Annotated in this window: 54 protein-coding genes and 1 pseudogene (2 of these 55 only partly in view); 16 read left to right on the top strand and 39 right to left on the bottom strand. The window is 44.1% G+C overall.

Going from position 1 to position 57,671, the window contains the following annotated elements:
• From melA to allB, 19 genes are all read right to left on the bottom strand, one after another.
• Positions 1–767, bottom strand: the 5' portion of a protein-coding gene (gene melA / locus KI350_RS17225; protein WP_025811716.1) for an alpha-glucosidase/alpha-galactosidase. The gene continues 532 nt to the left of window position 1, outside the view; only the first 767 of its 1,299 coding nucleotides appear in the window; it begins with the start codon at positions 765–767; the stop codon falls past the left edge of the window.
• 30 nt (positions 768–797) lie between these two features.
• Positions 798–1,628, bottom strand: a complete 831-nt coding sequence (locus KI350_RS17220; protein WP_025811718.1) for a carbohydrate ABC transporter permease — start codon at positions 1,626–1,628, stop codon at positions 798–800.
• A complete protein-coding gene (locus tag KI350_RS17215; protein WP_035339030.1) occupies positions 1,629–2,552 on the bottom strand; it encodes a carbohydrate ABC transporter permease in 924 nt (307 codons plus the stop codon). It lies immediately after the preceding gene.
• A gap of 42 nt (positions 2,553–2,594) precedes the next feature.
• Entirely contained in the window at positions 2,595–3,848 is a 1,254-nt protein-coding gene (locus KI350_RS17210) for an ABC transporter substrate-binding protein (protein ID WP_025811720.1), read from the bottom strand.
• Between the two features lie 114 nt (positions 3,849–3,962).
• Complete coding sequence (locus KI350_RS17205) at positions 3,963–5,000, bottom strand: LacI family DNA-binding transcriptional regulator (RefSeq protein ID WP_035339032.1); 1,038 nt, start codon at positions 4,998–5,000, stop codon at positions 3,963–3,965.
• 336 nt (positions 5,001–5,336) lie between these two features.
• Positions 5,337–5,831 carry a hypothetical protein gene (locus KI350_RS17200; RefSeq protein ID WP_035339034.1) on the bottom strand — a complete coding sequence of 165 codons (495 nt, stop codon included), beginning with the start codon at positions 5,829–5,831 and terminating at the stop codon, positions 5,337–5,339.
• A gap of 250 nt (positions 5,832–6,081) precedes the next feature.
• Complete coding sequence (locus KI350_RS17195) at positions 6,082–6,198, bottom strand: hypothetical protein (RefSeq protein WP_020450851.1); 117 nt, start codon at positions 6,196–6,198, stop codon at positions 6,082–6,084.
• Positions 6,198–7,295: a Rap family tetratricopeptide repeat protein gene (locus KI350_RS17190; RefSeq protein WP_025811723.1), complete on the bottom strand. Its 1,098-nt coding sequence runs from the start codon at positions 7,293–7,295 to the stop codon at positions 6,198–6,200. Before KI350_RS17190 ends, KI350_RS17195 begins: the two co-directional genes overlap by 1 nt.
• A gap of 250 nt (positions 7,296–7,545) precedes the next feature.
• Positions 7,546–7,725: a DUF2690 domain-containing protein gene (locus KI350_RS23090; RefSeq protein WP_255265632.1), complete on the bottom strand. Its 180-nt coding sequence runs from the start codon at positions 7,723–7,725 to the stop codon at positions 7,546–7,548.
• A 190-nt stretch (positions 7,726–7,915) separates the two neighbouring features.
• Positions 7,916–9,169 (bottom strand): MFS transporter, encoded by a 1,254-nt coding sequence (locus KI350_RS17180; RefSeq protein ID WP_065643351.1) that lies wholly within the window; start codon positions 9,167–9,169, stop codon positions 7,916–7,918.
• A 165-nt stretch (positions 9,170–9,334) separates the two neighbouring features.
• Positions 9,335–10,267 (bottom strand): carbamate kinase, encoded by a 933-nt coding sequence (gene arcC, locus KI350_RS17175; RefSeq protein WP_065643350.1) that lies wholly within the window; start codon positions 10,265–10,267, stop codon positions 9,335–9,337.
• Entirely contained in the window at positions 10,233–11,042 is an 810-nt protein-coding gene (locus tag KI350_RS17170) for an oxamate carbamoyltransferase subunit AllH family protein (RefSeq protein WP_065643349.1), read from the bottom strand. Before KI350_RS17170 ends, arcC begins: the two co-directional genes overlap by 35 nt.
• Positions 11,039–12,304, bottom strand: a complete 1,266-nt coding sequence (locus KI350_RS17165) for a YlbE family protein (RefSeq protein ID WP_065643348.1) — start codon at positions 12,302–12,304, stop codon at positions 11,039–11,041. The genes KI350_RS17170 and KI350_RS17165 overlap by 4 nt, the downstream gene beginning before the upstream one ends.
• Positions 12,304–14,061 (bottom strand): acyl-CoA synthetase FdrA, encoded by a 1,758-nt coding sequence (locus tag KI350_RS17160; protein WP_065643347.1) that lies wholly within the window; start codon positions 14,059–14,061, stop codon positions 12,304–12,306. The genes KI350_RS17165 and KI350_RS17160 overlap by 1 nt, the downstream gene beginning before the upstream one ends.
• 17 nt (positions 14,062–14,078) lie before the next feature.
• Positions 14,079–15,128 carry an ureidoglycolate dehydrogenase gene (gene allD, locus KI350_RS17155; RefSeq protein ID WP_020450843.1) on the bottom strand — a complete coding sequence of 350 codons (1,050 nt, stop codon included), beginning with the start codon at positions 15,126–15,128 and terminating at the stop codon, positions 14,079–14,081.
• A gap of 27 nt (positions 15,129–15,155) precedes the next feature.
• Positions 15,156–16,184 (bottom strand): ureidoglycolate dehydrogenase, encoded by a 1,029-nt coding sequence (allD, locus tag KI350_RS17150; protein WP_020450842.1) that lies wholly within the window; start codon positions 16,182–16,184, stop codon positions 15,156–15,158.
• Positions 16,185–16,199: 15 nt separating this feature from the next.
• Positions 16,200–16,988, bottom strand: coding sequence for a (S)-ureidoglycine aminohydrolase (gene allE, locus KI350_RS17145; protein WP_020450841.1), 789 nt, complete (start codon positions 16,986–16,988; stop codon positions 16,200–16,202).
• Between the two features lie 23 nt (positions 16,989–17,011).
• Positions 17,012–18,241, bottom strand: coding sequence for an allantoate deiminase (allC, locus tag KI350_RS17140; protein WP_020450840.1), 1,230 nt, complete (start codon positions 18,239–18,241; stop codon positions 17,012–17,014).
• Positions 18,242–18,839: 598 nt separating this feature from the next.
• Positions 18,840–20,204, bottom strand: coding sequence for an allantoinase AllB (allB, locus tag KI350_RS17135; RefSeq protein WP_020450837.1), 1,365 nt, complete (start codon positions 20,202–20,204; stop codon positions 18,840–18,842).
• A 603-nt stretch (positions 20,205–20,807) separates the two neighbouring features.
• Between allB and KI350_RS17130 the strand changes: the two genes are divergently transcribed.
• Positions 20,808–22,421: a PucR family transcriptional regulator gene (locus KI350_RS17130; RefSeq protein ID WP_020450835.1), complete on the top strand. Its 1,614-nt coding sequence runs from the start codon at positions 20,808–20,810 to the stop codon at positions 22,419–22,421.
• A gap of 40 nt (positions 22,422–22,461) precedes the next feature.
• Here the strand turns inward: KI350_RS17130 and KI350_RS17125 are convergent, their stop codons facing one another.
• On the bottom strand, positions 22,462–23,703 hold the full coding sequence (locus KI350_RS17125; protein ID WP_020450834.1) for an MFS transporter: 1,242 nt from the start codon (positions 23,701–23,703) through the stop codon (positions 22,462–22,464).
• A 424-nt stretch (positions 23,704–24,127) separates the two neighbouring features.
• On the opposite strand from KI350_RS17125, the gene KI350_RS17120 reads away from it, so the two are divergent.
• Positions 24,128–25,903 (top strand): S8 family peptidase, encoded by a 1,776-nt coding sequence (locus KI350_RS17120; protein WP_025811741.1) that lies wholly within the window; start codon positions 24,128–24,130, stop codon positions 25,901–25,903.
• 128 nt (positions 25,904–26,031) lie between these two features.
• Here KI350_RS17120 and lepB read toward each other — a convergent pair whose 3' ends face one another.
• A complete protein-coding gene (gene lepB / locus KI350_RS17115; RefSeq protein ID WP_020450832.1) occupies positions 26,032–26,550 on the bottom strand; it encodes a signal peptidase I in 519 nt (172 codons plus the stop codon).
• A gap of 12 nt (positions 26,551–26,562) precedes the next feature.
• Positions 26,563–27,174 carry a TVP38/TMEM64 family protein gene (locus tag KI350_RS17110; RefSeq protein ID WP_020450831.1) on the bottom strand — a complete coding sequence of 204 codons (612 nt, stop codon included), beginning with the start codon at positions 27,172–27,174 and terminating at the stop codon, positions 26,563–26,565.
• Between the two features lie 207 nt (positions 27,175–27,381).
• Here KI350_RS17110 and KI350_RS17105 point away from each other — a divergent pair, with 207 nt between their 5' ends.
• Positions 27,382–27,747, top strand: a complete 366-nt coding sequence (locus KI350_RS17105) for a YhjD family protein (RefSeq protein ID WP_105980857.1) — start codon at positions 27,382–27,384, stop codon at positions 27,745–27,747.
• Here the strand turns inward: KI350_RS17105 and KI350_RS17100 are convergent.
• Positions 27,741–28,319: a competence protein ComK gene (locus KI350_RS17100; RefSeq protein WP_096747985.1), complete on the bottom strand. Its 579-nt coding sequence runs from the start codon at positions 28,317–28,319 to the stop codon at positions 27,741–27,743. The genes KI350_RS17105 and KI350_RS17100 overlap by 7 nt on opposite strands.
• A 272-nt stretch (positions 28,320–28,591) precedes the next feature.
• Here KI350_RS17100 and KI350_RS17095 point away from each other — a divergent pair, with 272 nt between their 5' ends.
• On the top strand, positions 28,592–28,825 hold the full coding sequence (locus KI350_RS17095; protein WP_020450828.1) for an IDEAL domain-containing protein: 234 nt from the start codon (positions 28,592–28,594) through the stop codon (positions 28,823–28,825).
• 68 nt (positions 28,826–28,893) lie between these two features.
• Here KI350_RS17095 and KI350_RS17090 read toward each other — a convergent pair whose 3' ends face one another.
• Positions 28,894–29,751 (bottom strand): SDR family oxidoreductase, encoded by an 858-nt coding sequence (locus tag KI350_RS17090; protein ID WP_020450827.1) that lies wholly within the window; start codon positions 29,749–29,751, stop codon positions 28,894–28,896.
• Between the two features lie 120 nt (positions 29,752–29,871).
• Between KI350_RS17090 and KI350_RS17085 the strand changes: the two genes are divergently transcribed.
• The 7 genes and pseudogenes from KI350_RS17085 (at position 29,872) to KI350_RS17060 (ending at position 36,733) form a co-directional block, all read left to right on the top strand.
• Positions 29,872–31,422: an FAD-dependent oxidoreductase gene (locus KI350_RS17085; RefSeq protein ID WP_043054265.1), complete on the top strand. Its 1,551-nt coding sequence runs from the start codon at positions 29,872–29,874 to the stop codon at positions 31,420–31,422.
• Between the two features lie 106 nt (positions 31,423–31,528).
• Positions 31,529–32,062: pseudogene (locus KI350_RS23450) on the top strand (protoglobin family protein); the annotation flags it as partial.
• 252 nt (positions 32,063–32,314) lie between these two features.
• Positions 32,315–32,821, top strand: a complete 507-nt coding sequence (locus tag KI350_RS23445; protein WP_374706265.1) for a methyl-accepting chemotaxis protein — start codon at positions 32,315–32,317, stop codon at positions 32,819–32,821.
• Between the two features lie 146 nt (positions 32,822–32,967).
• Positions 32,968–33,519, top strand: coding sequence for a biotin transporter BioY (locus tag KI350_RS17075; protein WP_065643339.1), 552 nt, complete (start codon positions 32,968–32,970; stop codon positions 33,517–33,519).
• 13 nt (positions 33,520–33,532) lie between these two features.
• Positions 33,533–34,966 carry an AMP-binding protein gene (locus KI350_RS17070; RefSeq protein WP_065643338.1) on the top strand — a complete coding sequence of 478 codons (1,434 nt, stop codon included), beginning with the start codon at positions 33,533–33,535 and terminating at the stop codon, positions 34,964–34,966.
• Complete coding sequence (locus KI350_RS17065) at positions 34,963–36,054, top strand: acetyl-CoA C-acyltransferase (RefSeq protein ID WP_065643337.1); 1,092 nt, start codon at positions 34,963–34,965, stop codon at positions 36,052–36,054. The genes KI350_RS17070 and KI350_RS17065 overlap by 4 nt, the downstream gene beginning before the upstream one ends.
• Positions 36,055–36,160: 106 nt before the next feature.
• Positions 36,161–36,733: a histidine phosphatase family protein gene (locus KI350_RS17060; RefSeq protein WP_065643336.1), complete on the top strand. Its 573-nt coding sequence runs from the start codon at positions 36,161–36,163 to the stop codon at positions 36,731–36,733.
• 31 nt (positions 36,734–36,764) lie between these two features.
• On the opposite strand, the gene KI350_RS17055 is transcribed toward KI350_RS17060, so the two are convergent.
• The 4 genes from KI350_RS17055 to KI350_RS17040 form a co-directional block, all read right to left on the bottom strand.
• On the bottom strand, positions 36,765–37,790 hold the full coding sequence (locus KI350_RS17055; protein WP_065643335.1) for a FecCD family ABC transporter permease: 1,026 nt from the start codon (positions 37,788–37,790) through the stop codon (positions 36,765–36,767).
• A complete protein-coding gene (locus tag KI350_RS17050; protein ID WP_065643334.1) occupies positions 37,787–38,785 on the bottom strand; it encodes a FecCD family ABC transporter permease in 999 nt (332 codons plus the stop codon). Before KI350_RS17050 ends, KI350_RS17055 begins: the two co-directional genes overlap by 4 nt.
• A 346-nt stretch (positions 38,786–39,131) precedes the next feature.
• On the bottom strand, positions 39,132–40,109 hold the full coding sequence (locus KI350_RS17045) for an ABC transporter substrate-binding protein (protein WP_065643333.1): 978 nt from the start codon (positions 40,107–40,109) through the stop codon (positions 39,132–39,134).
• Between the two features lie 109 nt (positions 40,110–40,218).
• Entirely contained in the window at positions 40,219–41,148 is a 930-nt protein-coding gene (locus tag KI350_RS17040) for a DMT family transporter (RefSeq protein WP_065643370.1), read from the bottom strand.
• 384 nt (positions 41,149–41,532) lie between these two features.
• Here KI350_RS17040 and KI350_RS17035 point away from each other — a divergent pair, with 384 nt between their 5' ends.
• Positions 41,533–42,669 carry a S8 family peptidase gene (locus tag KI350_RS17035; RefSeq protein ID WP_023856571.1) on the top strand — a complete coding sequence of 379 codons (1,137 nt, stop codon included), beginning with the start codon at positions 41,533–41,535 and terminating at the stop codon, positions 42,667–42,669.
• A 57-nt stretch (positions 42,670–42,726) separates the two neighbouring features.
• Here KI350_RS17035 and KI350_RS17030 read toward each other — a convergent pair whose 3' ends face one another.
• The 4 genes from KI350_RS17030 to KI350_RS17015 form a co-directional block, all read right to left on the bottom strand.
• Positions 42,727–43,983 (bottom strand): M48 family metallopeptidase, encoded by a 1,257-nt coding sequence (locus KI350_RS17030; RefSeq protein ID WP_009328927.1) that lies wholly within the window; start codon positions 43,981–43,983, stop codon positions 42,727–42,729.
• A gap of 70 nt (positions 43,984–44,053) precedes the next feature.
• Positions 44,054–44,365 (bottom strand): AzlD domain-containing protein, encoded by a 312-nt coding sequence (locus KI350_RS17025; protein WP_009328928.1) that lies wholly within the window; start codon positions 44,363–44,365, stop codon positions 44,054–44,056.
• Positions 44,358–45,074 (bottom strand): AzlC family ABC transporter permease, encoded by a 717-nt coding sequence (locus KI350_RS17020; RefSeq protein ID WP_003180314.1) that lies wholly within the window; start codon positions 45,072–45,074, stop codon positions 44,358–44,360. The genes KI350_RS17025 and KI350_RS17020 overlap by 8 nt, the downstream gene beginning before the upstream one ends.
• A 12-nt stretch (positions 45,075–45,086) precedes the next feature.
• Complete coding sequence (locus tag KI350_RS17015) at positions 45,087–45,638, bottom strand: helix-turn-helix domain-containing protein (RefSeq protein WP_003180313.1); 552 nt, start codon at positions 45,636–45,638, stop codon at positions 45,087–45,089.
• A 127-nt stretch (positions 45,639–45,765) separates the two neighbouring features.
• On the opposite strand from KI350_RS17015, the gene KI350_RS17010 reads away from it, so the two are divergent.
• Positions 45,766–46,212 (top strand): YhfM domain-containing protein, encoded by a 447-nt coding sequence (locus KI350_RS17010; protein WP_020450817.1) that lies wholly within the window; start codon positions 45,766–45,768, stop codon positions 46,210–46,212.
• On the opposite strand, the gene KI350_RS17005 is transcribed toward KI350_RS17010, so the two are convergent.
• From KI350_RS17005 to KI350_RS16995, 3 genes are all read right to left on the bottom strand, one after another.
• Entirely contained in the window at positions 46,183–47,724 is a 1,542-nt protein-coding gene (locus tag KI350_RS17005) for a fatty acid--CoA ligase family protein (RefSeq protein ID WP_059231183.1), read from the bottom strand. The genes KI350_RS17010 and KI350_RS17005 overlap by 30 nt on opposite strands.
• A gap of 159 nt (positions 47,725–47,883) precedes the next feature.
• Positions 47,884–48,873, bottom strand: coding sequence for a lipoate--protein ligase (gene lplA / locus KI350_RS17000; protein ID WP_003180306.1), 990 nt, complete (start codon positions 48,871–48,873; stop codon positions 47,884–47,886).
• Between the two features lie 18 nt (positions 48,874–48,891).
• Positions 48,892–49,626 carry an MBL fold metallo-hydrolase gene (locus KI350_RS16995; RefSeq protein ID WP_020450814.1) on the bottom strand — a complete coding sequence of 245 codons (735 nt, stop codon included), beginning with the start codon at positions 49,624–49,626 and terminating at the stop codon, positions 48,892–48,894.
• A gap of 156 nt (positions 49,627–49,782) precedes the next feature.
• Here KI350_RS16995 and yhfH point away from each other — a divergent pair, with 156 nt between their 5' ends.
• Complete coding sequence (gene yhfH / locus KI350_RS16990) at positions 49,783–49,917, top strand: protein YhfH (protein ID WP_003180302.1); 135 nt, start codon at positions 49,783–49,785, stop codon at positions 49,915–49,917.
• Positions 49,918–50,225: 308 nt separating this feature from the next.
• Positions 50,226–51,512, top strand: coding sequence for a glutamate/proton symporter GltT (locus KI350_RS16985; RefSeq protein WP_003180300.1), 1,287 nt, complete (start codon positions 50,226–50,228; stop codon positions 51,510–51,512).
• Positions 51,513–51,943: 431 nt separating this feature from the next.
• On the opposite strand, the gene KI350_RS16980 is transcribed toward KI350_RS16985, so the two are convergent.
• Positions 51,944–52,981 (bottom strand): M42 family metallopeptidase, encoded by a 1,038-nt coding sequence (locus KI350_RS16980; RefSeq protein WP_016886430.1) that lies wholly within the window; start codon positions 52,979–52,981, stop codon positions 51,944–51,946.
• A 106-nt stretch (positions 52,982–53,087) separates the two neighbouring features.
• Between KI350_RS16980 and KI350_RS16975 the strand changes: the two genes are divergently transcribed.
• Complete coding sequence (locus KI350_RS16975; protein WP_023856568.1) at positions 53,088–54,083, top strand: ketoacyl-ACP synthase III; 996 nt, start codon at positions 53,088–53,090, stop codon at positions 54,081–54,083.
• A gap of 55 nt (positions 54,084–54,138) precedes the next feature.
• Here the strand turns inward: KI350_RS16975 and KI350_RS16970 are convergent, their stop codons facing one another.
• From KI350_RS16970 to hemY, 3 genes are all read right to left on the bottom strand, one after another.
• Complete coding sequence (locus KI350_RS16970) at positions 54,139–56,301, bottom strand: YhgE/Pip domain-containing protein (RefSeq protein WP_065643329.1); 2,163 nt, start codon at positions 56,299–56,301, stop codon at positions 54,139–54,141.
• 71 nt (positions 56,302–56,372) lie between these two features.
• A complete protein-coding gene (locus KI350_RS16965; protein ID WP_003180287.1) occupies positions 56,373–56,945 on the bottom strand; it encodes a TetR/AcrR family transcriptional regulator in 573 nt (190 codons plus the stop codon).
• Positions 56,946–57,141: 196 nt separating this feature from the next.
• Positions 57,142–57,671 carry the 3' end of a protoporphyrinogen oxidase gene (hemY, locus tag KI350_RS16960; RefSeq protein ID WP_023856566.1) on the bottom strand. Its footprint extends 883 nt past the window's final position, so only the last 530 of its 1,413 coding nucleotides appear in the window; its start codon lies off the right edge, out of view — the gene reads right to left on this strand; it ends in the stop codon at positions 57,142–57,144.

Below are 57,671 nucleotides of genomic sequence, written 5' to 3'. Positions count from 1 at the left end.
TGGTACTCCGCGTTATGTTCGGATGATTCGGTCACATAGTAGCCGAATTTATCCATCAGTTCAAATCTGACCATGTCATCATGTTTCGTTTTCTGCTTTTCTTTTGCCCGTTTTTTGATTTCTGGATACAAGTCTTTTCCGTCTTGCTTTACTTCAAGAAGCCAGGCCATATGATTGATACCGGCGATTCTTTCTTCGATTCGTTCATGCTTCATGCCGAGGGATTTGAAAAGGTCTTTTGTGCATACTTGTACGCTGTGGCAAAGACCGACCGTTTTCACGTCCGTGTAGCGAAGCAGCGCACCGGTTAAAGAAGCCATCGGGTTTGTGTAATTTAAGAGCCAGGCGTCGGGCGCCGCGCATTCGATGTCTTTTGCCATATCCAATAAAACGGGAATCGTCCGCAGCGCTCTGAATATCCCGCCGATTCCGACCGTATCGGCAATCGTCTGTTTGAGGCCGTACTTTTTCGGGATCTCAAAATCGATGACTGTGCCCGGTTTATAGCCGCCGACCTGAATGGCATTGATCACATATTTCGCCCCCGCCAAAGCTTCTTTTCTATCGTCATAAGCGCGGATCGATACCGTGTTGTTATAGCGGTTTTTTAAATGTTCAAGCATTTCTTTAGATTCTTTGAGACGCTGCGGATCGATATCATACAAAGCAAATTCAAATCCGTTGACCGCCGGAACCATCAGGCAGTCCCCCAGCACATTTTTCGCAAAAATTGTGCTCCCTGCTCCGATAAAAGCAATTTTAGTCATTCATATCTTCCTTTCCCCGTGAAATTTCCGCTAACCTTTTAGCGCTCCTGCTGATAATCCTTTTATAAAGTACTTTTGCAGGAATAAAAATAGAATCGTCATCGGCAGCATCGCCATCAGTGAAGCTGCCGCCACCAAGTGCAGGTTGTTCGCATTTTGCCCAAAGAATCCGGCAATCGCCACAGTCAAAGTCTGCACACTTTTGTCTTGAAGGAAAAAGATCGAAAACTGATAGTCGTTCCAAATGAATACGCAGGCAATAATGCAAATCGTCGCAGTCACCGGCTTTAATAAAGGAAAGACAATTCTGAAGAAAATGCCCGCCGTGCTCGCCCCGTCGATTCTTGCCGCCTCTTCAAGCTCTTTCGGAATCGTCGAACGGATAAATCCGGCATACAAAAAAATTGTCAAGGGCATATAAGCCGCCGTATTATTCAATATCGCGATTTCGAGCGTATTCAGCATGCCGAACTCCACCACCATTTTGTATAAAGGAACCATTGATGTCAGCGGCGGAATGATCATAATGCCGATAAACAGAAAGTATACGGCTTGATTGAGCTTTGTTCTTCGTCTGGCGAGGGGATAGGCCGCCAGAGAGCCGATCATAATCAACAGAGCCGCCGAAGCAAGAGTGATCGCAGCGGTATTGAAAAACGAGCCGGCCAGACCTGCTTTATCCCATGCTTCTGCGAAATTACCGAGGCTGATTTCGTCAGGGAACTTCCATTTCGAGCTGAAATCCCCCTTTGCTTTCAGCGCGGTCGTCAGCAAAATATAAAATGGAATCAGGTGAAAAACGGTAATGCATGCCGCCAGTGCCGTCCACAGCGCCCGCTTCTTTTTCTCTTGGTGATTCATCTAGGCTTCGACCTCCTTGCGCTTAAAATAAATAAGAGCCGTAAAGCTGATCAGCAGTATCAACGCCGCCATGAAAACCCCCTGTGCGGCTGCATAACCGGCATCCTGCCTTTTAAAATACAAATCGTACATAAAAGTCGACATCGATTGCGAAGCATTTCCCGGACCGCCGCCTGTCAGCGCTAAAATGACATCAAACAGCTTCAGTCCGCCGATGATATTGATGACCATGTTGATTGTGACAGAAGGCATCAACAGCGGCAGCGTAATCTTCCAAAACTGCTGAAAACCGCTTGCCCCGTCAATTTGCGCCGCTTCATAAAAATCTTTCGGAATGCTTCCGAGACCTGCTAAATAAATGACCATCGCAATACCGACAAACTGGTACGAATTCACAAATACGATGATCCACGGATTGATTTCCGGGCTGCTCAAAGCGTTTACAGGAGCTGCTCCGAATAATTTCAGCACATCGTTCAAGGCGCCTCCTTCATAGGAGAAGAAGAAATACCAGATATACCCCATGATCAGCGGGCTGATGATGACGGGCAAATAGACAACCGTACGTGTCAGCGCTTTCATTCTGATGCTTTTAAACAGCAGGAGAGCATAGAGAAGACCGATGACATTTTGCAAAATCGTACTGCCCAGTCCATACAGCAGGGTGTTTCTGACGACAAGCCATGTGGCCGGGTCGGCCAGCATCCGTTTATATTGGGCAAAGCCGATCCAGTCATACGACTGTGAAAAACCGTTCCAGTTCGTAAACGTGATTTTAATGCCGCTGGCAAACGGATAAATCATAAAAATGGATACAAGCGCCAAGGCGGGAAGATACATCCACCAGAGTGATCCGCTTTTCTTCACAAATCCCTTTTTTCTTTTCGCAATAGTCAGACTTTTTTCTTTAGCTAATTCGCTCATCATTTCACCCTTCTTTTTTCATCATGATGAAAACGATCCTTTCTATTGATCTTGCAGTCTGCTGTACTCCTGTTTCATTTTTTCCGATACCTGCTTCGGCGTTAACGTACCGGCCAAAAGTTCCTGTCCCGTCGTCCCCATGACGTCCCACATTCCGCTCGGGAGGTAGACACGGTCAAAGTACGGTTCGATTTCGATTTCTTTATATTGATCATAAAACTTAGAATAGTAGTTTTCGGCTTCTGTGTTGGTTAACGCTTGAGGAAATGAGGTGGCTTCGGCGATCTTTTTCGCATATTTGGGCTGTGCGGCGAATTCAATAAACCGCTTTGCTTCTTCGAGGTGTTCAGAGTCTTTCCAGACAGCAACGGTATGGCGCTCTCCTCCAATCCAGCTCGGTTTGTCGCCTTCATAAACGGCTGGCGTCGGCATCACGCCTAACTGGATATCAGGATTGACTTCTCTCGTATCAGGGCCGATCGATGTGACCGAGAGAGTAAAGCCGATTTTTCCTTGTGCCATTAATTCGACCAATTGCGACGGTTTTGCCGTTAGGATATCTTTATTGATCAATTCCTTTTCCTGCATTTCTTTAAAGATTTCTGCGAGAAGTGTGTAGCCGGACCAGTCGAATGTGCCGTTTTCCAAAGCTTTTTTTTCATTGCGGCGATCATCTGTAATGAGAAGCGGGGTGGCAAACTGATCATAAAACTGAGCTAAAGCGCCTTTATCTGAACCTGCGAACCAAAAAGGAATGACATTCCCATTGCTTTTTTCTTTGATCGTTTCCAGCGCGTGCATCAGTTCGTTCAACGTGTGCGGAGGCTTGAGACCGTATTTCTGCAACAAACCGGCATTATAGACGATCCCGTCTTTTGCCTGATTGAAAGGATAGGCATATACTTTGCCTTTTTCATCCTTCAAAATCGGATCGAGGTTTGGGTCGAGATGCTTCACCCATTCCATGTCTTTTAAATCTGCGGTGTATTCCCCGTAGCGGATCTTCGCCCAGCCGTGCGTATCGAACAAGTCAGGCATGTCATTTGCCGCCATTTTGACACGCAGCATATTTTCATAGTCCGGTCCGGGAAAGCTGATATCGATTTTGATGCCTTCATTTTCTTTTTCAAAATCATCTGCGATGCTTCTGAGCGTCTGTTTTTCACTGTCTTTTGTCATTGTCGAAAACATTGTGAGTGTGACGTCTCCGTTCTTTCCGGCATTCTTTCCCGAGCAGCCCGCTGCTAGTGCAGGCAAAATGATCAGGAGAATAAAAGAGAAAATGATTTTTTTCATCAATTTCACTCCAATTATGAAATTTTGACGGTGGGTAAAATGCACTTTCATTATTTACTGTCATTTAGTAAACCTATTTGCCTCACCTCCTTGAAAAGCGCCTGATCCTTACCATTAGCCCCGCTTGCTGAATCCGCAGCTTTCCCGAATCATCAGTTCTGAAGGTACGGTCACTTTCAGCGGGAGTTCCCGTCCTTTCATTCTGTCGAGCAGCAGTTTCACACCCGTCCGGCCCATCTCTTCTGTATGAACCTTTACGGTAGTCAATGGCGGATTAGCAAATTCGGACGCTTCAATGCCGTTGAAGCTGACGATGGCAACATCTTCGGGAACCTTGAGTCCCGATTCTCGAAGAGCCCGGAGCGCGCCGATGGCCATCGAATCGCTGGCGATAAAAAAAGCTTCGGGAACGTTTTTCTCAAGAATCGCTTTTTTCATCAGCTCATAGCCTTGCTGCATCGAATACTCGCCGACATAAATATGCTTCGCGTTTTCCGAACCGGCCGTCTCCAGAAACGCAGTCAGCCGTTTGTCTTCAATTTCAATGACGTTTGTCTCCTGATCGCTGATTCGAAAGTGCTCTTTTTCTCTTCCGCCGATATAACCGAGCCTTGTATAGCCGAGCGATTTCAAATGGTTCAGCGCCCTCCCCGTCGCCTTCTCAAAATCGACGACAACCGAGTCGCGCAATTCTTCATTGTCTGTATGGTTGATGTACACGACGTTGTTGAGCGCGCCCATGCACTGCTGCAAGCCGGCAAAATCGATCCTTCCGATGACGATTAAGCCGTCGACATCGCCTGCAAGCTGATTTGAGCGGATGCTGCTCAGCTGAATAAACTTCGTAATAAACGCTCCTCTATCAAAACACTCGCTTTCAATTCCTTGCCTGATGGAATAAAAGTATGGATCGTTCAGCTCTTCTTCCTGTGATTGGCAGACAACAATGCCGATTCGCGGGCTTTCCCCGCTTTCTGAGACATATACGTCGCGGCGTCTGCGCGTGTTTTTATAGCCGAGCCGGTCTGCAATATCCAAAATCCGCTTCCTTGTTTCAGGTGCCACCGCTAATGACTGGTCATGGTTCAAAACCCTTGAAACCGTTGTGCTTGATACTTTAGCCTGAAGCGCAATTTCTTTAATCGTCGCCATTTTCATCCCGCCCTGTCTTTAAGATCCATATTCACTAAACTTTACTAAAGGCATCATAACAAACAAAGTAAATGTTTTCAATATTTAAAAAATTAAGTTTTTAACCAAGCTCTTTTAGGACCTCTCTAGATCTTGCTGCTGTTCCTGAAGCTGCTTATCTTATCTTTGCTTTCGCCTTATCACCCATTACTTACCAAAATATAAGAGGTTGAACATTGATTAACTTTGATTCTAAAATCCTTAACGTAGTCGGATTAAGAGCCTATTCAAATTAATGACACAGAACTTTTGGCAATTATAGATGAATTTTAAAAGAGCAGACAGCAGCCTGCTCTTTTAGTTGTTTTTTTTCTGTATGTTTTTCATGGTTGCCTTATATAACCGCCTTGAAACAGGATATGCTACATTTATTAGCAAATACAAAGCAAACAAAAATAAAGATACTAAGAACACACCATTATTCCGTATAACAATCTCCTGAGAATTCATTGAATAAATCAATACATAGAGATAAAAAACACAAAACATCAACAAAGCTTCAATAACAAAATTGAGAAATCCCCGTTTTTTCGATAAAATTTGAGAAAAGACTACGTCTACAATCCCTACAACTACCACAGTGAGAACAAAAAACTTAAATAAAACTATCACAGAATCAAAAGTACCTTTTGTATTGATTGACACATCTGGTGCCAAAGCCACCAATTTAAAGACTCCGAAGAATATCAGAAAAGGGGAAGAAATAAGAAATACACACATAAGAAGAACAACCAAAATTGCAAAAATATGATCCCCAATAGAGTAGTTTTTTCCTTTATTTTTTTCACCCATTTATGACTATTCCTCTCTTTTTGTTGTAATTTAAATATACAATTTTGTTATAAAATTTGACCCAAGTTCAATCACCATAAGTAGTGGTGAAGATGTATTCAAGGCCATAGCCGCGTTTATCATGCCATAATTTTAAATATTTTAGAGCTTATGTGTTGTTCATATCCTCCAATCCTTTACCTTTATCCGAAGAAAAATCCGCCCCGTTGCTGGAGGAGCGGATATTCAATATTTGTTCCGAGTATTCGTTTTAACCAACCATCTTTTCAGCAATCTGCATGTCGCCGGATGGCGAATGAGTTTCTGCCGCAAACCATCCCGAACATACGACGGCAGCAATCGCAGCAACAATGAACAGTTTTTTCATCACATTCCCTCCACTTTTTTCATTTTTTCTTCCGCTTTAATCGCTTCCAAAAAGAAATGTGCGGCCTCTTTATAAAGAGACTTTGATCTGTAAACATTGGCCGTTAAGAGAGAAAGTTCTCTGGCACTGTCGTATTGCTTTGCTTGAAAGAGGATTTCTATGTTGTCTTTGCAGTCTTTAACCGCCTGTTCACCACATCCAGCATAAGCCGCATATAAAAGATCGATTTTAGCGTCAAATATTTCATTCGCCGCAGATTGCGACCTTTCCTTCCCTTCTTTGTAAAAGGCTGCGGCGCGTTCATAGTCTCCGGTTTTAAACAGCTCTTTGATCATTAAAAACACGACATTGAAATAATAATCCGATGCAGCATATGCATGATCATTCAAAACGATGTCCAAAAATTGAATGCTCTTGTCCGATTTGTCCATCGCCGCATAAAGCAAGGCAAAATTATGAAGGAGCTGCATTTCTTTAAAATGGTCGCCGGCTTTTCTGACAGTATGGATTGCTTCTGTTAAATATTCTTCCGCCTCTGTATATTTCCCCATCTCGGTATAATTTCCGGCCATTGTAATATAAGTTGAGACAAGGTTCATGTCATGGTCGCCATGTCCTTTGAAAATTTCCATCGCCTGCCGGGTATGGTTTAAAGAGACGATATTCTGGCCCAAGTAATAGTAGAGCTTTCCGACTTTATCGTGAAATTGGGCAACTTCAATTTCATCATGTACATGAGCAAGCTTCTTCTCGGCAATTTTATAGAAGCTGATTGCCTGCTCATAATTTTTTTTATACACTTCATAAGCTCCTGAAAACAGGTAGTAGTAATAGGATGTCATATGTGATGCAGCACTGTCGCCGGCCGATACGTCGTGCTGCTCTATCTTTTTGCCTCTCGAATCGTAGAGCATAATTTTATGCCGCAGTTCCAGCAGGGAATAGTAGATCAAAACTTCCTGATCTTCCTCCATGTCTGCCAGCAGCGGTTTGATTTGTTCAAACAGCCTGATCGACTGTTCAGCATCGCTTCTTCTAATGGCGCGGTACCATGTATTGAGCATGTTGGCGACTTCTTCCGCGGCGATTTTGTTCATATGGAGCTCCTTTCTGCCGATATTCAATTTTTTTGTATTTTATTCATTTCTTATCATACTATATTTTTCCCCTTATATAAATTAATAGTAATAGTTCATTTTGCACAGTTTTTTTGAATCCCCCGCTATTTCTGCCCCTTCATTAGGTCAAATGACTCTTCAAGAAATGAGAAACCGGGACTGATAAGACAGCAAAAAGCACCCTTGCTGAAAGGGTGCTTTCATTGCTTTAATATAAATACGAACTTATCTAGGCATAAGCGAGGGTTCCGCTTGATGAATGATAATATTTCCACATCGCATATGAAGAACGCGGATCGAGAACATAAACCATCGGTGTATAACAGGATGTCTGACCCGGGAGCACTTTTCCGTTTCCTCCAGCTGAGCTGCCGCTCAGTTCTTTCCCGTCTTGTTTCTTTTCACATATGCATTTGCCTCCAAGCCTGAGCGCGCTGCTTTGTCCAGCGTCATTTTAGCCCATGCTGTTTTGCAGACGCAGCCCAATTTTTACACCGCGATCCCGAATTGTTTATTATTTGCATCTATCAGTCTGGCTGTCGCCTTTGTTATGCTGCTTGAATCACAATTACAGTGAAGAAGTCATAAGCTTTTACTGACTAATGATTTTTAGCTGCTTTATCAACAGAGGGCAAATTACTTTCATCTATTAAATATGTTGCAATCAATGCGATGACTAACAGAGCTGCTGCAAAATAAAATCCTATATTCATACTTCCTGTAGCGTCTGTAAGCCAGCCTGTAATATACGGAGCTAAAATGGAACCTAACATTCCAACAAAGTTGTAGAATCCAAATGCTGTACTTAATGATTGCTTTGGTGCATTATTAGCTACAACCGCAATTAAAACGGGATTAACGCTAATTTTCCCTACAATTCCATACACAATTAGTGTCATATACAGAATTGGTAAGCTATCAAAGTAAACAATTGCAGCTGTTGATAAAATACCAAACGGTAACATCATAAGCAAAACTGGTTTACGCCGGCCTAGCTTATCTGACAGCCAACTAAAAAATAATGAACCTGGAATCGCGGCCCATGGAACAAGTGATGCAACAAAGGCGATATTTCCTCCGGTTAAACCGCGTGCTGTTTCTAAATAGTATGGCAACCAAGTAATAATCATAAAGAATCCGTAAATAGAGCAGAAAATAATAATATAAGCCAAAATTAAGTTTCTATTAAATAAAGATGAAAACTTAAACGGTTCAGCGGTGCCTTTAACCTCTTTATCATTTTTGGGCTTGTCTTTAATTACAATTGCCATTGCAATACCAATAAGTACAACCGGCACTCCGATGATAAAAAATGGAATTCTCCATCCGAATCCCCATTCTCCTACAACATAACTGGAGATATAATAGCCAATTGAAGTACCGAAAGCCATCCCTGCATTAATTACAGCACTACCTAATGTTAAACGGTTCTTCGGGATCATTTCGGATGATATTCCATATTGCGGCCCATAATATACCCCCTGAGCCATACCAACCATAAGCCATGCAGAGATAAATAGAAAAAATGTAGGCATCATTCCTGTAACTGCTGCTAGCGATCCAAATAGAATAACACCTGGAACCAACACTCGTTTTTTTCCAATTTTATCTCCTAATATTCCTGCAGGAACGTTCATACTTGCATAACCGATGAAAAATATACTCATAATTAAGCCAAGTTGTGCCTTGCTTAATGAAAACGCTGATTCAATATCCCCCATAATCGGGTTTAATATTGTTCGCGTTGCATAAAGAGCTACCCAACCGAAGAAAAATACGATAACAACTTTAACCCAATAGGGAATCAGTGGTTGTTTTCCTTTACCTTCAACTGATCCCGTCTCTTTTGTCATCAAACTTCCTCCTTCAACTTTTAAATGATCCATTATTTTCTACTCTTCCTTTGACTTTCGATTTAGACTTCATAGATTGTATCTTTTCGAAATCTGTCTGTGGTCATATCTGAAAAAAGGAGGAATTTTGGCTTTTTATCCTCCTTATGAACAACACGGATTGTCTTATTTTGTTATGCGTGTCCCCGCTTTTCCATCTAGCGCAGCTACCGCTTGATCCAATGAACAAATCATTGCCTCTTTACCTGACTTTGCAAATTCTATAGCCGCTTGGATCTTTGGCAGCATACTGCCAGCAGGAAATTGCCCTTCTGCCACATATTGTTCAGCTTCTTCTGCTGTAATTCGGCTTAGTTTTTGCTCATTTTCTTTGCCAAAATTGATAAATACATTTGGTACGTCTGTCAACATCATGAAAACGTCAGCATTTACTTGTTGTGCAAGCTTTAATCCTGAACGATCTTTGTCTATAACTGCTTCAAGACCGTGTAATAGACCGCTCTCATCACGATATACAGGTATACCGCCGCCGCCAGAGGAGATAACAATCGTTTCATCAATTAAACGCCGAATCTCTTCTATTCCATGGATCACTTTCGGTTCCGGGGAAGGCACAACTCGTCTGTAGCCTCGCCCTGCATCTTCTGACATCGTAAACCCTTTCTCTTCTAATTGCTTCGCCTCTTCCTCTGAATAAAATACTCCTATTGGTTTCGTTGGTTTTTCAAATGCTTTGTCATCCTTGTCCACTTCGACCATGGTTAGAAATGTAGCTACATTCGCAGCAATGCCCCGTTCTTTCATATGGTTTTTCAAAGCTTTTTCCAGCATATAACCAATGAATCCCTGTGATTCTGCATTACAAGCATAGATTGGCAGTGGTTCAACGACATTTTTGGCAGCTTCGTTTTGAGCAATAATATTCCCCACTTGCGGACCATTGCCATGTGTAATCACAATTTTATGTCCTGCTTCTTTGATTTCAATCATATGACGTGTTGCAGAGATTACATTTTTGAGTTGATTGGCATAAGTTGCTTCTTGTTTTGGCTGTAAAATTGCATTACCTCCTAGTGCCAGTACTACTCTTTTCCCCATTTCTTTCACTCCTTGTTAAAGCCATATAAATTCCGTATAAAGTATCCATCCCAGAAGAAGAACCTACTTTTATAAGGCTTTTCATACTTTTCAAAGATGGATCATGTTGTAATCTTGTAATTTTCGAACTAAATAAACCTTCTATAGCACAAGTTAAAAAGCGCGTGCTAACAAGGGTTGTTAAGGGTTTTCTAATGAGATTCCCCAATGTTTCGAGGTGGTTTTGTGCGATAAAAGAGTTGATGAAATGTCCATATAATATACCGACCAGTATATCGTCACCTGTTGGTGTTAAACCTTGGCCTCGTCCGATAAAGTAACGAAACTCCTCTTCCAAATTTTCAGTTGGATCGTGTAATTTATTGATCAAGTCCGATACATGAGCTGATTCAAAATCAGTAGATTCATACGATTCAAATGAAAATTGTTTCACGTTTTCTTTTAATTTATTGATGTTTGCATGTTTAAAATCCGTATATAACGGAAGTATTTTCGCATTAAAATTGAGTTTAAAACAGTTGTGGGAAAGATGGTTATTGCGAACGTGAAATGAATCTCCCACCTCAAGACCTGCTTTTAATGTTTGCTTCGTTTGTGACTCAAGCAAAATTCCAAATGGAAAGGTCCCATTTTCATTTGTACCGATAAATATCAATTCATCATTCTGATCAACAATATTTAAACCTTTTTCAAAAATGCTGTGCACAGTAAACGTTTTTCCCTCAATTAATAGCTGAAGTGCGATTGAACCAATCGCACTTGCCTGTAAAATCATCCTTGAAAACCTAGTTTTTCAGCATATGCTGTGATTGCTTTCTCAAAACATTCGATTGGAGGATGAACTGTACCAGCACCAATTTGCCCATAGCCGGCAATTTTATGTGCAATACCTGTGTTGATTACCGGCGTGATGCCTGTTTCAACAACTTTACGTGCATCAATACCTAAACACGCACCTTTGAAGTTCCACGTCGGAATAACAAAGTTCGGATTTTCTCCAACACAGATTTCAGCCATTTGATTGCTTGTTTCAAGCGCATCATTAAATCCGCCTGTTCCAACAAAACGTGTTACTGCGGGAGCAGCAATCATTGCTACGCCGCCAATACCGATTGTTTCTGTAATCGCTGAATCACCGATATCTGGGTTTGCATCTTCAGCTGAGTAGCCGGTAAAATATAACCCTTGCGGTGTATGAACAGGTGCTGTAAACCACTCATCTCCCATACCTGCAATACGGATGCCAAAGTTTTCACCGTTACGGCACATTGCGGTAACGACTGTACCATGTTTGATTGTACGCGCTGCATCCATCATTGCTTTTCCAGTCGCCATGGCAATGTTTAAGAAAAATTGGTCTGTATCAGCTAAAAATTGGATTACTTCTGTACTTTGTTCGTTTTCAACATCATCTAATGCCGCAATTACTGGAGCAACTTCTTTTAAAAACACCAATGATGCTGCAATATTGCGCTGGTGAAATTCATCCCCCATTGCTATAGCTTTAGCCATCAATACATTAACATTTAAGCCTCCATCAATTTTTCTTAATGCCTTACTTAACACCGGACCCAACATATCTTTCATCCAATGCAGGCGATTGATTACCTGCTCATGATAAGCGCCGAAGCGTAATACTGCACCGATGCCTTCGTTCATTTGACAGTACGCCTCATTGCCGCTCTCTTTGTTCATCACAACAAGAACCGGCATATTAGGTGATGTAATGCCTCCCATTGGTCCAACTGCATTCACATGATGACATGGAATAAATGTAATCTTATTGTTTTCAAGCAGTTCACGCGCTCCCTCTTCATCTTCTGCCCATCCTTCAAAAAGAATCGCTCCAACACAAGAACCTTGCATAGGATCTGTCATATTTTCATATTTAATTGGAGGCCCGGCATGTAATAACAAGTAATCTTCCAATTCAGGAATCACAGACTTGGCAGGTACAACATCCGTTAAGAATGGTTCAGCTGCTATGATCTTCTGGATAACAGCTTCGTTCGCTTCATTTATTGTTTTGTACCCCATTAGATGGTCTCTCCTTCATAGTAGTTTAGAAATTGAAGTACTTTCATTAACTTTTCATCACCGCCAGCAATTGGACGCCAGTTAAATTGAACACACTCTGATCCGCTGTTCTGAACAGCTGCTGTAAAACTTTTCAGCCCAATATTGATGACACTTGGCTTCTTATTGATTAAGGAGACAATTTTTTCGTCTACTGTTAAGTCTTCTTGGGTATGGTCAAATTTTTGTATATCAAGGACTGGCTGTTCCACTTTTCCTCCTGCCAGTTTAATCGCTGTACGAACCATTTGGTCGTTCGTCTCACAAATGATTGCACCACTTTCTTTTAAGGTTTCAATTTGCTTTTCATAACCTTGAGAATCTTTCGCTGTACCTACAACTGTTACAAGAACTGCAAGTTCGCGGCCTCCCTGATGTGCATTGGCTAAAATACGTTTAATGGCTGGTGCTAATTCACTTGCCATATCATCATGACTGCCATAGCCAATGACGTTATCAATCATGATGACTGCTGTTTCAGGATCGTTTCCAGATGTTTCAAGCATTTCGATACGCTTTTCAGGATCAATCATCGGGTGCGGCTTCCCTTGGGTATACATATCATCGCCTAAGTCAATAATTTCATGATGTTTTGTTTTTAGGATATAGGCTTCTTTCTTCTCTTCAAGTACTTCCTCTTTGAATGCCTCTTTCAATAACATAGCTGCTTCAGATGCCAAAGTACCACCTGAGTAATAACCTTTAATACCAACTTGTGAATCTTTTAACGACACGTTTACATTTTCAGCCACTGTCGGTTCAAAATTCGGTTTGTCACCATTGGATAATTGAACAGATACAACCGCTGCTTCTTCAAGTGTGTACGCATGATAAATATTTTCTTCCTGATACGTTGGTTTATCTCCTAAAAATAACGTAACAACCGGTTTTTCAATATTTCTTAATACGTTTAATACTTTTTGCTGCACTTCCTCAGCAGGCGGTTTAGAAATGACTGTAATCACTTTTACTTTTGGATCTTGATTCAATGCTTTGATACTATCTAAAACCGTGATAGCACCAACCTCTGTTGATAAATCCCGGCCACCTGTACCAATTGCGTTTGTTACACCTTTATCATAACGGTCAATGATGCTTGTCACTTCTTGAATCCCTGTACCTGATGCACCTACAACGCCAATATCTCCTTCATTCACGATATTTGTAAATGCAAGTGGCACGCCATGAATAATTCCGGTACCGCAGTCTGGTCCCATTACTAATAATCCTTTTTCATGCGCCTTTTGTTTCAACTTAACCTCATCTTCTTTAGATACATTGTCGCTGAATACAAATACATGCAACCCTTCATTCAATGCATTTTCCGCTTCCATTGCTGCATACTGACCAGGAATGGAGATCAATGCCAAGTTAGGGTTGTTCGCAAGCTCCATTGCGCGCTTCCAGTTATGTGCTTCTTTGTCTTTAAATGTGTCTTGTGAAGCGGCATCACCTTTTAAAGCTGCTTCTACTTCTTCTTTCACTTCTGATACTTTTTCTTCTTGATTTGTATCTATAACGATAACGATGTCATTTGGGTTTGCTTTTTCCAATTCATCTGTGCCTAAACCCGAAGATTTAAAAATATCTTTGTTAGCTGGTGTTCCCATCATGATCGATACTTTGTTTACACCATCTATTGCAGATAACTTGTTTGATAAAAGCATTAACACGATAGAATCTTGATAGGTGTTTTCTTTTATAATTGTGTATAACATAATGATCCTCCATTTTGTTATTCTGCAAATCTATTCTTTCCATGATAGCGATTGTAATGAACATCGCCTGAAACGAGGTAGTTATAAATATCGTCTACAATTTCAATTCCTTCTTTATCATATTTGGCACTTCTTAATTTACCGCGCTCACCCGGATAATAAATTTCTCCATAGCCTTCAGCTGCCGGTTGTGCTTTTAATTCATCGAGCATCGTCGAAATCTGTTGTTTAAAAGCAGTTAAATCTGTGAAGTATGCGGGATTGATAACAATATGAATTTGCCCTAAATCGCGGCCTTTTGTCAGATCTTGATACATGGAGGATACATGTACGCCATGAGGTACTCCAAGAAGACTGCCCGATAAAATATCCACCATCATCATCAATCCATAACCTTTTGGACCAGCAATTGGCACAAGTGCATGAACATCTCTTGCATTCGTTGTTGGTGCACCGGCTGCATCTACTGCCCATGTTTCCGGGATCGATTCATTTTTACTTCTGGCATCCAATACTTTTCCCCATGCCTGAACAGTTGTCGCCATATCAAATGTGATTATGCGTTCATCAGCCGATGGTACACTATAAGCAATCGGATTGGTGCCAAAGTATGGTTCTGTTCCTCCAAACGGTACGACCATTGGATCTGATTGGCACATACTTAAAGCAACCATGTCCTGTTCTGCTGCCATTTCAACAAAGTAACCCAATGCACCACTATGCGAAATATTCTTCATGCCTACAACAGCCACACCTGAATTTTTTGCCATTTCGATTGCTTTTTCCATCGCTTGTTTTGCTGCTTGGTGACCTGGACCATTATCTCCGCTAAAGACAGCGGATGCAGGTCCTGTTTGTTCAAATGTGTAGTTTGGGTTTGCTGTAATACCGCCTTTTGCGATTCGTTCGGCATAGTATTCCACACGTACTGCTCCATGGGAATGGATCCCTCTATGATCGGCGAATGTCAATACATCTGAAACATCGTGTGCGGCTCCTTCATTTAATCCAGCTTTGATTAGCTTCTGTTTGATTAAATGAAACAGCTCCTGCTTAGATACTCGCATCTGATCCTCCCCCCTTCCATTACATAATTAGTAAATGTTGTCTGACTCTAAATAATCTAAAATTTCCTTTGTAACTGGGATACCTGTTTTTTTATACTGTTTCATCACATCTATTTGAATTTCACCGGGATAATACACTTTGTCAAATCCTTCAGCAGGCGGGTTATCATGTAATTCTTCAACCATTTGAGATATTTTTTCCAGGAATTGCTCCTTCCCGCCAAAGTATTCAGGATTGATCACGAGATGAAGCTGCCCTAAGCGACGGTACTCTGATAAATCTTTATACATGGAAGTGACATGCTTGCCAAATGGCAAGCCGAGTAAACTCCCCGATAAAATATCCACCATCATCATTAACCCGTATCCTTTAGGCCCAGCCATTGGTAATAATGCATTTACCTTAAACGGGTCTGTTGTTGGTGCTCCATTTTTATCAACTGCCCATGAGTCTGGAATAGATTTGTTTTTACTTCTTGCATCTAAGATTTTCCCCCAGGCTTGTACCGTTGTTGCCATATCAAACAGTATTGGACTGCCATCTTTTCGAGGCGCACTAAAAGCAATTGGGTTGGTGCCAAAGTACGGTTCGGTACCGCCAAATGGCACAACCATGGGATCAGATTGACATACTGTTAATGCCACCATACCTTCTAATGCTGCTTGACGTGCATAATAACCAATCGCACCACTGTGTCCCATTTCTTTTACACCGACAACACCGATACCTGATGTTTTTGCTAATTCGATTGCCTTTTTCATTGCTTGATAACTCACATAATGTCCTAACGCATTATCTCCATGGTAAATCCCTGATGCTGGACCCGTTTTTACGAAGCTTAAGTCGGGGTTCAGGTTATATCCACCCTTTAATGTACGTTCGGAGTAGTATTGCATTCTCACTGCACCATGTGAGTGAACACCTCGTTCATCTGCAAAGATGAGTAAGTCAGCTGTTTTATCCGCATGTTCTTCAGGTAAGCCTGCTTTCACTAATTTATCTTTCATTAGCTGCCGGAGACGATTACTTTCTACATACACTAATGGTTCACTCATTAAAATTGCCCCTCTTTATAGATTAATATCTCTATTCGCATCCTTTGAATAAATATACGAGAATGGTTCATCTAAACCAATTGCATAGGTTGCTTGCGGCGTATAAGCTCCCATAAAAATATAGTCACCTTTGTCAACTGGCATCCACTCGTTGTCTAAGTTGTAAACACCTCGTCCACTTAATATATAAGCACCATGTTCTTGAACGTGCGTTTCAATGTAACCATGCGAAGCACCCGGCTTAAATGAAAGAATATGAATGTTCATGTCATATGCGATTTCTTTTGGCAGTAAATCTTGAATTAATACTTCTTTCATCCCTTCATAGGGTTCTTGTTTGATGTTATTCACATTACCTGTAACAATTTCTGGCGTATGTCCTTTAAGCGGCTGATAACGCTTTTTGTATAAAAACAAACGGCTGTCCTCACCATTATTATGATTATCAAACGTCAATTGTAAGTGTGGAGGTACATATAAGAATCCGCCTTTTGCCAATTCGTATTTTTTACCATCCGCAAAAGCGTTGATTTTACCATATTCAACGTACACAAATGATTGGATACCATCACCGGCAAAACCGGTTTTGTTTCCGCCCTTGTTTTTAACTGTTACCAAATAATCTACAAACCTTGCACCTAAACGCGGGGATCCTAAAATGGTTACATCACAATCTTCAAAGCCAGGTACAACATTATTAACCAAGCCATCGGGTGTAATTACCGCATAATTATCCTTTTTTATTACTGAACGTGTTTCTAATAAACCTTCTCTGTATCCTTGATTATGATTTAAGTAACTCATGAGTATCTGGCTCCTTTTCATTATTATTCCTTATAAGCTAGTTCAAACAATACATCTTTCAATACTTCAATCCCCTTCACAAGGTCTTCTATCTTCGTTTCTTCATTGGTATTGTGGCTGATTCCGCCAATAGAAGGTACAAACAACATTGCTGTAGGGACAAAATCCGCAAAAATTTGTGCATCATGACCTGCACCAGATGGCATCAATTTATAGCTGTCCCCCACATTATCCTTAGCTGCTTGTTCAATTATTTGAATGATTTCTTTATCCATCAATGACGGTGCTTCATCCATCCATAAATTAATGTCATAAGCCATGCTGTTTGCTTCTGCCACCGCTTTAACTTTATCTTCAATTTCTCTCGCAAAATCATTTAATAGTTGTTGATCAATATGACGACAGTCTATCGAAAAGGTAATTTCTCCAGGGACGACATTTACCGTGTTTGGAACAGGAGTGACATGTCCAAACGTTAATACAAGAGGCTCTCCAATTTCTCTAGCTCGTTTCGTTAAGTCTGTTACAATCTCACTATATGCAACAACTGTATCTCTTCGTAATGACATCGGTGTTGTGCCAGCATGGTTTGCTTCACCTTTCAAGTTAACTGAGTAACGTTTTTGACCGACAATCCCAGTTACAACACCAATCGCTTTATTTTCCGTCTCTAATACTTTCCCTTGTTCAATATGTACTTCAATAAATGCTTTAATATCGTCACGAACATCATCTGTTTTACGGTAATCAAAACCCGATTCGTGCATAGCATCTTCGAATTTAATTCCTTCAGCATCTTCTATTGTGTCAACATCCTCTTTTTTGGCTAGGTTAAAAAAGTTTTTACTTCCCCAAAATGTATATGGAAATCGGCTTCCTTCTTCTTCTGCGAGCGATAATACTTCTATTGTTCGTAATGGTTGACCATATTTTTCTTTTAAATATTTCACAGCAACCAGTGCAGATAAGATACCGAATTGTCCATCTAGATGACCGCCTTCAACAACTGTGTCGATATGTGATCCTGTTAAAATAGTTTCTTCAGAATATTTACTTCCAACAAGACGACCAGATAAGTTCCCAACATCATCAAAGCTTACTTCTAAACCTTCTTCCTTGAATGTTGCTTCCAGTTCGCGAACTGCATCAATCCATTCAGGAGAGTATAACAGCCGCGTAATTCCCCCTTTTTCTAAACCGCCAAATCTTGTGAATTTCTTATCCAACGTTTCAAAGGTTGATTGAATATCCATTCTTTTTCTCCCCCTCTCTTTTATTTACTTTCATCATAGAACCCTATTTACAACCATTCATTGACATAACCAACAATAATGAAAAAACATTTTATGCACTTTTAACAAAGACACCTTTTAATCAATTTACGGTATCTAAATAATGGGCTAATGCCAGATATAAAAAGAAACTGTTGGCTTTCGATTACATAAAAAAATACGCTTTATAACAAATTAAATTTGCATTGAATTTCTCCTAAAGAAAATCGCAGATCGCTCGCTTCAAAAGAGCGAAACTTCTCTTTTACCAATCAAATAAATAAGGTGCAAATAAAAAAATGACCCTATAAATCAATAAAAAACATTGATTTATAGGGTCATTTATCTGTTTCATTACATCATAAATGATATGCCAAGAGTCAGGATACATATTGATTAACAACTGCTGCTGTAATAGCGAAAGATTGTGATGAAGTCAACTTTGCCATGCTCACTTCAGCTGTATTAGCTGCCATAAGAAATGCTGATGACACACTGAATTTGCGAGTGTAACACAATCTCAGGTCGCCTTCACACCTTCCTATGCCTCAAATTCCTGACGGGATAGCTAGTCCGTCACTTAAGGAATAAATCTTCCTACTTTTTCATTTAAAATCCCTTTTTCTTTATCATAGATTTCGACACCGCGAAGGATTGTTTTCACTACCTGAGCACCAATTTTGCGGCCAATATACGGACTAATTTTGTGTCGATATGCTAAGTCCTCAGCCTTTAATTCATAAGGTGCATCTTTCTTAATAAATACGAAATCCGCATCTTTCCCTACTGCAATACTGCCTTTTGATGATAGATTAAAACGTTTCGCAGGGTTTGTAGCAATAATGTCTGCAAATTTGGATAATGACATATTACGTTTTTGCACACCCTCATCAAATAATACGTCAACATTATTTTGTACACCTGCGATACCCCCCCAAGCTTCAAATGCATTATCCGTAGCTTTTAAGTCTGGGGTACATGGTGAATGGTCTGATGTTACGAATGAAATATCTCCGTTTAATACCCGATTCCACATGCCTTCTAAGCGTGATTGTTCACGGATTGGCGGAGAACATTTTACAACTGGTCCGATATGATCCAGTTCTTCTTTATAGAAATATAAATAGTGTGTACATGTTTCGCATGTAATATCGACCCCTTCCTGTTGTGCTTTGACAATTTCATCTACGCCCTCTTCACAAGCTATATGAACGATGTGTACACGACATCCCGTTTCTTTCGCAAATAGAATTATTTTTCTAATCGGTTCTACTTCAGTAAATACGGGTCGAGAATCTACATAAGCACGTAATGAGGTTTCACCATTTTTAGATGCTATTTCCCCTAACTTGTCCGTAATTGCAGCATTTTCAGCGTGTACAGATAATATTTTGCCTGTCTTCGCAATTTGTTTCATACCTTCGTAGAGGGAATAGTCGTCCACATTCATGAAATCTCCTTCTATAGAACGGTCACCACATGTTGCTAAAAAACATTTATATGCAACAACACCATTGTTATCTAACTCTTGAATACCCCCATCCAAGTTAAATGGTACTAAACCGCCGTAACTCGCAACGTCTACAGATAATTTTCCTTTTCCAGCTTTAAATTTTTCTTGAATAGATTCCTCATCTACCGTTGCTGGCACTTGATTTAATGGCATTTCGATGATCGTTGTGACACCGCCTTTTGCAGAGGCACGTGTTCCTGTGTCATAGCCTTCCCATTCATCACGATAGCCGCCGCCCGGCTCTGTGATATGAACATGTGCATCAACCATACCCGGAGATACAATCGATCCTTTTGCATCGATAATTTTTGCACTTGTACCCAAATCCTGACCGATTGCTGCGATTTTGCCATCTTTAATCCCTACTTCGACTTCTTGTTCACCATTTTCCAGAATGACTAATCCATTTTTGATAATTGAATCAAAATTCATTAAAATCATCCTCCTCTTTTAATGGTTGGATATAAAATACTGCCTTTCGCAACCGCCAGCATTAATTCCCCGGATAGCCAAAATACCAAAAAATGCAAATCATTAGATTTAAGATAGCACTTATTTAATGTTTCACCGATAGCAAAGTTAATGATCAAGAATAATAAATGGCAGCCCCGCCCCACTATCAATGAAAATGGGACGCCATATTTTGAACCTGTGTATCCGTTCGCAACAAGTCATAAGGCTATCCGACAAGTGATATCGTTGCTTGAAATGGTGATGTAAAACATCACCAACAGCTATATAATCCGGAATATTATGCACTAGTCCCACCCCCAACGTTAAAAAAAGTAAATGAGGATGAAATTCTTTGTTCAAGTGATCTTCGGCATGATATCTTTGTTATAATCACACTTTTCAAAAAACGAAGAATCATGTTCAAGCATTAATGATTCTCCTTTAATATTTTTAACTAAAGGATTATACGTATAATTACCTTCAAAAACAGTGTACGATCAGATTGAAAAGTTATCCTTGTAACATCTGACATATTTCATTTTTATTTTATCTTTTTCTAACAAAGATAAGGAGGCAGCCTTTATGACAACATTAAAAGAAATATTATCTGTACTACAATTTTCAGATTTAACATTGCTAAATGAGCAGGGCGATTTGGAACGAGTGGTAGAAATGGTTGATATTACAGAAACGCCTGATATTAAAAATTTTACAACGCCGCACTCACTTATCGTCACAACAGGAATGAGCTATCAGGATGATCAATCCGGACTAATCAGTCTTATTAGTGAGTTAAATGATATACAAGTTGCTGGTCTAGGTATCAAGCTATCCCGATTTTTAAAAAAATTAGATGATGAGGTTATTGCATTTGCAAACAAATTAAAATTCCCAATTATTGAAATTCCGGAAAGTTGGAATTTAGGATCCATTACTCATCATATATCGTCATTTATCCTGGATGAAGAAACAGAAAAATTACACTTCGCATTAGATATCCAACAAGAGTTAAATGCTATGCTTATGCAAGGGTTAAGCCTGAACATGATGATTGAACGTTTAAGTAGACTTATAAAGGTTCCTGTCATGCTGCTAAATTCTTTTCATCAAGTTGAGTCAGCGAGTCATCACTTTCATCAACACTCAGAACATGTTCAAAAAAACCTCAATTATTTCCGAAGATATTTAAATTCAGAGCAAATCGAACCAAATCACAATGGTGTTTTCCAGGAAGAATATGCTATATTTAAGGTTCCTGCATTTAAATATTTTCCGTATTATCTAATGATTTCAAATGTTAATTTGCTCAACTATCCGTTTAGTTTATTAACAATAGAACAAGCAGTTAACACACTTAGTCTCGCAATTTACAAAAATAGCAAAATTAAAGAAGCAGAGCAGCAGGATACGAACCATTTTTTTACATCTCTGATGTCCGAACATCCTGATAACCTTGTATCACTAACACAACACACCGACCTTTTAAAAAAATATCACATTCAACCCTCTAAATTCTACCAAGTGATGATTTGCGGGATAGACAAAGAAAAGAATGTAGAAAATAGCGCCTACTTAAATGAGCGATATCAGATGACTTTTGAGTGGTTAACGCATAAGTTTACTGGGATTGACCCTTCCATTAGTATATATATGTCTCAGGGTGAACGCAGATTTACGATACTTTTACAAAGAAGACATCATTATTATTTGGAATACTGCAGATATATCCAAAAAGAGTATCAGCTATTTTTTAATAGCTCCCTTTCATTTGGCATTGGTAATGAGGTCTCCGAGCTTTCACAATTACCACTGTCTTTTTTCGAAGCGAATGAGGCTTATGATAATAAATATGAACAAGGCGAAATAGAATTTGTAGAGCCCTATAAATCTAAAAGCGTAGAAGAATTATTACAACTCATTCCAACGAATAAATTAAAACCATTTATCATTTATACACTCGGTCCATTAGCTTATCCCCAAACAACGAAGGAAAAAGAACTAAGGTTTACGTTAAATGTCTATATGGCAAACCAATGTGATCTTACAAAGACCTCAGAGGATATTTTCATTCACCGTAATACTGTGAAATATCGTATTAAAAAATGCGAAGAAATATTAGGTCAATCTGTAGAATCTCCTGATACATCCCTGAGCATTCGATTAGCATTATTTGCTTCAGAGAAAATATCGTTGTAAATCAAAAGTAGAACCACCGGAAGTTTTCTTTTCTATTTATTTAGTTAGCTACTGTTTTATTCTGTCTTAACATAACCACAAGGAAAAATAGCAACGCTGCTGCTGCGAGAAGGATGGTTGCAATATAGAATGCTAATACTTGCGAGCCGGTTACATCACCAATATAACCAGTAAGTGTTGGTGCAATAACAGATGAGCTCATTCCAAAGAAGTTAAAGAGAGTTAATGCTCTGGCCACTCTATCTCCTGATACGGAATCAGATACATAGGTTATTAAAACTGGATCAATCGCAAGTTTACCTAATAAGCCATATAAAATTAATGCAATATACAGCACTGCAGGATTTGGTGCAAATACTGTCAAACTAATTGTGATTGCCGCAGCAATTAATAGAAATAAAATTAAACGCAGACGCAAATGTGCATGTTTGTCTATGTATTTAGTAAATATCAAAGCACCAGGCACTGCAGTGACTGCAACTAGTGCAGCTACATATCCTACTGAGCCTTGAGCAAATCCTTTTTCTGCTACAAGGAAGGATGGCAGCCAAGTGACAATCATATAATAGCCATAGCATGTTGCAAAATACACAAAATATACAACTAATTGTCTTGGAGAAAATAAGCTTTCATTTAGAATCTCTGTGCTTTGTACGGCGTCTTTCTTCTCTTCAGCCACTTCCTTGTCTGATGTTTTATCTTGTTTAATAAACAACACAAACACAAATGTTACAGCTACGATAACGATAGCTGTTATAAAAAGCATATAATTCCATTGAATTTCAAAACCGCCTACTAAAACCGATGATCCGATTAGTCCAATTACCATTCCTAATGCTGATCCGCTATTTATTATCGCATTGGAAAAGCTTTTTTTATCTTTTGGCGTATGTTTGGCTGATAAGGAAAAGGCTGCACCGTAATATGAACCAGTCGAAATACCAGCCAATAACGAACCAATGTATACTTGCATGATAGTTGAACTTGTGCCAATTACAAATGCAGCCAGCGCAAAGACGATAAATGCAGGAATTAACACCTTTTTCTGTCCAAATTTATCGACAAGTGCTCCTGACGGAATTTGCATACCCGTATAGGCAAAGAAATAAATAGAAGCAACCAACCCCATTTGTGTATCACTAATATGTCCTAATGATTCTTGAATCTGTGGATATATTGGCGTAAGGATTGTACGATAAATCCAAATAGCTACCCACCCTAAACACAATGCAATAATGATCTTTTTGTAATAATCGGGGTCATGTTTCTTTGTTTTTTCCACGGTATGACACGCTCCCTTTTTATTATTTAATTAAATTGTAGGTTATAAGCCAGTCAATAACATTGTTCACTTTCAACAAAAACAAAAGTAACATTATACATTTTAGACAAAAGGCATCTGCTTAAAAATATCAATGAAAGATTCATCGATAGAAGCTAGTCCTATTTTTCCCAGCTCTCTCATTTCTATAAAAGCAATCAGGTAAAAAAGATGGCTCTTTTTTTAAACAAACCTACAATTTATTAAAAAAAGCACTTCCCAAATAAACAGGAAGGCTCCCCAAACGTTGATATAGCAGCGTTCTTAACATTTCAAGAACTGAGTTGCACGACGGGCGCCCTTAAGATCGGCTTTCTTTCTCTTTGAAAATTCAAAAATTCTCCGATATATATAGCGAATGCCGCTAAATAAGGAGGAGAGCCGGATGAGAAAGTTATGGAAAATCGCGGTGTCCGCTGCAATGTTCGTCGGTTTTTCCGCAAATTCACCCCGCATTCAAGCGGAAAGCAATAAGCAGGAAAACGAAGTCATTGTCGTATATAAAAATGCCAGCGGAAAAGAAAACGTCATCGAACAAGCAGACACGGTAGAACACGTTTACCGGCACATTCCCGCAGCTGCTGTTACTGCGGACGACAAAACAGTGCGGGAACTTGAACAAGATCCCGACGTCCTGTATGTCGAAGACAACCTCCCGGTAGCTGCTGCCGACAGCACCGTTCTAAAAGCTGTCTCCAGCAGCACAGCGCAAACCGCCTCCGCGTTTTCACAGTGGAACATCAAGCCGATTCAAGCCGCACTGGCTTGGAATAAAGGTTTGACAGGGAAACAGGTGAAAATTGCGGTTATTGACAGCGGGATTTCCCCCCATGAAGAGCTGTCAATCGCAGGCGGTGCATCGATGGTCGGCTATACCGCTTCATACCGTGATGATAACGGCCACGGAACTCATGTTGCCGGAATCATCGGAGCGAAGCATAACGGACGGGGGATCGACGGCATCGCGCCCGGCGCGCAGCTGTATGCCGTAAAAGCGCTGGACCGGAATGGTTCGGGGGATCTGAAAGGCATCTTACAAGGCATCGATTGGTCGATCCAGTACGGAATCGATATCATCAATATGAGCCTCGTCGTTTCAGGCGACAGTCAAGTTCTCCACGATGCAGTAGATAGAGCATACAAACGGGGAATGATTTTAGTCGGTGCAAGCGGAAATGCCGGAAACGGAAAATCCGTTTATTACCCGGCCGCCTACAGCAGCGTCATTGCCGTCTCGGCCACCAATGAAAAAAATCAGATCGCCTCATTTTCCAACACCGGCAGCGCCGTCGAGTTTGCCGCTCCCGGCACATCGATTATCAGTACATCTTCCGACCGCGGCTATGCAATCGGAAGCGGCACTTCACAGGCAACGCCGCACGTCACCGGAATGTTTGCTCTTTTGAAACAGCTGTACCCAACCGCTTCAAATCCTGAGCTGCGCAAGAAAATGCAGATTTATACAAGCGACTTGGGCGCTCCCGGCCGTGATCATTTGTTCGGCTATGGATTAATCCGCTTCAAAGAGATCACACAGCCGTTGGAGAAAGCGCAAAAAGCAGTCGGACAAGCGGAAAAGACAAAGAAAAAAGCGGACATTCAAACCGCGCAAAAAGCGATCGAACCGCTGCCTGCAAACGCCGATAAAACCGCTTTGAAAAAGAGGCTCGATGCTGTTAAAGAGCAGCTTAAAAAGACAGCCGAAAGCAAAGTAAAACTCGCAGAGAAGCAAAAAAAGAAAACCAATGCCGACGCAGCCCAAAAAGCGGTCAATGAACTCGACAGCGGTACTTTCAAAACGAATTTGCAAAAACGGATCAATGCGGTCCGCTCAAGCCTCTTGAACACCGCAAAGCAGGCCGTTGCAAAAGCTGAAAAAGCGGCCACAGACTCAAACCTCGGCAAAGCGCAAAAAGCGATTAATGAGCTGCCTGCCGGAAAAGACAAATCAAATCTGCAAAAAAAGCTGAACACCGCGAAAAAGCAAGCCGCGTCAGCCTATAACAAAAAAGTGGCAGCGGCGAAAGCCAAAGTTAAAACGGCCGAACAAAAGAGAACGAAAAAAACAAAATCGGCAGCGCAATCAGCGGTCAGCAAGCTGAAAGCATCCGCCGAAAAAACGAAGCTGCAAAAACGAATCAATGCGATCAAACTGAAATAGCAAGAAAAGCCCGGAATCCCGGGCTTTTCTTGCAAATACGTCTTTTTTGATGCTGTTCTGCTCGGACACGACAATTGTGACATCGTATTCCTTTCGGCCGGCCGCTTGCTTTCCGCTTCATTCTCCAATCACTTTTTATCAATTCTTTCCGTCACAATCCCGACGATGTCCCGGTCTGAAACAAAGCCGAAATGGCGGCTGTCAAAGCTGTGGATCCGGTTGTCCCCGAGGACGAAGTACTCATTTTCAGGCACCTTTTCCTCTCCGGTCACTTCCTTCAGCGTAAAATCCCCTGTCAAGTCCCCTCCGGCAGTGACGGCCTTTAAATCGTCCAGATAAGGCTCTTTGATCTTTTCTTCGTTGATATACAGCTGATCATCTTCATACCGGAGGGTTTCGCCCGGAAGCCCGATCACCCTTTTAATGAATATATCTTTGTCAGGTCCTTTAAACAGCACGATGTCAAATCGGCTGATCGTTTTAAAGTGGTGGGCGAACCTGTTGATCAAAAGTTCGTTGCCCTCCTGAAAGGTCGGATTCATGCTGACGCCTTCTACTTTATATTCAATGAAAACGGCATTTTTGACCTGAATTCCGACGACGATGACAAGCAGCACCCCGGCTATGACCAAAAAACGCTTTTTCAATTCTGTGTCCCCCTAGTCTTTCTCTCTCTGGCTGAATCTCACGTTCAGACGATGTTCAACCCGTTTTCCGGCGTACCATAAGATCAGCATGACGATGATCACGGCAGCTGTCCGCAAAGGCTGGGTAAAAAGCGCCTTCAGATCATGGCCGACAAAGCTCACCATAAAAATCATCACGAACTTGCCGCAAAGCACCGCCAGTGAAAAAGGCAGCAGGCTGACTCTCGAAAGTCCTGCCACAACATTTACCGCCGCCGAAGGCGTGAATGGAAAGCAAAGCAGGAGAAACAGCGGACCGAAGCCCCGTTTTTCCACCCAGATCATCAGTTTTTTTACGGATGGATGCCTGCGGATAAAACCGAGTGCTCTTTGCTGGCCGAAATGGCGGATAAAAAGAAAAACTGCTATAGAGCCTAAAGATGCCCCGATCCACGTCAACAAGAACCCCTGCCATAAACCGAACGAATTTACATTGGCGACAACAAACACGAGCAGGGGTAAAAACGGGAGCAGCGCTTCAATAAACGGCAGCAGAACGGCTACAAAAGGACCAAAAGCCCTGTAGCTCTGAAAAAACTCTGTTAAATTCTCTTCTGTAAAATAGCTGAATAATTGCTCCAACATTGATTCTCCTCAGGGCGGTTGTCTACTTCTATTCTACACTTTAAATCAAAAACTTTAAATCATCCGTCTCGGTGTTTTCTGTATTAGTCTGAAACAACTTGATCATTTTAGTCATTTTTTCCCGTTCTTGATTAAAAGGCCGTCTTTCGTGTAAAATAAAAACAGAACAAACGTTCCTTATCAATAAAAGAAATGAGGAGAAAAGCCATGACAAGAATTCCCGCTGAAGCCAGGGATATGATTGAAAAGGCGATTTACCTCCCGATGACCGTCAGCATATTAAACCGGGACATGAAAATCATCCAGCAGGGGCCATTCAAGCTGAAAGACCCCTATCAGCGTCTGATCGAACAGGCGTTAAAGCTTGCCCAGCGCGATCTGTACGACGTGAAAAATGAACTGCGCCGGCGGAAAATCAAGGTGCACGAAGTGTCACGGGACGAAGCCTTTACGATGTACTCCTTTATATATGAAGGATACGAAGAAGAGCATAACTATTTTAATCCCCGCATCCGCAATCAGGTATCCGCGCTTCTTGAGTACTATTTATTCAAAGCCGCTCCCGATCAATAGCGCTTTTTCAGCTCCCTGAGGATGAATTCGTATATCAGCTGATTCCGGTCTTCCTTCGGATAGAGCATAAATTCCTGTTTCTTCTGCATGGCGTTTCCTTCAATCCGGTCGATAAATTTTGTTCTCAGCCATGCCGTTCGGTAAACCTGGTTTTCAAAAGATGTGATGGATACGGGCAGCTCCAGCGTTTCCCCGTTGACAAACGTGACAAACGTGTTGTCATACTTTGCCGCGCAAAACTCGTGAACATGCGCATGGGAAAGCCACCCGCACTGAGGACGAGTTGAGGAAAATGTGGGAAAAAGAAAAATATTGTTTGAGTGATCCACCATGATCGGCGGTTTATGGGAAACTTTAATGACCTCATATGTGCCCGCTTTTCTCCCCGCATAGCTCGACCCGAAATAGCGGCAGCTTCTTTCGATGATCTGAAACGGCTTCATATTGACGCGGAAAGTCCTGTCAGCCTCGAGTATTTTTGAGGCGGGTTTCTCCCCCTCTCCCAGAGGCAGGACAGCCATTGTCGAACTGTTTACTTCATACGTATCTTTTGTCATATCCTCTGTGCTCATCATGATCCTCCTAATCGTTAGTAAATTTATACTATTAATCTAACATTATCCTTTACAAAACGACAGGATTTTTTCCAATTAATTTGAAAATATGTTTTTAAAATGCCATTTTTATGTTTTGTTCGATTAAATCCGTGTTTCTTTGTCCAAATATACAAACTTTTATTCTCATAAACACGCATCTTCGAATAATTATCTAAAAATTATAAATACTTATTGATTTTTTGTTGTGTAATCCATATACTATAAAAAAGGCATCAGGGGGAATCTTTATGAAAGAGAAAAAGTCGTACGCTGAGCTCATGAAGTCCCGCAATACCCAAAAGGTGAAAGAACTTGATGTAACCATCACGGATATCTACATTCAAATGGTCCTTGATGAATCGCTTTTTAAACGGCGTTTGCACACGCTGAACAAGAAGATTAATGAAGCATTAGACAAAGGAGATAAGCAATCTTTCCTTGAGCTTTCAAGAGAATATACAGCGCTGAAAAAGCACGCATAACGGCCAATCCCTCCCGGATTGGCTTTTTTACGCGGAAAAAGCCGGCTTATGAAATAGTCCCGGCCTTTTTATCCGTTAATAATCGTTCCGCCGTTGACATGGAGCACTTGGCCCGTCATGTAGGAAGAATCGTCGCTGGCTAGAAACAAATAGCTCGGCGCCACTTCAGCAGGCTGTCCGGGCCGTTCCATCGGCGTTGTTGAACCGAATATTTCGACCTCTCTCTCCGTAAACGTCGACGGGATCAGCGGCGTCCAAATCGGACCCGGCGCCACCCCGTTCACACGGATGCCCTGATCGACAAGCGACAAAGCGAGCGAACGCGTAAATGATGTAATCGCTCCTTTCGTCGAAGAATAATCGATCAGCCTTTCATTGCCGGCATAAGCCGTAATCGAAGTGGTATTGATGATTGAGCTGCCTTTTTTCAAATGCGGCAGCACAGCTTTTGTCAAATAAAACATTGAAAAAATATTCGTCTGAAACGTTCGGATCAACTGATGGCTTGTAATTTTTTCGATTCCCTTTTGCGGATGCTGTTCAGCCGCATTATTGACGAGTATATCGATCGTTGGGAATGCTTCCTTTGCCTGGCGCACAATATCGTTGCAAAAAGCCTCGTCTCCGATGTCTCCTGCGATCAGCTTGCATCCGACCCCTTCTTTTTCCACATACCCCTTTGTTTCTTCTGCATCGCGGTGTTCATTTAAGTAGACAATGACAATGTTCGCGCCTTCCTTCGCAAACAAAACGGATACGGCACGGCCGATTCCGCTGTCTCCTCCCGTAATAATCGCGGTTTTCCCGGCCAGTTTCCGCTCTCGTTTCGGCCGGTCAAAAACGGGCCGGGGATCCATCAAATACTCCAATCCCGGACGCTGCGTTTGGTGCTGGGGAGGCAGTACTTTCTTCGGCTGCTTGCTCAAAACGATTCCCTCCTTCACATCGATTCAACCTTACTATTTTATGAAAACGCCCCTTTTTTATGACAAGCCGTTTCACATGCATGAATATTTCTCAATTGGGAAAATTTAAGAACAAAACAGATGGATGATGGAGGGAATTTTGTGAGCAATCAAGAACAAAAACTGCCGGACTCGCCTGAATCGTATTGGAGAAACAGTACAGATCTTCCTAAGTTCGAAGAACTGTCTGAAGATGTCAAAACAGATGTCGCCGTCATCGGCGGCGGCATGACCGGACTGACGACTGCTTATTTACTGACGAAAAAAGGCTACAGCGTCATCTTGATCGAATCCGGGCGGATACTCGACGGAACAACCGGCTATACGACAGCCAAAATCACCGCACAGCATGATCTGATCTATGATGAGCTGATCGGGCACATCGGAATGCCAAATGCGAGACTGTATTATGAAGCAAACCTCAAGGCGCTGTCCTTTATCAAAAACCTCGTGCTTGAGCAAAAGATTCCGTGCGATTTTGAAGAACAGGACGCATGCATTTACACAACTGAAGAACAATCGGTACAAAAAATCAGAAAGGAATATGAGGCATATCAAAAGCTCGGGATTGACAGGGAATTCATCAAAGATCTCCCCGTTCCAATCGATATGAAAGCAGGACTTGTTATGAAAAACCAGGCCCAGTTTCATCCACTCCACTATTTGAAACACCTTGCAGAGGCCGTCCTGGAAGCCGGCGGAAAAATTTACGAAAACACGGCTGCTAAAGAAATCAAAGAAGGCGACCGGCCAAAAGTGCTGACAAGAAACGGGCATCAAATCTTCAGCGATTATGTCGCGTGCTGCACGCACTTTCCGTTTCATGATAAAAAAGGCTTCTATTTTGCAAGGCTTGAGCCGAGCCGGTCATACGTGCTCGCCGTCAAGCCGAAAACGCCGTATCCAGGCGGCATGTATTTAAGTATAGATCAGCCTTCACGCTCGCTCCGTTCGGTGACGATTGACGGAGAAGAAATGGTTCTTGTCGGCGGTGAAAGCCACAAAACCGGCCAGGGAGAGGATACAATCAAGCATTATCAGGCGCTTGAATCATTTGCAGAAGGCGTGTTCGGCATTGAATCGATCCCTTACCGCTGGTCAGCGCAAGATTTAATCACGCTTGACAAAATTCCGTATATCGGGCCGATCTATCCGAAAGAAAAGCGCATTCTCGTCGCCACCGGCTTTCGGAAATGGGGCATGACAACAAGCACCCTCGCCGCGCAGTTGATGACAGACCATATCGCAGGCGAAGACAATCCTTATCAAGCCGTCTTTCAACCGGCCCGTTTCCACCCGGATCCAAGCATCAAAAAAGTCATTTCCTATAACGCGGATGTTGCAAAACACTTTGCCGAAGGAAAACTCGAACAGCCGATCAGGAAGCCGGAAGACCTTGTCAACGGAGAAGGTGCGGTCGTATCACATGCCGGGAAACGTGCGGGTGCTTATCGCGATGAAAAAGGCGAGCTTCATCTGGTTGACACAACATGCACCCATATGGGCTGCGAAGTCGAGTGGAACGACGGAGAAAAGACGTGGGACTGTCCGTGCCACGGCTCAAGGTTTTCGGTCGACGGCGATGTCATCGAGGGTCCTGCCGTAGAACCTTTGAAAGATCCGGAAAGCTGAGGTGTACAAGTTAAAAAGTAATGAAAAATTGCCGATAAAAAGATAAATGCTGGAAATTTCATAAAAACGGCAGTTTTATCATTAACGATTACAGGGGGATACGATCGTGTTATTCAAAAAGGATAGAAAGACAGAACGATCATTCTTTGCTGAAGAAGGTCCTGACCAAACAAAAAGAATCAGGCTCAATCAGCACGCAGAATTTAAAAAACAGCTGGCAATGGTCGATTTGACGGATGAGGATCTTTGGGTGCTGAGCAGGCTGAAGCCTTTAGTCACTGAACATATCGAAACCATCGTCACCCGGTTTTACCAAAACCTTGAGCATGAAAACTCTTTGATGGAGATCATCCATGACCACAGCTCAGTTGACCGTCTCAAAAAGACATTGACGATCCACATCCAGGAAATGTTTTCAGGTGTCATCGACGAAGCCTTTTTAGAAAAAAGGATCCGGATCGCCCACGTTCATCTTCGGATTGGGCTCTTGCCAAAGTGGTATCTGGGGGCATTTCAAGATCTCCTTCTTTCCATGCTGTCAATCTTTGAAAACGCATTATCCGATGAGGAATACAGGCGGTCAGTCAAAGCCGTCACCAAAATTCTCAACATCGAACAGCAGATCGTCCTCGAGGCCTTTGAAGACGAGCATGCAAGGCTCCGCAGACTTGATGAAGAGAGCAAAAATGACCTTCACCGGCAAATCAAAGATACTTCCGGTTCTTTGGCCGCTTTATTTGCCGAAACAACGGGCGCTGTACAGGAATTGGTCGACAAATCGTCCGAAATCGCCGAAACGTCAAGAGCCGGAACGAAGACAGCTGTTTCTGTCGAACAAAAATCGATCGGCGGAAAAAAGGAGCTTGAGGAGCAGGAACACCAGCTGAATCAAATGGGAAGCAGCATGACGCAAATCGAGCAGGAAATTAAAAAGCTGGAAGAAATCGCACTGCAGATCGAAAAGATTTTCGGAATCGTAACAGGCATTGCCGAGCAGACAAATTTACTTTCGCTCAACGCCTCGATCGAATCTGCAAGAGCGGGGGAGCACGGCAAAGGGTTCGCAGTCGTCGCAAACGAAGTCAGAAAGCTGTCCGATGATACGAAAAAAACCGTCTCCACCGTATCTGAGCTCGTCAATAACACAAACGCGCAAATCTCGATCGTCACGAAGCATATTACAGATGTAAACGAACTCGTGAACGAAAGCAAAGACAAGATGTCGGAGATCAATCATCTATTCGATGATATCGTCTCCAATATGAAAACGAGCAAAGAGCAAAGCGGCCGAATCGAAGGCGACCTGCAGGCGTTTTTAAGCGGCCTTCAAGATGTCAATGCCGCCGTGTCACAAGTCGCGGTTTCAGTCGATTCTCTCGTAGAGCTGACAAAAAAATAAATCATTCCTGTACACAGGTCAACTCATGGCCTGTGTTTTTTCTTTCGATCCCCTTTTTGTAAACTTAAATAAAAACAAAGTTGACATTATAGAACTTTAAATGATACTTTGATTCTATTACGTAATTGAAAGGAATCGAGACTACTATGCAAGTCAAAGATATGACATTTATCTCGCTTAGCACAGCCATCATGGCAGCGCTCGGCTTTTTCCCGCCGCTCTTTTTGCCATTCACGCCCGTACCGGTTACGTTTCAGACGCTTGGCGTCATGCTCGCCGGGGGAGTCAACAAACCGCGGAACGCGGCACTCAGTCTTACCGTCTTTTTGCTGCTTGTCGCAAGCGGCTTGCCTCTCCTATCAGGAGGAAGGGGCGGAATCGGCGTCTTCATGGGCCCAAGCGCCGGCTACCTGCTCGCCTACCCTGTCGCAGCGTTTTGCATCGCATGGGCCGTCGGCAAACTTAAGGTTTTACATTTTCGAAACCTCTTTTTCATTCATCTCTTATTCGGCGTATTGCTGTTATACACGGCCGGCGTTCCTGTCCAGGCGTTTCTGATGCAAATTCCTCTTACCGAAGCGATGAAGCTCTGCCTGGTGTATGTTCCCGGAGACCTGCTAAAATCCACCGCAGCCGCCTTTCTCGTGCTAAGATTAAGAAAAGCGCTCAAAAACAACGTAAGCAGAAATGCAGCTTAGGAGGATTGAAACCGTGCCAATTATTGAGACTTATCAATACCATGCCAAAATCCATCCTCGGAAAACGGCTGTTCAAACAGATGAAATGTCTGTCAGTTATCTGGAATGGCACCAGTTAGTATGCAGGACGGCCAGTTGGCTCAGCGCGAAAAAAACAGAGAATAAAAGAATAGCCTTTTCGCTTCCGAACGGACTGCCTTTTTTGCAGCTGTTCGCGGGAGCGGCGATGGCCGGCTGGACGGCCGTTCCGTTTGATCCGCGCTGGAGCCCGTCTGAATGCCGGGAAAAGCTTTCTCTTTGCAAAGCCGAACTGTTCATCTCGGATCAGCCGTTCCCTGATCTTGAACAAACGCTGCTTCTGAACGAATGCCTTGACGAAATCAATCATGCTCCGGTCCTGGAACCTCGCACGTTTGATGATGAACCGTTTTACATCGGCTTTACATCCGGGTCTACCGGAGCTCCGAAAGCATTCATCAGATCACATCGCTCTTGGGTCGAAAGCTTTCGCATCAGCAGCAGGGACTTTCAGCTATCAGCCGGAGACAGCGTCGTGATACCCGGCTCGCTCTTCTTCTCGCATTTTTTATACGGAGCAATGACAACGCTGTATCTCGGCGGAACCGTCTACCTTCTGAAAAAATTTTCACCGTCCCGGCTCGAAAACGCAGTCGCCCGGAATCCCGTGACAACGCTGTTCACGGTGCCGACGATGACTGAAGCCCTGAGAGCTGAGAACAGGCGAATCGATAAACCAGTCAAGGTCATTTCCTCAGGCGCCAATTGGAGCAGGCAGGCTAAAAAAGCGATTCAAAAAGCGTATCCGCATCTTTCTTTATTCGATTTTTATGGAACTTCTGAGATGAGCTTCGTCTCTGTGTCCGCTCCGGAAGACTTTCATGTGAAGCCAGACTCTGTCGGACGGCCTTTTCACAATGTTGACGTTGCCATCCGTTCAAGCTCAGGGGAAGCAGTCCGAATCGGGGAGGTAGGCAAAATTTTCGTGAAAAGCCCGATGCTGTTTTCAGGCTACCTCCAAGAAGCTTCCGCCGCCTCCCCGATTGATGAAAACGGCTGGATGACAGTCGATGACATGGGCTGGATGGATGAAGACGGTTACCTGTACATAACAGGAAGGGAGAACAGCATGATCGTCTACGGCGGCATCAATATTTTCCCCGAAGAGGTTGAAGGTGTTCTCCTGTCACACCCGGAAGTGGAAGAAGCTGCAGTAATCGGCATCCGCGATGATTACTGGGGAGAAAAAGCGGCAGCCGTCATTAAGGGTAAAGCCCCGGTTAAAGAGCTTAAAACATATTGCAAAAGCCGACTCGCTCCGTACAAAGTACCGAGAATGTGGCACTATCTCGAACAGATTCCGCATACTTCCGGAGGAAAAATCGCCCGTCATCTTCTAAAAGAACAGCTGAAGGACGTGATCAGATGAAAGCTGTCATCACGGCCGCCAAAAGAACGCCGCTCGCCAGACAAAACGGCTTATTGAAAAATGCTGAGCCCCATGATCTGGCCGCCTCTCTGATCAAGCACCTCGCAAAACCGCTGAACGGGATATTGGACGAGGTCATCCTCGGAAACGTAGTCGGACCAGGCGGCAATATCGCCCGTTTATCCGCGCTTGCCGCCGGTCTTCCCGTTTCCGTCACAGGAATGACGATAGACCGTCAATGCAGCGCTGGGCTCGAAGCGATCCGGACCGCCTGCTGTTTCGTGCAAGCCGGGGCAGGATCCTGCTATATTGCCGGAGGAACGGAAAGTGCAAGCCTCTCCCCTTTTCCGGGAAGAGCGAGGTTTTCTCCCGATGAATGGGGTGATCCGGATATGGGAATTGCCGCTGAGCTGACGGCGGAGCGGTTCCGCATTACCCGCAAGATGCAGGACGACTATGCCCTGTTAAGCTATAAAAGAAGCGAGTCCGCGTTTGAAAACGGCTATTATGACGACGAGATTCTGCCATTTCAAGGATTGGCTGCCGATGAAAGCATGATTCGCAAACGGCCGCTGGAAAACATCATCGATAGAGCAAAACCCGTCTTTAAAAAAGGAGGAACCGTAACAGCCGCAAACAGCTGCGGAATTCACGACGGGGCAAGCGCGGTTGTCGTGATGAACGAAGAAAAAGCGGAAGCGCTCCGCTTGCAGCCTGTTCTCCGATTTGTTGACAGCGAGGTCGCCGGCGTCGATCCAAACGTTCCGCAAATTTCCCCGGTGCCCGCGATTCAAAAACTCTTAAAGAAACGAAACCTGTCTGTCAAAGACATCGATTTGTTTGAGATCAATGAAGCGTTCGCCGTCAAAATCGCGGCCTGCGCCGGAGAGCTTGGCCTGCCCTATCACAAACTGAATGTCAGGGGAGGCGCTTTGGCGCTTGGACACCCGTACGGTGCTTCAGGAGCCGTGTTGGTAACCCGCCTGTTTTACGAAGCGGTAAGAAGAGACAACTTGAAGTATGCCGTCGCTGCGATCGGCAGCGGCGGCGGAGTCGGTATGGCGCTCCTTTTTGAAAAAATCGTTTGAATTTTTCTCTGTTCAGTCATCATTCGTAGTCATTGTTTTTAAATTTAGTATAATAGCCATATCACCGAAAAACGCGAAAGCCGACATCGAAAGGAGATTTTTCAGAATGACTGCGATTTGTTTGATCCGGCACGGCGAGACGGACTGGAATGCTTTAGGAAAACTGCAGGGAAGAACCGATATTCCTTTAAATGAAACCGGTCAAAAACAAGCAAAAGAAACCGGGGCGTTTTTGAAAGGGTCCGACTGGGACGTCATCATTACAAGCCCTTTAAGAAGAGCGAAAGAAACCGCTGAAATCATCAATCAATACCTGGGACTTGAAATCATCGAAATGGAAGATTTCATCGAAAGGAATTACGGAGACGCAGAAGGGATGCCATTCGAAGAAAGAACGAGGCTCTATCCCGATAAAGAATATCCGAATCAGGAATCAAAAGAAGCGCTTGCCGAACGGCTGATGGCCGGCGTTCAAAAGGTCAGCGAGCGGTATCCGGACAAAAAAGTGCTGATCGTCGCACACGGAGCCGCGATACACACTCTTCTGTCAAAAATCTCAAACGGCGACATCAACCTGGAAAATACGAAGCTCGTCAATGCCTGCCTAAGCAACATCAAATTCCATGAAAATAAATGGCATGTGAAGGATTACAATCTTTCACACCATTTGTCAGATTAAAAAAAGACGGCATCAACCATGCCGTCTTTTTTTATGCTCTCCCCCGCCTCGCTTCGCGACGCAGCAAATAGATAAAATACGGACCGCCGATAATGGCTGCGATCAATCCGGCCGGTATTTCAAGCGGCGGAACAAGGCCTCTTCCGGCGGCATCGGCTATCAAAAGAACGATGCCGCCGACGAGAGCGGAAACGGGAATCAAGATCCTCGTTTCAGCCCCTGCCAGCTTTCTTGCGATATGGGGCGCCATCAGCCCGATAAAACCGATTGTTCCTACGGCGGTCACTGCCGCAGCTGTCAGCAGAACCGCGCCGGCAAGCAGCAGAAACCGCGTTCTTTCAAGCCGGAGGCCGAGGCCGACGGCAATCCCGTCCCCTGATTTGATGATATCGAGCGGTTTTGCCGCAAACCATATCGGAGGAATCACCAGACCGCACCATATGAAAAGAGACAGTACATCATCCCAGCCTCTCCCCCACAGACTTCCGTTCAGCCAAATTAATGCGTTGTTGACATTCGGGCTCCCCGTTGAGATGAATAGCTGAATACCCGAATGGCAGAAAGCATTGACCGCGATCCCGACAAGCGCCAGCCGCACAGGAGAAATCCCGTTTCGATAAGCCAATAAATAGACGAGAGCAGCAGCCAAAACGCTTCCTGAAAAGGCGGCGCCTGTCAGCAGAAGCGGACTTTGCTGTGAAAACAAGACCGTAACGATCACAGCGCCCAATCCCGCTCCTCCTGTAATTCCAAGCGTGTCGGGTGCGGCCAGCGGATTTTTCATCAGCGATTGTGCGACTACACCCGCGATTGAAAGCGCCCCTCCGGCAAGCACAGCGAGAAGGATGCGCGGCATTCGAAATTCCATCACCAAGAAGCGGACTCCCGCATCCCCTTGCCCTGCCAGTGATTTCATTACGTCCCACAGTCCGATGTTTTCATCGCCGATCGCCAAATTGAGTACAATGAGCATCAACAAACAGGCGCATAACGCAGAGAGGACAAGCGCCGATTGCCCGCGCCGTCTTTTCATTTTTCTTTCCGCATTGTTCATCATGCCGCCCCCTTTTTCCGTCTTCTCGCCAAATAGATGAAAAACGGCGTCCCGATCATTGCCGTGACAACTCCGACCGGCGTTTGGTACGGAAAATAGACAAAGCGGGACAGAATATCAGCAAACAGCAAAAGAACGGCTCCAAGCAATGCCGAATACGGAATCACGAACCGATAGTCAGCCCCCATCAGATACCGGATCATATGAGGAACCATCAAACCGATGAAACCAATCGGTCCGGCAGCGGACACCGATGCTCCTGCCAGCGCGACAACAGTGAAAGCGATGAACAATCTGCTGAGCCATACATTTTGTCCCAGCCCATGTGACACATCATCTCCGAGACTCATAACGGAAGCCGCCCTCCCTAAGGCCAAAGCCGCCAACAAACCCGCAATGCTTACCGGAATCAACAAATGAAGCTTATCCCACGAACTCCCCGCTAAAGAACCGGAAAGCCAAAACAACAGCGTTTCCGTCGACTCTTCATGAAAAATAAGCAGCATTTGCGTCATCGAAGCAATGATCGCCTGAATGACGACACCGATCAAGGCAAAGCTGATATCCCTGTCGTGTTCGCTGAAAACTGAGGCAACCGCGTACACGACCAGCGCGGCCGCGGCACCGCCGGCAAAAGCGGCTCCCATCGCTGTCTGGGGAGCGGCAAGCGCAGGAAACATCACCGTCAAACATACGACAGCAAGAGAGGCCCCTGCATTGATTCCGAAGATGCTCGGAGATGCGAGCGCATTTCTTGTCACCGCCTGCATCAGTGCGCCCGCGGCCCCTAGATTCGCGCCGATGAATGCGGCGGCCAAGGCGCGCGGAATTCGGATGGACTGAATAATCGCGTGCAATTTTGAACCGTCGTACATAAACACAGCTGCCCAAATGTCGGGCAGCGCAATCGTTGACGAACCGATTGAAACAGAAAGCGCAAAACCCGCGAGCAAAAGAAAAACAAAAATGAGCGGTGCAAAACGTTTCATATATATCAAAACAGGTCACTCCTTTAGAAAAAAACAAGCGCATGCTTTTGTAAAAAGCATGCGTCAGATTGTTGACAAAATCCCAAAATGGCTCTTAGTTTTGGGATTTTGTCATCCTTTCAGCGTGACCCTCAACCCTTGCAGTCTAGGAAGGCCGAGCATCGGAAGCTGACTTTCACAGGATGTGATGACGACGGCGTTCAGGCAGGACGCCTGGGCGGTTAGCCGCCGATCCTTCCTCTTATTCGTGAGCACCGACGCGCAGACCTGACAACGAATGCGAGGGTTTGTCGACACGCTGACGCATGCTTTTGTAAAAAGCATGCGTCATCCCGTCCAGCAAGCCGGCAGGCTCTTAAGATTTCTTTTGATCCTCAGACAGAAGATGCTGACCGATTTCATCTATCAGCGCATCTGCTCCGTCAATACTGCGGCGGAGCGACCAGGCGAATCTGTCGGCTTCATAAACCTTGCCGTTTTTGACAGCGCTGAGCTTTTTCCAAAGAGGGTCTTTTTCGATCGGTCTTTTCCCGTCTTCATCGACTTTATCTTTTTCTCCCGTCATCAGGACAATGGTGTCGGGGTCTTTCTCAAGCAGCTGCTCAAGCGTCATTTTAATATTGACGGATTCACCGTTTTCGCCATCGCCTTTGCTGCTGTCTCTGACACCGTATGTATAGCCGATTTTCGTCAGAAGCTGAGACGTGAAAAAGTTTTCGTCGCGCACAGTGATTGCTTCATTTGTGTTTCCGAGCAGAAGAATGCTCTGTTTCCGGCTCCCGAATTTCTGTTTCAATTCATTCAGCTTTTGTTTATGTTCAGCCAACTTTTTCTCCATTGCGCTTTCTTTGCCGACGGCTTTCGCAATCGTAAGAGACGCGTCAAGCGTGTCCTGATAATCTGCATTCAAGTTTTTCAGCGCGATTGTCGGCGCAATTTTCGCCAGTTTATCATAGACACCGCTGTGCCTGCTCGAATCGGCAATTATTAAATCGGGCTTTAAAGAAGCAATTTTTTCAAAACTTGGCTGGGCGCGCGAACCGACTGAAGTATACCCTTCGATTTTTTCTCTGACCTTCTCGTTAATAAACTTAGGTTTGCCGTCGTCCGCAATCCCGACAGGCTTAATGCCCGCATCAAGGAGCGCATCAATAAAACCCAATTCAAGAACAACAACTTTTTTCGGATTGTTCTTTACTTTCGTTTCTCCTAAGTCGTGCTTAACTGTCACGGAATCCTGACTGAAGGTTTTTGTACTTTCGCTTCCCCCCGAGCAGGCTGTCAACACTGATATCATCAATAGGAATAAAATAGCAAAATACTTGTGCTTCATATGTATCTCCTTTTCTGGTAGTAGACGAAATTATTATAGCAACACTTCATACCAATGACAACGATAATCATTATCATTATAAAAAAAGAAAGGAGCCTCCTTCTCCTTTCTACACCCGTTCATTCACGGAATCCCCCGCTTTGCTTTCTCTGCTGAGGGAAAGAATGATGACCGTGATGATCACCATTACCGTACCGGCACCTTGAAAGGCATTGAACGGCACACCCAGCCAGACCGCCGACGACAAAACAGCCGCTAGCGGTTCGGCGCAGCTCAGGCAGCTCGTTTCTTTTGCGGAAAGATAAGAAAGGCTGCCGATGTATAGGGCAAACGCCAAAGCTGTGCCGCACAATACAACAAACAGAATGGCTGCCGCCTCCCCTGCCCCAATGTGCGAAAGGTCAAACCGAAACGGCGGAAACAAAAAAGAAATTCCGGCCCCTCCGACGAGCATACCCCATCCCGTAACCGTCAAAGCACCGAACGATTGAATTAATCCTCCTGCAAAAACCGTATAGAAAGCAAGCGCTCCACCGGACAAAATGCCCCAAACGGCGGCCTCGGCCGGAATATACAAACTGTCCGGCCTTCCGCCTGTCAAAAGAAGAAACACGCCGAAAAGCGCCAATAAAGTAAGTACGGCATCTTTCCCCTTAGGCGGAAGTTCTTTTTTAACATATAGGTAAAACAATACGAAAAAAGGCGCCAAGTATTGAAGAATTGCAGCAGCCGCGGCATTACCCTTTTCGATTGAAGCAAAAAACGTATATTGAACAGCAAGCATTCCAAAAATGGAAAATACTAAAACCGAACAAATATCTGTTTTTTTCTTCCATATCTGACACACATGTTGAAAACCGTTTTTCATTGAAACATATAACAAGAGAATGACTCCCGATGCCAGAAGCCTGACAGAGACAAGCGAGCCGGCTTCAACCGCTCCCCTTTCAAATATGTACTGTGCAGCGCTTCCCGATAATCCCCACAATGAAGCCCCTGCAAGCACCATCAATACACCTTTCACATGAGCTGATTTCATATCTTTCACCCGTTTCTGTATGCGATATATTGCATATTTTAATAGATGATCGACAAGGCCGCAACCTCCTTCGGCAAAAAATGATCTCTTAAAATAAATGAATAGTATTTTCATAAAATGAATCAGATGGAGCAATCTCCTGTCATTCGCGGCCCTCGGGACCTCTTTCCCTGCCAGGCTGAAGCGGTCTATTCATACTTTCGAACTGAACATTTTTCTAAAACAGTTATTAATAACCAAAAAATTTTAAATTGGTCCTCCAAAAAAATAGGCCTACCATATAATTCATTTTTTTTCTATAATAAATTAACAGAATAATTGGAATAGATTATATTATCCTTCTATTTAAATTATTCTGAATAAAGAGGAGGAGAGTGAGTAATGATGAGGAAAAAGAGTTTTTGGCTTGGGATGCTGACGGCCTTCATGCTCGTGTTCACGATGGCATTCAGCGATTCCGCTTCTGCTGCTCAACCGGCGAAAAATGTTGAAAAGGATTATATTGTCGGATTTAAGTCAGGAGTGAAAACCGCATCTGTCAAAAAGGACATCATCAAAGAGAGCGGCGGAAAAGTGGACAAGCAGTTTAGAATCATCAACGCGGCAAAAGCGAAGCTAGACAAAGAAGCGCTTAAGGAAGTCAAAAATGATCCGGATGTCGCTTATGTGGAAGAGGATCATGTGGCCCATGCCTTGGCGCAAACCGTTCCTTACGGCATTCCTCTCATTAAAGCGGACAAAGTGCAGGCTCAAGGCTTTAAGGGAGCGAATGTAAAAGTAGCCGTCCTGGATACAGGAATCCAAGCTTCTCATCCGGACTTGAACGTAGTCGGCGGAGCAAGCTTTGTGGCTGGCGAAGCTTATAACACCGACGGCAACGGACACGGCACGCATGTTGCCGGTACAGTAGCTGCGCTTGACAATACAACGGGTGTATTAGGCGTTGCGCCAAGCGTATCCTTGTACGCGGTTAAAGTACTGAATTCAAGCGGAAGCGGATCATACAGCGGCATTGTAAGCGGAATCGAGTGGGCGACAACAAACGGCATGGATGTTATCAATATGAGCCTTGGGGGAGCATCAGGCTCGACAGCGATGAAACAGGCAGTCGACAATGCATATGCAAGAGGGGTTGTCGTTGTAGCTGCAGCAGGGAACAGCGGATCTTCAGGAAACACGAATACAATTGGCTATCCTGCGAAATACGATTCTGTCATCGCTGTTGGTGCGGTAGACTCTAACAGCAACAGAGCTTCATTTTCCAGTGTGGGAGCAGAGCTTGAAGTCATGGCTCCTGGCGCAGGCGTATACAGCACTTACCCAACGAACACTTATGCAACATTGAACGGAACGTCAATGGCTTCTCCTCATGTAGCGGGAGCAGCAGCTTTGATCTTGTCAAAACATCCGAACCTTTCAGCTTCACAAGTCCGCAACCGTCTCTCCAGCACGGCGACTTATTTGGGAAGCTCCTTCTACTATGGGAAAGGTCTGATCAATGTCGAAGCTGCCGCTCAATAACATATTCTAACAAATAGCATATAGAAAAAGCTAGTGTTTTTAGCACTAGCTTTTTCTTCATTCTGATGAAGGTTGTTCAATATTTTGAATCCGTTCCATGATCGTCGGATGGCCGTATTTAAAAATCTTGACGAGAAACGGCGGGTTTGCCTCGCTCAGCCCGGCTTTTGAGAGTTCTTGAAACGTCGAAACCGCTGCATCGCTGTTTTGCGTCAGTTCAATCGCATACTGGTCAGCAGCTTTTTCCTGATGCCTCGAAACTGCGTTCGTAAATGGAGACGACGCGAAAGAGATGACCCCCATCAGCATCAGAAGAAGCGGAAGTGCGGCTAGATCGGATTTTCCTGCAATATGAAGGCTTCTTCCATAGCGGCCGATGATCCGCTTGTACAGCTTGTCGATCACATAAAAGACAGCAAGGGATAAAAGCAGATACCCGCCAAGTCCTATGTAAACATGCTTCATCACATAATGTCCCATTTCGTGCGCCATGATGAATAAAATTTCCGGCTCATCCAGCTTGTTCAGCGTGGTATCCCAGAGCACAATCCTTTTATTGGCGCCGATTCCTGTTACATATGCATTTAACGCATTCGTTTTTTCAGACATGTTCACTTCATAGACGTGATTCGCAGGAATATCCGCCTGATCGGCCAGCTTCAGAATGCTTTGTTCAAGCTCTTTATTTTTCAGCGGATAAAAGTCATTGTATAAAGGATCAATGACAACCGGCTGGAGAAAAAATAAAAACAGCGTAACCGGAACCGTCAGACACCAGGCATAAAACCACCAGCGTTTTTCATGCTTTTTGATCAAATAGTAAAAGACGATCACCGCCGCAGCCGTTATCGGAAAACTGATCCAGAAGTCGATCACCTGGTCTTTGATCCAGCTCGCGGTTGTCTGGGTTGATATGCCGTAGTCAAGCGAATATTGATAGCTGATCCAGTCAAGCGGCAAAGAAACGATCGTGACGATCAGAAACAAAGCAAAAACATATGCCGTGATTTGAATGCTTCTCCTCTTCGAGGTCTGCTCCGCCCAATTTTTCATTTTCCTGGATAAACCGGCAATCAACAATATAAAAAATAAAAACCATTCAAACGGAATCCGGATAAAAAACAGAAAGTCCTTTATTTTCGAGTACTCTTCCGTCAGCATGAGTTCTCTTTCGTTCATAAATGCCGCCGGGTCTGCGCTTGTCCCTTTCAGCGCCTCAGGAACGGAGGGTTCACCGGCCATAAAGAGATACCAATAGAAAAAAAGGCCGTACAGCACATACAGGAGACCGGCTCCCGCGATCCATTTCCGCATGGGAATCACTTCCTCTCACATAGCAGTTACTTCTATTGTAAGCTTTTCATGCGAAAGTTAGAACCAAGCCTTACAATGAGAGCAAGAGGCCGGCGCCTGCGAGCGTCAAAATCGTCCCCATCACGACGACTATGACGCTTGCTCCAAAATAGGAAAATAAAAATGCGATAAGAGCGCCGGCAAGTCCGTAGAGCATACCGCTTTGCACCAAAAAAACTCCCGGAAAAATGAGAGCCCCTAAGACGGCGTACGGCACATTTTTCAGCACGCGCTCCAAAAATCCGGGAAGCTTCAGGCTTTCAAAAGCAATGAGCGGCACCATCCGCGGCACATATGTAACGGCAGCCATGCCGATAATCATCCAGATGATCGGGCTAAACATAGTTTCTCTTCCCCTCTGTTCTAAATTGGTACAGCCATTCAATCAGGACGGCGGATAAAAGCGTAGCGCAGACGATCGACCATCCTGCCGACAATATTCCGTTCATTTGGAAAACCGTATTGAATAACGCAGCCGCCCCCGCCAGCAGCAGGACTTTTCGCTGTTTTTTCAAAGGCGGCACCAACAATCCGATAAACATGGCATAAAGGGCGATGCTCATGCTTTCCTGGAGAACAGCCGGCATGGCGGCCCCTGCAAAATGCCCGGCCGCACTCCAAAAAACCCAGCTTACATATCCGATCGAACCGAGGCCGATCATATACCCGGTCGTCAGCTTTTCCTTTCTTAGAGCAGCGACGGCAAACGATTCATCTGTCACCGCGAAAAATGAGTAAAACGCTTTTTTCCAAGGCGAATCTTTTTCTACCAATTGATTCAAAGTCGCCGAAAATAAAAAATGTCTGATATTCACAATGAACGTCGTCATAACGATTTCGATGATTCCCGTCTGAACGGCGAGCATGCTTAAAGACATATACTGGGACGCTCCTCCGAAAACAAGGGCGCTCATCAAAAACGTTTCAAAAAGCGACAGCCCCGTTGTTTTCGCCAAAAGCCCGAATGTCAAAGCGACCGGAATGTAGCCGACGGCAAGGGAAACCCCTGAACGAAGCCCGTCTAGAAAATTGAGTGAATCGTGCTTTTCCATCTTGACACCTCTTTACGGATAATAAATGAGTGTATAACATGATGCCGTTTGTTCCGTGTTGTTTTCGTACGTATGCACGGTGTTTGCGGTGAAATGCATCGCATCGCCTTCGTTCAGGCTGCAGGTGTAATCACACGCCGTCACCGCGATCGCTCCTCTAGAGACGAGCACATACTCTTCAATCCCTCCGTGGTGAGGCTCTGATTCGTGTACACAGCCAGGCGCAAGTTCAATATAAAAGATTTCAAACTTCTTTTTCTGGTCGAAGGGAAAATGCGGAAATGCCGCGTATTTTTCTTCTCCGGCCAAAACGGGCGTTTTCTCATGCTTTCTGACGACCGTCGGCTCCCCCGCGGGCTTTTCTGCCAAGGAAGTAAATGATACTTGCAGCCCGTTTGCGATCTTCCACAAAGTTGTGATCGTCGGACTTGAAGAGCCTTTTTCAATTTGCGCGAGCATGCCTTTGCTGACGCCAGTCATCGATGACAATTGATCAAGACTGTAATTGCGGACTTTTCGCAGCCTCTTTATGTTTTCTGCGACTTGTTTTTCAATCGAATTCATCTTCTGCCTCCTCTCAATAAATTGAACATTTGTATAATTTATTGAACATTATAGCATAATTTTTTAGGATGAAAAGCCATTAAACGGAGAAAATAAATAGCCTGAGGTGATCATTCTGAAAAAAATAATGGGGATCATACTTTTTTTCGGTATTTTATCTATCACTGTCTTTTATGTATTCCACTTGATGGCGGAGCCTTTCGACTCAAGAAATGCCGAAGAAATCATCTTGAAGCAGGCAGATGACAGCGAAAAAACGGTCAGCATCAAAGATAGGCACAACATAGGCGTTCTGCTTGATACATTTAACAAAGGGAAAAGAATGAAAGAAAAGTCGGCGCATAGCCTGCCTTCTCCGGCGTATCACGGATACATCAGCATGACCGACACACATCGCGTTCACTTCACCGTCTGGCTGAAGAAAGATGAAGCCGTCATCCTGAAAGAAGAGGAGGGCACATATTTTGTTCTCCGACAAAAGGAAAAAGACGCTCTTCTCAGAGAACTGCAGAAAAGGGACGCGGCAGGCGTCCCTTTTAACGTGTCAAGATTGATTTGTCAAAATGTCTTTTAAAGCGCGCCTTAAAATTTTGCCGGTCGAATTTTTCGGTATTTCATCCATGAAGACGATCGCCGCCGGGCGCTTGTATTTGGCAAGATGCTTTTTGCAATGCGACAAGACATCATCCTCTGTCAGCGTTTTATTCTTCGGAACGACATAGCACTGGACGGCTTCTCCCGTATTCGGGTCGGGCACTCCGATCACCACCGCTTCTGCGATTTCCGGATGAAGGTAGAGCACTTCTTCGATCTCCCTCGGATAGACATTATAGCCGCCGACGATAATCATGTCTTTTTTTCTGTCGACGATATAAAAATAACCGTCTTCATCCCGTTTTGCCAAATCACCTGTATACAGCCATCCGTCTTTAATCGTATGGGCCGTTTCTTCCGGCATGTTGTAGTACCCTTTCATAACATTCGGCCCTTTAACGATCAACTCCCCGACTTGACCGGCAGGCAGCTCTTCCCCGATTTCATTGACGACTTTGTTTTTCACATTGAGAATGTTCGTGCCGATCGATCCTGGCTTGCGGCCGGTGCTGAACGGGTTAAAGCATGTAACAGGAGAAGCCTCCGACAAACCGTAGCCTTCTAAAACGAGAACGCCGAATCTTTCTTCAAAGCTTTTCAGGAGAGCGACAGGCATGGCCGCTCCGCCTGAGATGCAAATCCTGATGGATCGAAAACCGGTTTCATCCGCCCCTTCATACTGGTACAGGTAATTGTACATTGTCGGCACGCCTGAGAAGATCGTCGCCTGATGCTTTTTAATCAGCTTGAAAACCTCGGCGGGACTGAATTTCGGCACGATCAAAATCGCTGCGCCGTTCATGAGCGGCGCATTCATGCAGACCGTTAAACAAAAAACGTGGAACATCGGCAGGGCGGCGACGACAAGGTCAGATTCATTCATTGTTAGATAGCGGGCTGTATCATTTGCATTCGAAAATAGATTTTGATGTGTGAGCATCGCCCCTTTTGGTCTTCCCGTAGTTCCTGACGTATAAAGGATGGCGGCCGTATCTTCGGCGTCGATTTCAGGAAACGGCCGGACAGGAGGTTTCATAATGTTTGTAAACGATTTCAATTTCATCTTAACCTCAGTGCTTTCCGGTTCGCGAAGCGGCTCTCCCGTTTCGCAAAGTACGACGCAGCTGACTTTCGGAAGGGATTCATGCACCTTTTCGTAAAGCGGAAGCAGCTGTCCCAGAGCCACGATCACTTTTGCGTCGCCATTTGTCAGCATATAGCCGATCTCAGTCGGCGTATAGGCCGGATTGATCGGTATGACAACGGCTCCGGCCTTCAGCACACCGTAAAACGCAATCACAAAATGCGGGGTATTGCCGAGAAGCAAAGCAACATGATCTCCCTTTTCCACCCCGATTTCGCGCAGACCTTCTGCAAAGCAGTCAATTTTCTGCTGTAATCCCCCGTATGTTTCCGTCTGTTCCCCAAAAATATAAGCGGTTCTGTCAGGCTTTGATTGAGCTGTTTCCCCTAATTTTGAAACTAAATTCATTCTCCCACCCCTTAAAAATGAATGAATGACCATTCATTTTGTGATAATCAAAATCTATTCCCATTATAGTAAATGAACAGAAAACACTCAAGGGCTGTTGGGAAATATCTTCCATTCCTCTCAAGTTAAAAAGGGGCCGCGGAAACCGCAGCCTCTCTTTTAGTAGACAAGATCCAAAAATTCTTCTTTTTGAATATTGCCGAAGTAATGCTTGATGTCGACGCCTTGAAGGGCTTCTTCAATCGCTTTTCTTTCATACTGTACGCCTGTCAGCTTCTCTTCAATATCGCTGACATCGCCGACTCCGAAAAAGTCACCGAATATTTTGCACTCGCGGATCACGCCTTTTTGCACTTCCAGGCGGATGTCGACCGATCCCGCTTGAAATCGTTTTGAATGCTGAAGATTGAATTTCGGAGACTTCCCATAGTTCCAATCCCAGTTTTGATAGCGTTCCTTTGAAATTTGATTGATGATTTTCCAGTCTTTTTCAGTCAGCTTATACTCCGGTATTTCCCCTTCGGTATCAAAAATATAGCGGAGAAGCATGCTTCGGAATTCCACTGTCGTCATCTTCTGATCGAGAAATTCGCTGATATTGGCTACCCGGCTCCTGATCGATTTGATGCCTTTTGATTCGATTTTATCTTTTTTTACTTTTAAAGCCGATACGACATGTTCTATCTCAGAATCGAACAACAGCGTGCCATGGCTGAACATTCTCCCTTTCGTTGAGAACTGGGCGTTTCCCGAAATTTTCCGGCCGTTTGCCATCAAGTCGTTTCGGCCGCTCAGCTCCGCATCGACGCCAAGCCGCTTTAAAGCGGCCACAACGGGCTCCGTAAACTTCTTAAAGTTATGGAAGCTGTTGCCGTCGTCTTTCGTAATAAAGCTGAAGTTCAAGTTCCCGAGGTCGTGGTAGACAGCTCCGCCGCCTGACAGCCTGCGAACGACAATGATCCCGTTTTCATCCACATACTTTGTGTTGATTTCCTCAATCGTATTTTGGTTTTTGCCGATGATGATCGACGGCTGGTTGATATAAAACAGCAGATACGTCTCTTCAGGATCGAGGTGCTTTAAGCAGTACTCCTCAATCGCCAAGTTGATCCTCGGATCTGTAATATTTTGATTATCGATAAACAGCATGTTTGTCAGTTCCTCCTTCTATTCTCCCCACACATAACCGGTGTGCGCCAGATCAACCGCGCCTTTATAAACGGTTTTGGCCTCTTCTGCTAGTTTTTGATGTTCCCCGAAATGCGGGAGGTGTGTCAAGAGCAGATGTCCCGCACCCGCTTCTGCAGCGATGCGTCCCGCTTCGAGGCTGTTCATATGACCGGCGCTTCTCCCATCCTGATCCGCATAAAAATTGCACTCCGAGATCAATAGATCGGCTCCTGCGCTGAACGGGATGAAAGCTTCCTGAAAGCTCGAATCGGCTGTATAAACGACAGAATGAACACCGTCCGTCACCCTCATAGCAAAGCAGTCAACAGGATGAACCGTCTTTAAAAACGTGAACGTAAACGGTCCGATTGCCAAAGACTCTTTCGGATCATAGGCCAATCCAGCGGTATGCGTTTTATATGTAAGCTTTGAAAACTGCTCTTCATCAAAAGGATGTCCATATATCGGAAGGGCATTCGCTCCCTTGCCGAGGAATGAGCCGACCAGTTTGGCAAATTGCAAAGGGCCGACATCCGCAATATGGTCGTGATGATAATGGGATAATATAACGGCATCAAGCTCCTCAACGGGCAGAAACAGCTGAAGCTTCGATAAAACGGCACTGCCGCAGTCGATTAAAACGGAATAATCCCCGGATTGAAAGAGATAGCCTGAAGTCGCTTCATTTGCAGCCGGAAATCCTCCGCAGCAGCCTATGACTGTCATCTTCATATATACACACCTCTTTTTTGTGTCTATCGTCCCCCTATTCAATATACCCATTTTTCTTAAAAATTGCATGTTTTATATTTTGTCATAAAACAGACATTGATTTCCTGGATACTGTTATAATACAATGATGACAACAAACGAATTGGGGGAATCAACATGCTCGCTAAAATCACCGAGTTCTTCAGAAATTTGCCTTCCAAAAAATGTTCAAAATGCGGCCACGATATTGATGAGCAGCACGAATGCTACGGAAACACTTGCTCTAAATGCTTAAATGTAAAAGATATATAGACGTCATTAAAAAATGCCCCGGCGGATCTCCCCGGGGCGTTTTTTTGTCATAAAGTTAGTTATAAAGAGAGAGATTCTTGTCAAAATTCATTATTTTAATAACATTTTACTATTTCACTTAGGGAAATATACACCGATGAACGTCCCGATTTGAATTTAAGCTGGGATGATCATCTCATATTTGAATTTTCAATATATTCAGACGTTATTTTTTTAATGGACGAGCTGTATTTTCTTTCGCTATACTTAATTTACGATCTCAAGTTTAATATTCTAGTATAAATTAAGCATGCGTTGGGAGGGCATCTATGAAAAGACTTAAATTCGGATTAGCCACACAAATTTTCCTCGGGCTGATTTTAGGTGTTGCAGCAGGAGCGATTTGGTTCGGAAACCCTGCGGTCGCAACGTATCTGCAGCCCGTCGGTGATTTGTTCTTAAGATTAATCAAAATGATTGTGATTCCTATTGTCGTTTCGAGCTTGATTGTCGGGGTTGCAGGGGCCGGCAGCGGAAAAAAGGTCGGCAGGCTCGGTTTTCGGACGATTCTGTACTTTGAAATCATTACGACTTTTGCGATCGTGCTCGGACTGCTCCTTGGAAATATCATTCAGCCTGGACACGGCGTAAACTTTTCTGGTGCTGAAAAACAGGATATCAGCCAATATGTAGAAACAGAAAAAGAGGCAAGCACCAAATCTGTCGCAGACACGTTCCTGCACATTGTGCCGACAAACTTTTTCCAATCGCTCGCTGAAGGCGATCTGCTTGCGATCATTTGCTTCACTGTTCTGTTCGCACTCGGAGTGTCAGCCATAGGCGAAAAAGGCAAGCCTGTGCTTTCCTTTTTTGAGGCAACGTCTCAAGCCATGTTCCACGTCGTGAACATCGTCATGAAATTCGCGCCGTTCGGCGTTTTTGCTTTAATTGGTGTAACGGTTTCAAAATTTGGTTTTTCTTCGCTTTTATCATTGGGAAAGCTCGTTTTGCTTGTCTATCTTGCTCTTGCTTTCTTCCTGATTGTCATTTTTGGGATCGTCGGCAAGCTGTGCGGTATCAATATATTTAAATTTTTGGCCTATATGAAAGATGAGCTTCTTCTTGCATACAGTACATCAAGCTCTGAAACTGTGCTTCCGCGCGTCATGGAAAAAATGGAGAAAATCGGCTGTCCGAAAGGCATTGTGTCGTTTGTCATTCCGATCGGCTACACATTTAACCTTGACGGCTCTGTCCTGTATCAGGCAATCGCGGCGCTGTTTCTGGCGCAGGTCTACGGCATCGATCTGTCCATTGGGCAGCAGCTCACGCTCATCCTTGTCCTGATGGTCACTTCTAAAGGAATGGCTGCCGTTCCCGGCACATCATTCGTCGTTCTTCTCGCGACTCTGGGCACGATCGGCGTTCCTGCTGAAGGGCTGGCCTTCATTGCCGGAGTCGACCGGATTATGGATATGGCGAGAACGGTCGTCAACCTGACCGGAAACGCTCTTGCCGCTGTGGTCATGTCAAAATGGGAAGGTGAATATGACGCCGTTAAAGGACAGACCGTCTTAAATCAAAGGGAGCCGGCAGATATGAAAATGTCCGGCTGACAGCCCGCAAAAAAACGTATGTTTCCCGCTTTTGGAGAAACATACGTTTTTTTAAAAATATGCAATTTGCTCAAGAAACCTGTCCAAACAACTTCCTTTCGTTTACATACGATGTACTGTAGTTAAATTAGAAAAGAAAACTGGAGGGAAGTTTAATGTATTTTTACCATGACCATTGCAAGAAAGATTATGACTTTGACTACCACAAGAAAGACCACGACTGCAAGAAATACTACTACTACTATTATTACTACTATTATCCATGCTATAAGAAGTATGATTATGACTATGACTACAAGAAGTTTGACCACTTTGATCACTGCAAAAAGAAAAAACACTATGAATACTGGGAAGTAAACGCCATCCTCTACGGATGGATGACTTCCACTCTTTTTTTACTCCCAAGGGACCGGGATCCTTTGGGAGCTTTTTTATGCCATGTCAGACAGGACATAATGATACAGCAGCTTTGCCGTCTGCTCCAAGGACGACTGATGCGTCCTTTCAAACGCGTGGGATGCGTCAATTCCCGGGCCGATCAGCCCGTGGACGATATCATGGCCCGCTCTGATGGCTGCTGAAGCATCTGAGCCGTAGTACGGGTAAATATCAAGCTTATACTCGATTCCGTATGTTTCACAAAGAGCGGTCAGACGCTTGCGAAGCCCGTAGTGATATGGCCCGCTGGCATCCTTCACACAAATGGATACCGTATATTCGTCGGTTGACTGCCCATCGCCGATCGCTCCCATATCAACAGCCAAATATTCCACCGTTTCAGGCGGGATATTGGAGTTGCCGCCATAACCGATTTCTTCATTGTTGGAAATTAAAAAATGTGTTGTGTAAGGCAGTGTCATCCCTTCTGTGTTGATCGTTCTGATCAGCTCAATAAGGAGGGCGACGCTTGCTTTATCATCAAGATGACGCGATTTGATAAACCCGCTCGGTGTGATCTCAACGCGCGGGTCGAAGGAGATAAAATCACCGACATTGATGCCGAGTGCCCGGGTTTCTTCTTCACTGCGGACCGGTTCGTCAATGCGGACCTCCATATTCTTCTGGTTCCGCTCGGCTTTTCCGGCGTCTTTGTAAACATGCACTGATGTCTGATGCATTAAGATCGTGCCGGTGTAAGTTTTCCCTGATGCTGTTTCAATTTTGCAATACTCGCCTTCAATCGAGTTGTAATTGAACCCCCCGATTAAGTCAATTTTCAGCCTTCCGTTCGGCTTAATCTCTTTCACCATCGCTCCGAGGGTATCGACATGAGCGGTGAGCATCCGGTGCCGGGCTTTGTCGCGGCCCGGTATCGTCGCGATCAGGCCGCCCTTACGGTTAAACTTTGTTTCGACTCCTTCTTCCTGTAATAGGCGATTGATATAGTCTATGATGTCATACGTATTTCCGGTAGGGCTCGGGATGGAGACGAGCTCCTTGATGAGCTCCAGCGTTTTCTGTCCTGACATTGTTCATTCCTCCCAACTTGTGATGTTTATAGTATACATCAGATCAATATTTTAGTACCAGATACTAATACTAGGTGTTATAATAAAAAAAAGGAGAGTGAACTTCATGAAAACTTTATCAAAAGCGCGAATTTCCGCCATCGGCACCTATGTTCCCGAAAAGCGCATGACAAACAAAGACTTTGAAAAAATCGTCGATACTTCTGATGAATGGATCGTTCAGCGGACAGGAATGAAAGAAAGGCGAATCGCAGGAAGTCACGAATTCACATCAGATCTTTGCATAAAGGCCGTTGAAAATCTACAAAGCAGATACAACGGCACGCTGGACGATATTGACATGATCATCGTCTCTACCACAACGGCGGACTATGCTTTTCCAAGCACGGCATGCCAGGTTCAGGAGCACTTCGGATGGAAAGAAGTCGGCGCGGTGGATGTAAATGCGACTTGCGCGGGATTAACATACGGATTGCATATCGCCAACGGCCTGATCACTTCCGGACTGCATAAAAAAATTCTTGTGATCAGCGGTGAAACCTTATCCAAAACAACCGACTACACAGACCGCGCGTCTTGCATCTTGTTCGGCGACGGCGCGGGCGCCCTGCTTGTCGAACGGGACGACAATTCCCCAAGCTTTATTACTTTTACCCAGGATACGAAAGGTGACGGAGCCCGCCATTTATACAGAACCGGCTTGCGCAGCGACCTTAAAGGGGAGCCGCTCTCAGGTGAAGGAAAAATGGTTCAAAACGGCCGCGAAGTGTATAAATGGGCGGTCAGATCCATTCCCGAAGGCGTCAAAAAGCTGCTTATCCAAGCTGAAATGGAGCTGAAAGATATCGATTGGTTCGTCCCGCACAGCGCGAATTTGCGAATGGTCGAATCAATTTGCGAAAAAACCGGAATTTCACTCGAAAAAGCGCTGACGAGCGTCGAATGGTTTGGCAACACCTCATCCGTATCAATCGTTCTCGCCCTTGATGAAGCCGTCAAAAACGGAAAGTTGAAAGAGGGCGATAACTTGATTCTGTTCGGTTTCGGCGGGGGTCTTACATATACGGGACTGATTGTAAAATGGGGCGCGCCAGCTTCCTGATTTCAAAAAAAACATCTTTTCTTGCCCTTGCCGGGCTTGAAAAGATGTTTTTCTTTTATGCGTGCTGCTCTTCAACTTTTCCTTTTCTCAGCAGCACTTTAAAATAAATCAGCGTCAAGGCCATCATGACGATCGCAACACCGCCGAGCACGGCAGCCTGCTCCCACATATACGCGTAGTCTCCGCTTGAAATCACCGCTCTGTATCCCGCAATGCTGTAGGTCATCGGCAGTGCGGAATGGATGACTTGGAAGAACTTAGGAACAAGTGCAAGAGGGAATGTTCCTCCGCTTCCTCCAAGCTGAAGCACGAGCAGAATGACGGCAATGAAACGTCCCGGATTTCCCATGGTCGCAGCCAAAAATTGAATGATCGCAAGACATGTAATGCTCATGATCATACTGAACACATAAAATCTCCAGACGCTTTGCACTTCAAGCCCGATGCCAGAGAGAATGATCGTGCAGGCGATCGCCGCTTGAAGAATCCCCACTGCAAAAAGTACGCTGAATTTGCTCATAAACCAGCCGAAAGCTGATTCAGGCCGGACGGCCGGCTCTTTCACATCAAAGACGACGGTGATCATTAATGCACCGACAAATAAGCCGAGCGACAAAATATACGGGGTTAATCCTGTTCCGTAGTTGGAAACCGGATCGATTTTATCGCCTTTCACATCGACGGGATCTGAGAACATATTGTAGTTTTCGTCTCCCGCTTGAATATCGCCGGTCTGATCGGCAGCGTCAGACAGCTTGTCAAACAGCTCCCCGCTTCCGTCAGACAGCTTGCCAAGACCTTCATCAAGAGATTTAGCCCCTTCTGCAAGCTTGGAAGAACCGTCTTTCAGTTTATCAGCCGCGCTTTGCAGATCGCCGAACTTCCCGACTAACGTCTGGCTGCCTTCGGCGATTTTGGATGATCCGCTTTTCGCCACCGCGAATTTTTCGTTGTAAGCACCCAAACCGTTTGTCAGCGCATCGAGCCCTTGCTGAATCTTTTGCGATCCTTTATAAAGCTTGTTCACATCCGAAGGAACTCGCTTCAATTCCTCAAGCTTCTGTTTCAGCCCGGATAAATCGGGAAGTTCGCTTACATCGGGAATTTGCGCTTTCAACTTGTCAAACTCAGGCAGCTTCACCGTTCCCATTTTTTCATCGACTTGTTTCATAAGCGCGGCTTTCTGTTCTTGTGTCAGCATGTTGCTGGATTCAATAATTTGTTTGACTTCACTATGCTGGTTTTTCAATGCCGCTTCAAGCTCATCAATATTTTTTGAAATCTGACTGATTTCTTTTTTCGCCTTTTCGGCGTTTGAAAGTGCCGTTTCAAGCTGCTGAATCTTTTCATTTGAAATCGCTTCTTCGAGTTTGCTTATCATCTGCGCTTTTTCATTCATCTGCTCCAATCCCGCCACAATCTGAGGCATGCCTTGTTGGAGCTGTTGAGCACCGCTGTGCAGCTGGCCGCTTTTTTCCAAAAATTGCGCAAGCCCTGAATCAAGCTCATGAATTTTGTCGTTCAGCGTATTGAATGCTGTGCCGAACTTCTCCATTCCGTCTTTGTTGAACTGAATTTGGCTTTTTGCGAGCTTTTCAAGGTTCTTTTTCAGCGTTTCGCTTCCTTCTTTCGCATCTTTCAGTCCTTTATCCAGTTTTCCGGCTCCTTCGCTGGCTTCACCGAGACCTTTTGCGATTTTGCCGAAATTGTCAAAGATGACTTCAGCATATTGCTGCGTGATTTCAGAACCGACTGAATGCTGAAGCTGTTCAATCGCTTTATCGCTGATCTGGGCGCCGACATAGTTTCGACCGGCGTTTGTATGATAAATCAGATTCAGCTTTTTCGGATGTTTATCCATCACCGTGCTGGCATCTTTCGAAAAGTATTCAGGAATTTCTACAACCATGTAGTATTCCTCATTTTGCAAGCCTCTCAGCGCTTTTTCCTTCGTCGTAAAATGCCAGTCGAATTTATCGTTTTTTTTCAGTTCTTTGACAAGGTCGTCGCCGATGTGAAGGTCTTTTCCTTCATATGTCGTTCCCTTGTCGGAATTCACAACCGCTACGGGGAGCTGATCGACGTTTCCGTATGGGTCCCAGTACGCCGCCAAAAATATGCTGCTGTAAATCAGCGGTATAAAGAGAACCCCGATCACGGATATCAGTAGTTTTTTATTGGTTATCAGTTCTCTCCACTGGTTTTTGAAAACATTCATGTTGATACGCCTCCTAGTTAGTAGCCGCTCTCTATGCGGATAAGCACCCCTTTAAACAAAGAAAGGACAATCTAACGAGATAATCCTTTTAAAATATACATTTTCAGCATCTCTGCCAACTCTTCATCTTTCAGCGGTTCATGGTTTTTTTCCCAGTCAAAGATGAGCGCGATGTAAAGCTTGAAGATGACAAACGCGTTCAGCTCGGGGTCACACGGTCTAATATCGTCATTTTTAATCGCTTCTTTAATCTTTCTCTTAATATAGCTGATGACCATGCGTTCCAGCTTTTCAATCACTTCGCGGGCCGCCGGTGTGCCGAGCTCCGCACCTTCCTGAAAGATCTTAATGGTCAGCTGGTGCTTCTTTCTGTACTCCAATATCGCCATCATCGCGCGATGGGCATTTTCGTGAAAAGGCAGATCAGGATCAATCGCTTGATCAGCCGTTTGCTTCATCTCAATCAGAAGCGAAGAAAAAATGTCGTCGAACAGTTCCTCTTTATTCTTGAAAAAAGTATAAATCGTACCTTTGCCGACATTGGCAAGCTTCGCCACCAGATCCATCGTCGTCGCTTTGTAGCCGAATTGTGTAAACGATTTTGTCGCCGCTTCTAAAATCAGTGCTTTTCGATCTTTGCTCACGGTTTCTCACCCCGAAATTGACTATTTGAACATTTTGGTCAGTAAGTACAAAAAGTAATGTAACACACCTGAATATAAAATGCAATAATTTAAATGTTATCTTTTCCATAAACAAACTTTAAAATGATGAAAGCTGTAAAAAGAGTGAAATAAAAAAAGCCGCCGAATGGATTCGGACAGCTTTATTTGCTCTTCTTTATTCGAAAAGGTGTGAGAGTACATCGGCTACGGCCTGCTTGCCTTGGTCGATGCAATCCGGAATGCCGACCCCTTCAAAAGAGGCCCCCGTCATGAAAACGCCCGGATATGACGCCTGTAACCCTTCCCTGATCTCTTTCATTCTTTTCTTATGGCCGACATGGTATTGCGGCATCGCTTCATGCCATCTTGTGATGCAGGTCATTTCCGGCTCGCCGTCGATCTTCATAATCCGCCTTAAATCGTCGAGGACGATTTTCACCATTTCGTTATCTGACTGTTCGACAACGGACTCATCGCCGGCTTTCCCCACATAAGCTCTTAACAGAACTTTTCCTTCAGGCGTTGTGCTCGGCCATTTTTTGTTTGTCCAAGTACACGCCGTAATCGAAAAGTCGCTGTTCCTTGAAATGACAAAGCCTGTTCCTTGATGCTCCATTTGGACGGCTTCTTCCGGAAATCCGAGCGCCACATTGGCGACAGATGTTGACACCATATCTTCTAAACCCTTCAGCCAATCCGCTTTTG

Source organism: Bacillus sp. J41TS8 (genome assembly GCF_018333035.1).
GTDB lineage: Bacteria > Bacillota > Bacilli > Bacillales > Bacillaceae > Bacillus > Bacillus paralicheniformis.
The sequence above is the reverse complement of the archived record's forward strand: the minus strand, read 5'-3'. Positions and strand labels throughout refer to the sequence as shown.

Bases quoted from the DNA above. Each gene is read 5' to 3' on its own strand.
- KI350_RS17220 (WP_025811718.1), bottom strand. From the start codon at position 1,628: ATGAATCACCAAGAGAAAAAGAAGCGGGCGCTGTGGACGGCACTGGCG.
- KI350_RS17215 (WP_035339030.1), bottom strand. From the start codon at position 2,552: ATGAGCGAATTAGCTAAAGAAAAAAGTCTGACTATTGCGAAAAGAAAA.
- KI350_RS17210 (WP_025811720.1), bottom strand. From the start codon at position 3,848: ATGAAAAAAATCATTTTCTCTTTTATTCTCCTGATCATTTTGCCTGCA.
- KI350_RS17205 (WP_035339032.1), bottom strand. From the start codon at position 5,000: ATGGCGACGATTAAAGAAATTGCGCTTCAGGCTAAAGTATCAAGCACA.
- KI350_RS17200 (WP_035339034.1), bottom strand. From the start codon at position 5,831: ATGGGTGAAAAAAATAAAGGAAAAAACTACTCTATTGGGGATCATATT.
- KI350_RS17195 (WP_020450851.1), bottom strand. From the start codon at position 6,198: ATGAAAAAACTGTTCATTGTTGCTGCGATTGCTGCCGTCGTATGTTCG.
- KI350_RS17190 (WP_025811723.1), bottom strand. From the start codon at position 7,295: ATGAACAAAATCGCCGCGGAAGAAGTCGCCAACATGCTCAATACATGG.
- KI350_RS17180 (WP_065643351.1), bottom strand. From the start codon at position 9,169: ATGACAAAAGAGACGGGATCAGTTGAAGGTAAAGGAAAACAACCACTG.
- arcC (WP_065643350.1), bottom strand. From the start codon at position 10,267: ATGGGGAAAAGAGTAGTACTGGCACTAGGAGGTAATGCAATTTTACAG.
- KI350_RS17170 (WP_065643349.1), bottom strand. From the start codon at position 11,042: ATGATTTTACAGGCAAGTGCGATTGGTTCAATCGCACTTCAGCTATTA.
- KI350_RS17165 (WP_065643348.1), bottom strand. From the start codon at position 12,304: ATGGGGTACAAAACAATAAATGAAGCGAACGAAGCTGTTATCCAGAAG.
- KI350_RS17160 (WP_065643347.1), bottom strand. From the start codon at position 14,061: ATGTTATACACAATTATAAAAGAAAACACCTATCAAGATTCTATCGTG.
- allD (WP_020450843.1), bottom strand. From the start codon at position 15,128: ATGCGAGTATCTAAGCAGGAGCTGTTTCATTTAATCAAACAGAAGCTA.
- allD (WP_020450842.1), bottom strand. From the start codon at position 16,184: ATGAGTGAACCATTAGTGTATGTAGAAAGTAATCGTCTCCGGCAGCTA.
- allE (WP_020450841.1), bottom strand. From the start codon at position 16,988: ATGAGTTACTTAAATCATAATCAAGGATACAGAGAAGGTTTATTAGAA.
- allC (WP_020450840.1), bottom strand. From the start codon at position 18,241: ATGGATATTCAATCAACCTTTGAAACGTTGGATAAGAAATTCACAAGA.
- allB (WP_020450837.1), bottom strand. From the start codon at position 20,204: ATGAATTTTGATTCAATTATCAAAAATGGATTAGTCATTCTGGAAAAT.
- KI350_RS17130 (WP_020450835.1), top strand. From the start codon at position 20,808: ATGACAACATTAAAAGAAATATTATCTGTACTACAATTTTCAGATTTA.
- KI350_RS17120 (WP_025811741.1), top strand. From the start codon at position 24,128: ATGAGAAAGTTATGGAAAATCGCGGTGTCCGCTGCAATGTTCGTCGGT.
- KI350_RS17110 (WP_020450831.1), bottom strand. From the start codon at position 27,174: ATGTTGGAGCAATTATTCAGCTATTTTACAGAAGAGAATTTAACAGAG.
- KI350_RS17105 (WP_105980857.1), top strand. From the start codon at position 27,382: ATGACAAGAATTCCCGCTGAAGCCAGGGATATGATTGAAAAGGCGATT.
- KI350_RS17100 (WP_096747985.1), bottom strand. From the start codon at position 28,319: ATGAGCACAGAGGATATGACAAAAGATACGTATGAAGTAAACAGTTCG.
- KI350_RS17095 (WP_020450828.1), top strand. From the start codon at position 28,592: ATGAAAGAGAAAAAGTCGTACGCTGAGCTCATGAAGTCCCGCAATACC.
- KI350_RS17085 (WP_043054265.1), top strand. From the start codon at position 29,872: ATGGATGATGGAGGGAATTTTGTGAGCAATCAAGAACAAAAACTGCCG.
- KI350_RS23445 (WP_374706265.1), top strand. From the start codon at position 32,315: ATGGGAAGCAGCATGACGCAAATCGAGCAGGAAATTAAAAAGCTGGAA.
- KI350_RS17075 (WP_065643339.1), top strand. From the start codon at position 32,968: ATGCAAGTCAAAGATATGACATTTATCTCGCTTAGCACAGCCATCATG.
- KI350_RS17065 (WP_065643337.1), top strand. From the start codon at position 34,963: ATGAAAGCTGTCATCACGGCCGCCAAAAGAACGCCGCTCGCCAGACAA.
- KI350_RS17060 (WP_065643336.1), top strand. From the start codon at position 36,161: ATGACTGCGATTTGTTTGATCCGGCACGGCGAGACGGACTGGAATGCT.
- KI350_RS17055 (WP_065643335.1), bottom strand. From the start codon at position 37,790: ATGATGAACAATGCGGAAAGAAAAATGAAAAGACGGCGCGGGCAATCG.
- KI350_RS17045 (WP_065643333.1), bottom strand. From the start codon at position 40,109: ATGAAGCACAAGTATTTTGCTATTTTATTCCTATTGATGATATCAGTG.
- KI350_RS17040 (WP_065643370.1), bottom strand. From the start codon at position 41,148: ATGAAATCAGCTCATGTGAAAGGTGTATTGATGGTGCTTGCAGGGGCT.
- KI350_RS17035 (WP_023856571.1), top strand. From the start codon at position 41,533: ATGAGGAAAAAGAGTTTTTGGCTTGGGATGCTGACGGCCTTCATGCTC.
- KI350_RS17030 (WP_009328927.1), bottom strand. From the start codon at position 43,983: ATGCGGAAATGGATCGCGGGAGCCGGTCTCCTGTATGTGCTGTACGGC.
- KI350_RS17025 (WP_009328928.1), bottom strand. From the start codon at position 44,365: ATGTTTAGCCCGATCATCTGGATGATTATCGGCATGGCTGCCGTTACA.
- KI350_RS17020 (WP_003180314.1), bottom strand. From the start codon at position 45,074: ATGGAAAAGCACGATTCACTCAATTTTCTAGACGGGCTTCGTTCAGGG.
- KI350_RS17015 (WP_003180313.1), bottom strand. From the start codon at position 45,638: ATGAATTCGATTGAAAAACAAGTCGCAGAAAACATAAAGAGGCTGCGA.
- KI350_RS17010 (WP_020450817.1), top strand. From the start codon at position 45,766: ATGGGGATCATACTTTTTTTCGGTATTTTATCTATCACTGTCTTTTAT.
- KI350_RS17005 (WP_059231183.1), bottom strand. From the start codon at position 47,724: ATGAATTTAGTTTCAAAATTAGGGGAAACAGCTCAATCAAAGCCTGAC.
- lplA (WP_003180306.1), bottom strand. From the start codon at position 48,873: ATGCTGTTTATCGATAATCAAAATATTACAGATCCGAGGATCAACTTG.
- KI350_RS16995 (WP_020450814.1), bottom strand. From the start codon at position 49,626: ATGAAGATGACAGTCATAGGCTGCTGCGGAGGATTTCCGGCTGCAAAT.
- yhfH (WP_003180302.1), top strand. From the start codon at position 49,783: ATGCTCGCTAAAATCACCGAGTTCTTCAGAAATTTGCCTTCCAAAAAA.
- KI350_RS16985 (WP_003180300.1), top strand. From the start codon at position 50,226: ATGAAAAGACTTAAATTCGGATTAGCCACACAAATTTTCCTCGGGCTG.
- KI350_RS16980 (WP_016886430.1), bottom strand. From the start codon at position 52,981: ATGTCAGGACAGAAAACGCTGGAGCTCATCAAGGAGCTCGTCTCCATC.
- KI350_RS16975 (WP_023856568.1), top strand. From the start codon at position 53,088: ATGAAAACTTTATCAAAAGCGCGAATTTCCGCCATCGGCACCTATGTT.
- KI350_RS16970 (WP_065643329.1), bottom strand. From the start codon at position 56,301: ATGAATGTTTTCAAAAACCAGTGGAGAGAACTGATAACCAATAAAAAA.